Below are 56,530 nucleotides of genomic sequence, written 5' to 3'. Positions count from 1 at the left end.
TTCAAGCGGTTGCGCCGCCATCAATGTTGATCGTGGTACCGGTGATATAACTTGCATCCGGTCCGGCGAGGAATGCGACCGCGCCCGCGATCTCCTCGACCTTGCCGTAGCGGCCGAGCGGGATGGCTTGCAGCACCTGCCCCGCGAACTCGCTGTCGGCGGGGTTCATGTCGGTGTCGATCGGTCCCGGCTGCACGGTGTTGACCAGGATGCTGCGCGGAGCGAGATCCTTCGCCCAGCCCCGCGCCAGCGCCGCGACCGCCGCCTTGGTAGCACTGTAAACCGTGGTCGCGGGGAAGGCCATTTCGCCCGAGATGCTGCCGATCAGGATGATCCGGCCGCCATCGCTGAGATGCGGCAGCGCGGCGCGCGTGCCGACATGCAAACCCTTCACATTGACGTCGAACTGGCGATCATAGGTCTCGTCGGTATCGTCGGTAACGATGGAAAATTCGGCCACGCCGGCATTGTGGACGAGGATGTCGATCCCGCCAAGGGCAGCGGCGGCCTCCTCGACGCCCGTGCGCTGCGATACTGGATCGGCGGCATTGGCCTGGAAGGCGAACGCCGTGCCGCCGACGCTTTCGATCTGCGCTACGGTGGCGTCTGCAGCGGCCTTGTTGCCGGCATAGGTGATCGCGACACTCGCGCCATCCGCTGCCAGTCGCTTGGCGATCGCCGCACCGATGCCGCGCGATCCGCCCGTGACTAGCGCCTTCTTGCCCTGAAGTGACATGTGCTTTCTCCAAAAGTGTCGCCGGCGATTGCGATGTCGTGCGCTACCGGCAGGCAGGAAGATGGCGTGCCGTTCCAACGGTTCAATATTCCCGAACTATTAAATTCGCGGCGGTGCTCTATATCTTCTGCATGCCCCGCTTCACCCACCCCCGGCTGGAGGACGTTCCGCTCGATCTGGCGCTGCACGCGCTGGCAGATACCAATCGGCTTGGCATGGTGGCACGGCTTGCGGAGACCGAACGGCTGAGCTGCACGGACGCCGCGCCATGCGAGACGATCCCCAAAAGCACGCTGTCGAACCACCTCAAATTGCTGCGCGCCGCGGGACTGATCGAGACGACGCAGGCTGGGCGCGAGATGATCAACACGCTGCGGCGCGACGACTTCGATAAGCGCTTTCCCGGCCTGCTCGACGCGGTCCTCGCCAACCGGCCCGCCTAATTGTCGCCAAACGCGTCAAGCTCGGTTGGCGCGGCGGATCAGCTCTTGAACGAAGCGGTCGCGGGTGGTGGAGTAGTATCTCTATCCCAGGGTTGGCTCCGGCCGGCGCTGGACAGCGGCGAACTGGAAGCGGTGCTGCGTGACTAAGCGGTTTATTCGCTGACATGGATGGGCGGCAGGTTTCGGGCAGCGAAAAGGGACGTGCGAACCGCCGGGACTGGATCCCCACCGCCGCATTGAGACTTGCTCTGGTCTGCCGGCAGTCAGGCTGTAGCGATCTCACTTCCGGCAGCAGGCGTACGCTGTAAAAGTTTCCACTTCGGCCGGACGAAGTGACACGTGTATTCGTTGGGTCTCCGTTCAAGGTAATCCTGATGTTCCGGCTCGGCCTCCCAGAAATCGCCTGCCGGGGATAGCTCGGTGACGACCTTGCCCGGCCAGAGCCCCGACGCTGGCCGGCGGCATTTTTTCTGCCGTGGTGTGCGACCGCGAATTTGAGAGCAGCTGGACGATCGACACCGCCGATGGGCAACACGCAATTGCAGTCAATCCAGTGCTCCGCTTGTTCTCGCTGGTGATGATCCGGGATGCGGCGCGTCATGGTACCGGCGTGGCGCGCTTACCCCCTGTCTCTGGTCAGCCGGGACATCACACGAGGGCGGCTGATCGTGTGGGGCGATGTCCAGAGCTCACGCATCGCGCTATGGGCGCTTTACCCCTCGCGTCGCTTGCTGAACGCCAGGGTGTCGGCATTCTTGGAGTTCCTGCGGCAATCCTTTCCGAACGGGACGGCCGAGGAACTTGCAGCCTATCTGGATGATCGGTGCTGACCTCCAGCAGCTAGCCGGTCACGACGGGTCACCTAATCGAATGACGGCTTTCGGGCGGCGCCTGCCTGGCGACGAATGGCAGGATGTGGATCGGACCAGCCAAATGCCGCCTGAAAGCGAGCACGGTAATCCATGATAGTCGTGCGACTTATTCGCTCCCGTTCGTTGGGCGGGTAAGGAGTAACATGCCGATGACCCGTCGCATTCTTATCACCGGCGCGAGCGTCGCCGGCAACACCGCTGCCTGGTGGCTGGAGCGCGCTGGCTTCGGCGTCACTGTGTTCGAGGGCACGCCCGGGTTGCGCACTGGCGGCCAAAACATCGACGTGCGCGGTGTCGGCTGCGAGGTGTTGCGCCACATGGCGCTGGAGCAGGCGGCTTTGGACCTTAGTATGGGCGAAGAGGGCACTGCCTGGGTAAATAAGAACGGCAAGATCACGGCGGAGTTTCTAACCAACGATACGGTTGCCGACGGTCCTACCGCGGAGGTGGAGATCCTGCGTGGCGATCTCGACCGGCTGCTCTACGAACCGGCACGCGAGGGCGCGCCCTACCGGTTCCGGCCGCACCTGCAGCGATGGCTGGCCCGGCGTGAGGCGCGGGCATGAGGCCGCGTCCAGATCCGGTCGCGTCCGGTCAGGAAAGCGTGTGGCGCTATCCCCGACCCGCCATCGCCGAGCCCAGCGATCGGCACATCCGCATCGAACATCACGGCGTCCTCGTCGCGGACACCCATGCAGCCGTCCGGACGCGGGAAACCAGCCATCCGCCTACCTGGTATCTGCCGCCGGTCGATCTGACGCTCGGCCTCCTGCGACGGTCGGAGCGACAATCGTTCTGCGAGTGGAAGGGCCATGCGGTCTACTGGCACCTGATGATCGGCGGCGAGCTCTTGCGCGACGTGGCGTGGAGCTATCCCGATCCGACGCCGGGCTTCGCCGTGATGCGCGACCATGTCGCCTTCTACGCCGGTCCGCTCGATCACTGCACGGTGGGCGGCGAACAGGTCCGTCCCCAGCCGGGCGGCTTCTACGGCGGGTGGATCACGTCCGACCTCGCCGGGCCGTTCAAGGGCGCGCCGGGCAGCATGGGATGGTGACGCCCCCTCTGCCCCCCGGCCTTCACGACTGGTGGGAGGCACCGCGCGTGCGGGCGTTGAACGAGCGCGTAGGGAAGCCTGACGGCCGCTACGTTCTCTGCTGGCTCCAGCAGGCGCTGCGCGCGCGCGATAATCCCGTGATCGATGCGAGCATCCGTCTCGGTAACGCACTTGGGCTCCCGGTGCTGGTCTATCATGGCGTACGCGAGGATTATCCTTACGCCTCCGACCGGCTGCATCGCTTCATCCTGGGAGCCAGCCGCGATTTGGGGACCGAGTGCCGCGACCGCGGCCTCGCCTGCGTTCAGCACATCGACAGGGCCGGCCACCGGGAAAAAGGCCTCGTCCATCGCCTCGGGGCCGAGGCGGCGGCGATCGTGCTGGAGGATCAGCCGACCTTCGTCGCGCGCTGGCAGGCCGGGCGGGTCGCAATCCGCACCGCCGTGCCCGTCTACGCGGTCGATGCCGCCTGCCTGGTGCCACCGGCGGTGCTGGGTGACGGCATCGGCGGCCGGTCGGCCTTTCTGCGCCGCCACGAGCCCGAGCGTGACGGCTGGATGGAAACGCAAGACGTGGCGCCGCAGCTGCCGGTCTATAAGGGACCGGTGCCGTTCGTCCCGGATGCTTTGGACGCATGCGATCTCGACGGCCTGGTCGCCGGGCTCGCGATCGATCACACGCTGCCGGTCAGCGCCATGCATCCGGCCGGGCGGGGTGCGGCGGCCGACCGGCTGCGTCGCCTGACAACTCAGGTGCTACCCGGCTACGCCTCGACCCGCAACGACGCCACCCGGCCCGACGGCGCGAGCGGGCTGTCGCCCTATCTGCACTTTGGCGTGCTCGGTCCTAGAGAGGTGATGGCCGCCGTCGCTGCCGCTGACGCAGGCAGCCAACACAAGCGCAAATTTGCCGATGAGCTGCTCGGCTGGCGCGAATGGTTCCACTTCCAGGCGCGGGCGCTCGCCGCACCGGAACGCTACGATCGCATACCAGCATGGGCGTTGCAGACGCTCTCAGCTCATGCCGGAGATCCAAGGCCCGAGCTGGAGACGCTGGAGGCGCTGCTTCATGGCGAGACGCGCGACGAAACTTGGAACGCCTGCCAGAGGCAGTTTCTGGCCGACGGGTGGATGCACAACAACTTGCGGATGTACTGGGGCAAGCGCCTCCTGGCGATGACGCCCAGTCCCGAGGCGGCATGGGCGACCGCCTGCTATCTCAACGATCGACTGAGCCTCGATGGTCGCGATCCGTCGACGTACGGCAATATCGCCGCCATGTTCGCCAGCTCCCCATCAGACCGCGAGCGGCCGATCTACGGCCGCGTCGCGACCCGCGGCGACGGTTCTACCCGCCGCAGGGCGGGCGGCGATGCATGGCTATCGGCCGCCGCGTCAAGGCCTGTCCCGCAGGTATCGACTCCCGTGGAGGTGCCCGTCGATCCGTATCTCACCGGCGAGCCGACGATCTAAAGCATAGTGGAATCGGTCTTTAGGGCGTGCGATTTTGCTTTAAGGTCGCTGCGGCGACAGGTTCTCACGCATGTCGGAGGGCCTGTGGCCGACCACCTGACGGGCAGCACGTTCAGTTCGGTTGGTTACCCTCTTCACGCTGCTTGGCGGCGCGCTCCGTCAGCGTTTTCAACGTCTCGTCGAAGCGGCCATCGCGTTCGGCCTGACGCAGGAACTGGACCTCGTCGACAAGGATTTCGGCTGGCGTAGGTTGCTGGGCGAATTGCATGGCGACAGCATCGGCGAACGCGTCGAGCGGCATGTAGCCTGGTCGGTTCGCCTGGCCTGGCGTGAGGTCGGTCTGCACGCCCGGCGGGGCCAGCTCGATCACCTCGATCTTGCCCGCCAACTGGGTCCGGAGCGAGACTGAGTAGGAGTGGATAGCTGCCTTGGTCGCCGAGTAGGTCGGCGCCGCCACCAGCGGCACATATGCAAGGCCCGAGGTGACCGTGACGATCGCGGCATCGGGTTGACCCATAAGATGGTCGATCAGCGCGTTCGTCAGCCGGATCGTGCCGAGTATGTTGATCGCCAGCGTCGCTTCGGCGTCGGCCAGGTCGCGCCGACCCGTCAGATCCTCAAACTTCATGATGCCGGCATTGTTGAACAGCACGTTCAGCGCCGGAAAGTCGGCAACGACCTGCTTGGCGAAATCGTCGACTTGCGCAGCGTCTTCGACATCCAGCGTTATTGTATGGATGCGATCACGCCCATCTGCCGCCCGCTGAAGCGCCTCTTGGCGTCGCCCGGCGATTATGACCGTGTCACCGCGATCATGGAAGCGGTGCGCCAGCGCTTCGCCAATACCGCTTCCTCCACCCGTCATCAGGATTGTGTTGCCGCTAATCTTCATGGTTGGTCGCTCCGCATCGGGGAAAGGTCGTCGGCTCAGAATGATCGCCGCACCGGATCGTTCATTGATGCCTGAGCCGGCGCGTCGACATACCTGAACGAGCGACCGAGTTCGGTAGAGCCTCAACCTGTCCTGAATGACTGCAACTGGGCGAAAGCGGAAGCGATACCCACCAATCGCCCGTGACAGCATAATGGACGGGTGTCCGAAGATGGTGAGCGCACAAATTGGTTTGGCAGTCGGCTTCCGGGTTCGAACGGCTATGGCCTGCCGAATACCGCTATCATCGATGCCTGCCGTCGATCTATGCGCCAATGAGGTCGGTGGATGCCGTAAATGTGCAAGAATATCCCGGAATGCTATCGACGGCCGGCCGGGTACGTCGTGCTGAATGGCCGCTCGAAGCGCAAGCGAGACAGCAATCGCTATGCCGGCACTATGAAGAAATCTAAAATCAATCTCGAGATGCTACGTCGCGCGCGATAGCTGAACTGCCACAACAAGGATTGTGGCATGCCTGCTCCACATCGTCAGCAACCCGTCGATCTTGGTCTCCGTGCTGTCGGCGCACTTCTCTGTTGCATCGCCTACGTTGCGATCGCGCATCTCACAGCCATGCACATCCGGCCTCGATCGGCAGGAGCGCTCGCCTACGGCCTGGCCACGGCCGGCTTTTTGGGTGCGAGTGCGGGCAGCGCCATGACCGTTCTCGGTCGTCATCTCTTCGATGCAATCGAGGTGAGCCAGCGGTGGCAGCACCGGCCTCAAGCCATAACGCAATCGTATCTTCAACCGGAGTTTGCAACTGCGATGGACAGGTCGGATGTCGAGATGCTGGTCGTCGGTATGGATGCCGACGGCGACTGGACGGTGCGAGGCGGCGATAGGCGGCTGGTCGGACGTTTTCCCACAAGACAAGCGGCCCAGCATTACGCGCGCGACCAGCGGCGGCAGCGTCAGGCCATTTCAATCGCGTCGTCATCGGGCCATCCTCGCCGGCTTGAGAGGCGTCTCAGACTGCCAAGCGTGCAGCGGTCCAACAGATATGCCGGCAATGCGTGACATGGGCCACCGCCTCTGCGGTCTCGCCACGTTCTTGTTGGGGTGTCTCGGATTGCTGCTCGTCATCCACGGTAGGGCGCTGTTCAGGCGTAGAGATCGGTCAGCGGGTTTAGCAGGATGCGCGCCATATCCCAGCTTCCGCTCGAGACTGATAGCGCCGATCACACCAGCCGGGCGCGCCTACGATACGCGATATGGTGCCTTGGTGATGAAGACGCGGTACGCGGCGGCTTCAGGGCAGGCATCGGCCGGCCGGCACGCCAGCGAAGGGACGGGTTGCCCGCGACATCAAAGCGCTGTCACCATCCGGCCGCGGCGTTAAACGACATCAATGCCTGTCATTGCTGCCTATCTATACCGGCATGGCCGCCGGGTACGCGAGATTGCCATCGACGAGCGCGTGGACTGCCCAATCGATCGGTCTGAGTTCGTCTGGATCGGGCTGACCGATCCGTGCGCGCAGGAGGTGGATCAGCTTCGGCAGCTCTACGGTCTCCATCCTCTTGCGGTGGAGGATTCGCTGAAGGACGGGCAGCTGCCCAAGGTCGACGTCTACGGCGACCAGCTCTTCGCCATCGGCCGCACGGCCTATCTCGACGGCGGACATATCGTCTATGGCCAGACCGCCGTCTTTTTGGGGCATAGCCACATCATCACCGTGCGGCAGGGCTCGGTCCGCTCGCACAAGCCGCTGCGAGCGCATCTCGAAGCATCGCCCGATCTGCTCGGCCAGGGCTGCGACTACGTTCTGCACGCGATCCTCGATTTCATCGTCGACGGCTATCTGCCGTTGGTGACGGCGCTCGAAGACGAGGTCGCCGCGATGGAGCAGCGGATGCTCGACACGTTCCTCGACCGCGCCGAGATCGCGCGCATTTTCGCGCTGCGGCGCGAGCTGATGCGCTTCGACCGTATCCTGGTGCCGATGGAGGAGGTCGCCCGCAAGCTCGCCAAGAACGACCTGCCGTGCATCGATGGGGAAGCGCGCCATTATTTCCGCGATGTGCTCGACCATGTCCGCCGGGTCGAAGCGATGGCCAGCGGCTTGCGCGAAGTCCTGACGTCGGTGTTCGAGTTCAGCAACCTGATCGAGCAACAGCGCACCGGCACGATTACACGCCAGCTCGCCGCCTGGGCGGCAATCCTCGCGGTGCCGACCGCCATCGCCGGCATCTATGGCATGAACTTCGAGCATATGCCTGAACTGCATAGTCCCTACGGTTATCCGGTGACGTTGGGCGTCATCCTGACCGTCTGCGTGTCGCTATACTGGCAATTCAGGAAGGCACGCTGGCTCTAGCCGACGGCTGGAATGCGACGAACCGTTTGCAATGCTATGCGCGCGCTATGCCGTCTCCGCAAATCGACCTCGAATGGCTATGCGCGGCTGCGTAGCTATGCCGGGCGGGCGCAGGACGCCCGATCATAGAGGCAATCGAGGCGACATGTCGTCTGAACCCATTGCGGAGCCCGACGAACGCGGGCTCGTCATCTACGTCGGTCAAGATGTGGCGGGTCACTGGCTGGTGCAGGACAATTGCAGGAAGCTGGAGGGCCGTTTCGTCTCCCGGAGTGCGGCGCTGAGTTTCGCACATGCCGAACGCGACATCTATCATGCACGCCTTGAGCTGAGCGCGCTGCCCATGGTGCCGCTCATCCCCTTCGGTCCCGTCGCAGCCGAAGGGCATATGCCCCTTCGCGCCGCCTGACAGGATCCGAACATGACACCCGAGATGACGGTCGGCACGATGCCGACGTGTATCCGCGCGTATCGTCGCGCCTCCCAGGCACCCGGCTGCCGAACCGCTCGCGCCGACCGACGTTGGCCGCAGATCGCTGCAGCCCTCGGAGAACTGCGGGAGCGCGGTCGCCATGCGGTGCGTATCTTCGATGCCCAGTGCGCCTGCGGTACGCTTCTTATCGTGGCGGCGCGGCACGCTCACGCCATGGGCTTCACGGGCATCGAGGCACGCGGGATCGACCACTCGCCGGCGCGCATCGGGCGGGCGCGGGTGGCGGCCAACCGTCTGTGTGATCCGGCGATAGGCTTTCGCTTCGAGGTCGCCGATACGGTGGAGGCGCTCGCCGAAGAGGCCGACTTCCCGGCGGATATCGTTTTATGGCACGACCAATCATCAGGCGGTTTGCAAGCGGGCATCCGCGAGGCGGTGGCTGCTGCAGGCGACCTCATCATCGGTGATCCGGCGCCTGGTACGTTCGTGAAGGCGGCGGCATGACTCGTCGCGACCTGCAATGGAAGGCGGTTGGCTTCGTCCTGACGACAGGCTCCTGTGCGATGTCGCTCGCGCTCGACGGTTCGCCGCTCATGATTGGCTTCTTCTTCCTGGCCTTCGTCGGCATGCCGCTGATGATCCACGGCAAGCGGGTGGGCCAGGCACTCCGTGCCGAGCGACGTGGGCATTATCACACCGCCGACGTGCTGCACGCCGCCCGACTTCGCCGACGCCTCAAGCGTGACGGCGATTCCGACTTATGATCCTCGCGGAGCAGATCGCCGTCGTTGCGCAGGAAATCAGCATCGTCCGCCGGATACAGTTCGAGCTTCAACCGCCCTCTGGCGCAATGAAGGCCCTCGACCCGGACCGTGACGAACGGCCCCGCGCCGGCGACGCAACGGCCATCGCCCGGCAGCGCTGCCGAGGCAGGTTGAACCGCGCAACCCGTGCCGATGAGCGCCGCAAGACGACAGAGCGTGATCGCGAGCCGGGCCGGTCGGGCGGGATAGCCGGCAAGCATGCTCATAGCTGGTGCACCATGCGAAGCCCGGCGCGGGGCCGCCACGCGCTGTCCTCGTCGCGTGCCGCCCCGAGGCCGAACTGCAGTTGAATCCGCCGGCTCAGGCCCTGTTGCAGCTGCGGCATCACCAGCGTCGAACGCGCGCGGCCGATCCTCAGGTTGACCTCGACCCCCGCGGTACTCGCGGCGGCGATATCGTAGAAACTGGTATGGTTGATCAGCAACGCGCGGGTCTCGGCGCCTGCCGCGCCGACATCGCCGATGCCGACCATCGTAAGCGTGCTGGTCCTGCGTCCGAACCGATTGCCGACCACGTACAGCACCGAACTCTGGAAGCGACGATGCTCGCGGTTCCACAGGCCGAGATATTGGACGCCGTGGATGCCGCGGCCCCGATTGAACTGGCCGAACGTCCCTTGCAGGCCGAGCTTATAGTCGGTGACGTGGCGATCCTCGAACGGCAGCTCGAGCTCGATCGCCATATTATCGGTAAAGGCATATTCGATTTCGGGCGCCCATTCGACCGTCCGATGCGGACCGGACAGGCTGCGCTGCGCCAAGGCGTTGACCTCCAGTTCGCCGCGCCGGGCGCCGAGCGGGCGAACGAGGTCGAAGACCATCGGCTCGGCGATCACCGGCGCGTCCTGTGCTTCGGCATCGGCGGGGAAAGCCGCGAGCAGCAGGAGACCGAACCACAGCCGGGTCATCGCGTCGCCCCGCGCGCAAGCAATTCGGTAAAGGCGTCCCATACCATGGCGGAGGCGCGATCCCAGCTATAGCCGGCGCTTGCCTCGCGCGCCCGCCGGCCGATCGCTCGGCGCCGCTCGGGAAACATGACGAGACGGGCGAGCGCTTCGGTCGCGGCATCGAGATCGCCCGCCGGATAAAGGAGACCGCCGCCGTGATCGAGCAAGGCCGCGGCGCTCGGCGCATCGACGCTGACGGTCGGTAGGCCGCTCGCCATGGCTTCCAGCGTGACGTTGCCGAACGCCTCGGTGACGCTTGGATTGAAGAAAATATCGGCGCTGGCGACAGCGCGGCCGAGCGCGGCGCCGTCAAGATGGCCGGTCAGTCGCGCGGCCGGCAGCCGCTGCCGCAGCCATTCGCGCTCCGGTCCATCGCCGATGACGAGCGGTTTGACCGCGACGCCGGCACCGGCCAGCCGGTCGATGACCTCGACATAGTCCGCCAGCCCCTTTTCCCGGACGAGGCGGCCGAAGAACAGGACGGCACAGTCGTCGCCGGTGATATCGTTGACGCGCCGCCACGATAGGTCACGGCGGGCGGGATCGAATTGATGACGGTCGACGCCGCGGCTCCACAGTCGCGCCACCTCGCCGAGACCTTCGGCGGCGAATTCGTCAAGGATCGGGTAGGTCGGCACAAGAATGCAATCGCACTTGCGATAGAAGCGCCGGAGATGGCGTTCGATCGCCGGACGGACGAGGCCTGCACCATAAAATCGGGCGTAGGTTTCGAACCGGGTGTGCAGGCTGGCGACGAGTGGCACGTGCAGTGCGCGCGCGAGGCGCTGCGCGGCGAGCCCTGTCCAGTCGGGCGCCGAAACGTGGATCAGGTCCGGTTTGAAGCTGTGGATGTCGCTTCGCAGCCGGGAGGACAGGCCAAGGCCGAGGCGATAGTCGCCGCGTCCGGGAAGACGGATCGATGGCACGGAGACCAGTGTGCCGCTAGGCGCGAAGGCGGGATCGGGGGCGGTGGGTGAATAGACGCGAACGTGTGCGCCTCGCTGTTCAAGGTCTTCGACAAGCCGGTTGAGCGCGCGATTGGCGCCGTCGCGGACATAATTGTAATTGCCCGAGAACAGCGCGATGCGGATGGCGGGCCGGGTCTGCGCGCCGGGCATCGGATCAAGCGGAATCGGACGCGCGCGGGTGGCGGCGATCGCCATTGTCGAAAACTCCATCTCGAGAGCGAGGGATCGGCCGTCGCCGCAGCGATGGCGGCGCGGGTGCTGGAGATCGGCTAAATCCGCTGGATTACGTGAACCTTACGTCGCGCCGGCGAAGACAGGGCGGGGCAACTGGGCTAGCCGGAGCAACGATGCGCTTGTTGATCATCGAAGACAGTGCCGATCTGGTGCGGATGCTGCGCCGCGTGTTCGAGGGCGCGGGGCTCGCACTCGATCATGCCGGCACCGCGGAGGACGGCCTGCTGATGCTCGATGTCGGTCATTATGCCGCGGTCATCCTCGACATCGGCCTGCCCGATCGCGACGGGCGCGAGGTGGCGCGGGCGATGCGGATGCGCGACGATCCGACCCCGGTCCTCCTGCTGACCGCGCACGGCAGCGTCGCCGATCGCGTGTCCGGCTTCAATGCCGGTGGCGACGACTATCTCGTCAAGCCGTTCGCGCCGGAGGAACTGGTCGCACGCGTCCAGGCGCTGCTGCGGCGGAGCGGGATGGTCGCGCATCGCGAGATCGTCTGCGGCAATATCGTTTTCGACCCGGCATCACGCGACGTCCGCATCGCCGGCGTCGTGACGGTGCTGTCGGCGCGCGAGCTCAGCGTGCTGGAAGCGCTCATTCACCGGCACGACCGCGTCGTCGCCAAGAGCCAGCTCGAAGCGCAATTGTTCGGCATGGGCGACGAACTCGGCTCGAACGCGCTCGAAGTGTATGTCCACCGCCTGCGCCGCCGGTTGGCCGAGGCGGCGGCGAGCGCGCAGATCGTCACGGTCCGCGGAGTTGGCTATATGCTGGTCGCATCGGCGTGAGGATCGTCGACCCCCGCTCGCTGCTGTCGCGCATCCTGTTGTGGCACGGGGTGGCGGTGATCGTCACCGCGCTCGCCGTATCGCTCGGCGTCTACCTGTTTCTCGAAGCCACCGCGGACCATCTCGAACGGCAGACCTTAAGCTCGCAGGCGATGGCGGTGCAGCGCGCGCTCGTTATCGACGGCACCGGCAGGCCGGGCATCGCGATACCGCGCGATGCGGTCGCGCCCGGCACGGCGGCGGGGATGAGCTATGTCGTGGTCGATCGTAGCGGCCGCGCGCTGCTGGCCTCGTCCCCCGCGCCGCCGATCATGTTCCGCCACATACCGCGCAAGGCGGAGGCCGCCTATTTCTCCCGACGCTCGCGTCACAGCGTCTATTCGGGGTTGAGCGTACCGGTCGTCGTGAGGGGGCGGTCGATGTGGCTGGTAGCGACGCAAAATCTCGACCATCCCGCCAATATCGTCGATGATATCGTGCGACAGTTCCTGTTCTATGGCGTGCTGATCGTGCTGCCGCTGTTGCTGATCCTGCTCGCAATCGACGCGCTGATCGTGCGGCAGGCACTGCGCCCGGTACGCCGCGCCTCGGCACTGGTTCGCACCATCGCGCCGACGCGGCTCGACGTGCGGCTGACCGATCCGCGCCTCCCGCTCGAGGTCCGCCCGCTCGCCGAGGCGGTCAACGTTGCGCTCGACCGTCTGACCGACAGCCTGCGGATGCAGCGCGATTTCACCGCCGACGCGGCGCATGAGCTGCGCACGCCGATCACCGTCGCGCGCGTCCGCGCCGGTGAAATCGCCGATGCGGCGCTGCGCGATGCATTGATCGGCGATCTCGACTCGCTGACACGGACCGTCGGCTATCTACTCGATATCGCCGAGATGGAATCGTTCGATACACTGCCGCTGGAAAGGGTGGACCTGTCGCAACTCGCACGGGAGAGCATCGCCGGAATTGCACCTTTGGTCTTTCGCGGCGGCAAGTCGATCGCGTTGCACGATGCCGACGAGCCGGTCGTCATCCTCGCGCAGCCGCAATTCATCGCCCGCGCCCTGGGGGCGCTGCTCGAAAATGCGGTCAAGCATACGCCTGCGGGCACGCGGATCGATGTCCGCCTCGGTCCCACCAGCCTCTCCGTCACCGACGACGGTCCCGGTATTCCGCAGGCCGAACAGGATGAAGTCTTTCGGCGATTTTGGCGACGTGATCGCACCTCGGCGGTGGGCGCCGGACTTGGATTGGCGATCGTGCAGCGCGTCGCGGAAATCCACGGCGGCAGGGTCGTTCTGGACTCGCAGCCAGGGCAGACACGATTCACGATCCAATTCAAGAAACAGGCGTGATATGTGCGCCCAGGCCGCTTCGCGACAGTGCGACAATGCTCACGAAAGGCGCGACACCATCAGCCGCAACGACGCCGCATCACTCCCAGCAACCTGCAACAGATACCGTCCTGGTTGCAGATCGAAGTCGACCATCTTGCGAACTGTCGAGCAGGCAGGACCATGGCCATGGGCAACCGATGTGGCCGGCGTGGTCCCGCGCAGAACGTCGATCCAGGCAGCGGCCCCGAGGGCTATGCGGTAGCGACCGGCGGTCGGCACCACGAACGCAAAGATCCCGCCGTTACTAGTCGAGCCACCGGGCTTCCCCGGACGAATGGCAAAAGTAATTTTCGACATCGGCAGCAGCGTCGCGGTTATACCAGTGCCGAGCGTCAGCGCCGGTGCTGCCTCGCCACGTGCGGCCGCTTTTGCTGGCTGCGCTTGCGCCCATCCTCCCATACCTGCCGGCAACGCTGTGGGACCCCCGGTACAGGGTGTGGTCTGCATCGGCATGGCCATCGACTGTGGTGTGGCGAGCAGGAGGGCGAGAGCGAGCGGCATGGCGTCTTCTCCGTTGGGCGATGGCGATGCATACGAGCGAGCTTAGTATCTGACCAGATACGGTCTCTTCGTTCGCAAGGTTCGTCAAGCACGCTTGACGTAAAGCATGCTTGCCATGTAAAGCGTCCTTCACAGCGATTCGAAGGAGCTTCGTAATGCCTGAGGTCAGTCGGCAGAGCGACAACGCAATCGAGACCGGGCGCTACGACCCCTCGCTCCCGCCCGCCTTCCGCATCGCCGAACTCTTCGCGCTTCCCATCGAAACCATCTTCATCAGCCCGTCGAAGGAGTAGATCCATGAACCGCATATTCGGCCTTCGCCTTGCCGCCGTCGCCTTCACGCTCGGCGTCGTCCTCCAGCCATCGCCAAGCCATGCCTCGCCCGCTGCACCCGCTCGATCGTCCGAGGTCCGGATGGACCACATCTCCATCGTCGCGACCGGCAGGGGCAGCCCGGTGATCCTGATCCCGGGCCTGTCCTCCCCACGCGCCGTCTGGGACGGCGTCGTGCCGGGGCTCGCGAAGAGCCACCGCGTCTTCGTCGTCCAAGTCAACGGCTTCGGTGGCGACGCGCCGGGCGCGAACCTGACACCGGGGGTGCTCGACGGAATCGTCGCCGACCTCCACGCCTTCATCGCCAAAGAGAAGATCGCCGGCGCCGCAGTGGTCGGGCATTCGATGGGCGGGCTCGCCGCAATGATGCTGGCCAAAGCGCATCCGACCGACGCGGGTAAGCTGATGATCGTCGATTCGCTGCCGTTCATCGGCACGCTCTACTCCCCCGCCGCGACCACCACGCTGATCGAGCCGCAGGCGCGCGCCATGCGCGAAGCGCAGGTCGCGAGCTACGGCAAGCCTGTGAACGAGGCGGCGGCGGCCGCGATCGCCGACCGGCTCGCCGCCAAGCCGGAATCGCGCGCCAAGATTGCCGCCTGGGCCAAGGCCGCCGACCCACGTGTGTCTGGACAGGCGATGTACGAGGATCTGACCACCGACCTTCGTCCCGTCATGAAGGACATTACGGCGCCGATCACGATGGTCTATCCATGGGGCGCCGGCGGGCAGACCAAGCCTTTGGCCGAAGCAATGTACAAGGGCGCTTACGCCGATGCGCCACAGGTGACCTTCATCGACATTGGCGACGCTGCGCACTTCGTGATGCTCGACCAGCCCGCCGCGTTTCAGGCGGCGGTGACGGCGTTCGCGAACGCCAGATAGGCTGCCGACGTATACGGATCGATCATGGACGTCGATGAAATACCCTACGGCGATCGACAGGGCGGGGTTCGCCACCCCGCGGGCAACATCTGGAGGGTGTCGCAGTGGAAGACCGCTGACCCGTATTTCTGACTACCGCCCCCGCTTCTGGCGCGTTCGATCGATATTCCACGGTATTGCTCTCATCGCAGGTGCTACGCCGGCGGTGATGGGCATCTCGTCAGCTTATATATTGCTCCTTGAGCGAACAAGCGAGGTCGAGGCCCATTTATGAGACGCGACCTCGCCCCGGATGCGTGAGCGGTCAGATCTATGAGAGCTGCCGCTGCGTAGTTTCGTAGGCTTAAGGAAGAGGTGTGCCAGGTGGAGCGATAAATCCTCCGGCCATACGGCCATTCGCGTCGAGAACCGCGGACATCAACACGCCACCATTGGCAAATACAAGATCGTAAACGTCATCCCCCATCTTGCCCTTGCCCCGATAGGTAATCGACTTGAGCTCCCCCATGGATTTGAACATGGGGTGTGACATCGGCATATCTCGGCGCACCAGATCACCGAATTTGGGGGCAAGCCTGTCGTAGTCCGGCGAGCCGCTTGCCAAGCCGGCGACCAGGCGTCTTAGCGCAGCCTCGGTGCCCGGTGATGGCGTCGTCGAAGAAGGAATGCGGTTGCCCGGTTGCAATATGCCGCCGGCCATTCTGCCCTCCGCATCGAGTGCGGCCGACATCAAGACCTCGCCATTGTTGAAAACGAGATTGTAGACGTCATCGTTCTTCATGCCGCGCGAGCGAAACGTTACAGATTTCAGCTCGCCGAGAGCCTGGAACATGGGGCGTGTCATGGGAAGATCTCGGCGAACAACCGCGGCGAACTCGGGCGACAGTTTCTCGTAATTGGGTGAGCCACTCGCGAGACCGGCGACAAGCTGCCGGAGCGCATCTTCAGTGCCTGGTAGTGGCGTTGCGGTTGTTGATACTGCAGACGGCGCATCGCCGGCACCGGGCTGAAGTGCCTGTTGGCCGGCATGGCCAGATGCTTGAAGCCAGACGAGAAGGGCGGCTGCCGCGACTAGGATCATAAGGATCGCTCCCGGAGTGATGTAGATGGAGTGGCGCCGCTCCCCCCGCGTGCTCGACGGGGGAGAGAAGGCGGCGGGAACCTCCTCCACGATCGCAGTGGCTCGGGACAGGCCAGACGTTTCGGGTACCAAGCGGTTGGACGCGTCGTCCGCGGCCACCAGCCTGGCCGCCTCGAGCGAGGACGACAGGCCCAGCTTGGCACGCGCCATCTTCAGGCGCTTTTCGACAGCGTGAGGAGAGACACCCAGATCGATCGCCATTTCCTTAGCTGTCTGATGGGCCAGACAACGCCTCAAACACTCCCGCTCGCCGTCCGTCAGGCGCCGGATCGCAGCCCGCATGTTGTCGTCTATCTCGTCTGTCTTCATGCAGCTTATGGTAGCGCCTATGGGCGAAGTACCAACTCTGGCATTCTGGTACCGCTCTAGTACTCTGACAGGGTACCAGTCTGTTCCGGCGGCATGCGGAGATCGCCGAAGAGGCCATGGTCGGGCTCGCCTGCGGGCGCTGACGAATTTCGGGGATCGGTGGGCCATGAACCACCGGTGAGCGACCAAACACAGGTCACGGTGGCATAGGGGGCGATAGACGATCGCCGACTCGCCAGCTGCGTCGTGTCGTGATCGAGAGAGCCAATAGTAATTTCGGCCGAATTCCGGACCGTAATGGCAGTTTGTCCGTTCAGCGCTCCTCATCCGCTACCGCTTGCTGGACATCACCGACCATGCCTGACCATTCCGCATCGCCCATATTGCAGCCCGTCGAGATCGGCGACTTGTCGCTGCGCAACCGCATCGTCATGGCGCCGTTGACGCGCAGCCGTTCCGACGACGACGGGATCCCGCCCGCATTCGCCGCCGACTATTACGCGCAGCGTGCTGACGCCGGGATCATCATAAGCGAGGCGACCAACGTCTCGCCGCAGGCGGTCGGCTATGCGCTGACACCGGGGATCTGGAACGACGAGCAAATCGAGGCATGGCGCCCGATCGTGCAGGCTGTCCATGATCGCGGTGGCGTGATCTTCCTTCAGCTGTGGCACACCGGGCGCATCTCCCATCCGGACTTGCAGGGTGGGGAACTGCCGGTTGCGCCGTCGGCGATCAAGCCGGTCGGCCAGGCGTTCACCAAGGACGGGATGAAGGACCACGTCACGCCACGCGCGCTCGAGACCGACGAGATCCCAGGCATCGTCGAGGACTACCGCCGCGCCGCCAGCAACGCCAAGGCGGCTGGCTTCGACGGGGTCGAGGTCCATTCGGCGAACAACTATCTGCTTGAACAGTTCGTCCGCGACAGCACCAACCAGCGCACCGACCGCTATGGCGGATCGATCGAGAACCGTCTGCGCTTCCCGCTTGAAGTCGTTGACGCGGTGGTCGGCGTGTGGGGCGCGGGGCGTGTCGGCATCCGGCTGTCGCCGGCGACGACGATGCCTGGCGAGACGCCGCTCGACAGCACCGTAATGGAAACCTTCGGCACCTATGTCGATGCGCTGTCGCAGCGCGGGCTGCTCTATGTCCACGACATTGAGGGCGTAACGCAGCAGACGCGTGACGCGGACGGCGTCGATTTCGCCGCGCTGCGCAAGCGCTTCGACGGGACGTACATCGCGAACAACCAGTACACGCTGGCGCTGGCCGAGGAGGTTCTGGCGCGGGGCGATGCCGACCTGTTCAGCATGGGGCGACCGTTCATTGCCAATCCCGACCTCGTTGATCGCCTGCGCACCGGCGCGCCGCTCGCGGAGGCGCCGAAGGACTATTGGTATGGCGGCGGCTCGGTCGGCTATTCCGACTGGCCGACGATGCGCGGCGAACGGGATCGCGGCTGAACCGATCCCACTTCTGAAGCCGCTGTAGGATCGAGCCCATTCGAAGGCTCGATCGTCGGCGGGGATTTTGGAGGTTGAAGTGCGAAATCGTGGCTGCGGCGGCAGTTTACGCTTGATTGGTCGCGAAAACGGCGTTCGCGCCGACCCGGCAGACGCTGACGCTGGCTTCTCGAAACCACCCTCGGCGTGAACCGGCCCATGCCGAGGACCTGCCGGTCGGCGTATCCCCGATACCCCGCAAGGCGGCGCCGGCAAGTCCCGCACCGCGGCCGACGGCCATGGTCGTCGGGGCGATCCCGAAGGTAGCGACACAGCTTTCGATCCGCTGCCCGGAGAAGGGGCTACCACCTTGAAGGTCGAAGACCGTATCGGCGACGGCCTTCGCCTCGCAACTGTTCCAGCCGTTGTCGATCAGGTGCTCGTGATCATCGAGGGACCATTTCGCATCGACGCCACGCTTCGACAGAAAGGTCCACGCCTCGGCATAGCGAGAGTTGAGGCTGGCATGATCGATGGCGGGGCTACTGCTGGCGACCTGATCATCAAGAATACGCTGCAACTGCCAGCGCAGCGCGTCGCTGAACACCTTCTTAAGCTGATCGGGGTTCACCCCCGACGACAACTGACCGTAACCCATGCGCAATGCTTCCGCCGCAGAACCGAGACGCAAGGCAATGACCCGCGCGTCTGCGAAGCTCATTGCGCCCAACGGTAACGCCAGCGTTAACCGCACGCCCGCGACCGTCATTTTCCTCCGCCACCAATAGCGACTGCCGCGCAGCGCCACGCTCGAAAAGCCCATTCCGCCACCTCAAGGGGTACAGTCGGGGGTACAACCGTCCCTAATCGCCGTCGTTAAGACGCGAAACCTAAGGCTTGTAAGCGGATGTTCGGCGAGACGGGATTCCTGACCTGCTTTTGCCACGCGCTAACCAATTGATTCTACGTCGTCACACAACCCGTCTGTCAGCGAGTTCCACAGTGACTGGTACAATAGGGGGACAGGTAGACAAGCGCTCGAACGCCACGCATCAGGTCCTCAACGGTTGCCCGCTTGCGCCACTTTGCAACCGTCCTATGAGATGAGCCCCCAGCTCCCGGCTCGGCGTCGCGAGCAAAGCTTGTAATCGCTGTGTTGCTGCTCGGACGGCGTGCGTGGTCGTGACGCACCCATGACGTACTTGTCTCATATGGTTTCCTTTCATTCGGGCGAATGATCGCACCGTCAAAACGTGGGATCAAACACTTAGCTTTAGAAAGGGTCGCGGCTAACCCTGTTTCCGATGCAACGCTCGAACGATGTTAGCTCAATCTTAACTAAGCCTATCACAAGCCTTTCTGGACCAGATTTATGGTGCTTGGTCCTGATCACACACTGATGCGGCTGACGTTCTTTTGTGGATTGCAAAAGCTGACACGATGATCAAAGCTCGCAAAAATCCGGGGAGACCTACGGCATGGGGCGAAACTTGCTGATCGGCGACACGATCGTAAAGTCCGGCGTGAACATGGATGCCGAGGCTTCGAGAAGCGCCACGGTGATTGGAGAGAGCCTTCGACGCTCTCGGTCGAGCCGCTACCTCGACGCCTTGAGGCAGCTAGACAGCGGGGGCGCCGTCGTCGACGCAGCGCGCATGGCGGCGATCCAGGACGCGATTAAGGCCGAGTTCCCAGACGGGCCCGCAAGCTGGCCGCTCGGTTGGGTTGCAAAATGCTACCTCGGTGTACCGTATGAGGTGCACATTCTAGATCTCTCGGGCCAGATCGTGCGCCACTTCAAGCAGGGCGAAGCCTTGCCCGGCGGCTTGGAGCGCGCACGAGGGCTCGCGGCTTCCGGACGTTACGCGACGATCGAGGTCTATTCGGACCGCATCGTGGCCATCGCAATGGACGGCACCATTTCGATTTCGAACACCTAAGGGGGGGCAGATGTCAGATCGGATCATCCAGGCAGCAGATCTCACCCGGATCGCGAGCGCGCTCGGCAGTCTCGGCGAAGGCGTGGACCGAGTGAGCGCCCAGGTGGTTGCCGTCGATACGGCGGTTACGGTGACGCGGGGACAGCTGGCCGACCTCCAGCAGCAGTTCCACGCCTTCGAGCTGCGCTACGAGCGAGCCACCGAGGTCGGGCTTGCAGAGACGCGACTCGTCAAAATTCGTCAGGAGCTAGAGCGTGACTTCGGTCACCATGGCGACGTGAGGCGCACCGCCACTGGACTTCTGCAGGCAAGCGACATCGGCATCGTCCGGCAGGACACGATTAACGGAGTTACCGAGGAGCTGATGCTTCTCGCGCCAGGCTACTGGCTGGCTCCGGCGCTGGTCGCTCTGTCCGCGTGGATCCAGGATCGACAAGACCTGGCTCAGCGCGCGCTCGCAGAGGCACTTCGCCGCGACGACGAAAAGACGAGCTTGTTCTTCGCCCTGGTCTGCCGTCGCGCAGGGCGAAACGCGGCGTGTGGGACATGGCTGGACCGTTATCTTGGGCAGCAGAACCCTTTCGAGCTCAAGCGTCAGACGATCGTGCTCATCGATGCGACCGCCGGCGGGGTGTTCGCGTCCGACGTGCAGATGCGGTGCCGCCAACGTTTCAACGGCTGGATCGAGGAACTGGCGTCGCGCGCTGGCTTCGTGGAGACACAGCGTCAGCAGTGGCGCGACGCTCTCGAGTTCAGGATCGGGTCGTCGAGCCACGCTATAAGCTATCCGCAGCTGTCTCAGCACAGTTCAACATGGCCAGCCCTCGACGAGTCACTGAACAGGTCGCTTCTGAACGCCGACGTTCTCGCGTACCTCAAGGGTATCTACGAGGCTCCGCTGCCTTCCGCCACCCGACTGATCGACGCGGTCGACGCTCAACTGGAGCGGCTGGTTTCCGACCACGATGAGCCGGAACTGCCTTTGAGGCGCGAGGAGGCGCTCCTGCAGCTGATCATTCAGGAGGGCGGCAGTCGTACGGACGCGCAGAAGAAGTTCGCGCTGGAGCAGGGCGCGCTGGAGGAGGAGGTCAGCTTTACGCAGCTTCTAACCAACGCCGCCATGCACGCCGAGAAGTCGGGCGCGACGCTCGCATCGCAGCGCTTGGCTCTCGCCCTGTCACGGGACTGGCTGCGAGATGCATATTCGGACGTCACGCTCGCCACGCGTCAGGCAGTGCCAGGGATCGTTGACCTGGCGATCGACGGCTGGAGCGGCACCACGGCCGATGGGCATGACGAGGACACTCTGGTCGACGATCTCGAGCGCCACCTATCAGTTCTGAAGGAGGAGGCCGTGGCGCAGGTCAAGATGCAACCCAAGCATTGGATCGTAGGCGCCATCGGCGCGCTGATGGTCTACGCCGGTCTGAGCGGAGGCTGGCTCTTGGCTGGCATCGGCCTGCTTATGATCGGTTGGGTGTTCCTCGAGTATCGCGGTCTCGACAAGCGGCGGGCGTCCATACGCGATGCGTTCGAACAGCGGCGTATCGCCCAGACGGCGATCCTGCGCGGCTGCATAGCCGAGCTCGTGGAATGGCGACGTGACTTCGCGTCGAAGGATGGAGGCTTCGACGAGACGGCCGCCTACATCGGCGCGATATCGTCCGACTCGCACTTGGCCGCGCCGCAGGACGGCGTCCGGCGCATTCTCGACGTGGCCTGATTGGAGAGACGACCGATGGACAGCAGCAACGGATCGACGGCCGGACGTCGCCCTTCTCTGGCAGGGGCAACGTCCTTGAAAGGCGCGGAGGGCGACGTCAGACCCGTCGATCCCCTAGCCCGCGCCATGCCCGAATGGGACCTCGTTCCCGCGACACAATTCCTACGCCGCCGATGAAATTGTTCCGTCGCAGGTCCGCGGATGAAGAAGGCGAGCGCAAAAGCGCACGTTTAGTCACATATGCCGACTGGAGCCTCTGGTTCGAGGCGTTCGCCAGGGGCGGAGACGACGATGGCCTGCTTATGCAAGCGGCGATATCCGACCTGAACGTGTCGAGTGCCACCATCGACAACATCGGTCGTCGCGCGACGGAGACGCTAGCCCAGCGATTGGCCGGCGTCGGCGCGATGCTCCAGACGGGGCTGCGTCGTATCGTCTCCGAACAGGATGCCGTCCGCGCCATCCTAAATGCCAGGGGCGCCTTCGTGCTGCTGCGGCGATATGCGGAGTTGCCATGCTGGCCGGCAACCATGCGGGAAGCGCTGTCGGGATTGATAGACCAGCATGTGGCGGAACGGCAGAAGAACCTTCTTCGCAACGCCGCCGAGGACAGGACGGGGCGGCTGGCGACCGCCATCCGCAACAACCCGCTCGACAGGGTTGGTCTTGTTCCGCCGAGAACAGTCACGGGGACCGGTTCCGATCCAGCCGAGGCGCGGGCGATCGTCGGAGCGCCTGACGGCGCCTCGCAGCGCAGACGCATACTGATTTGAAGGAACGAGCAGCTTTATGAACACCGCCGACTTTGTCGACGCCTTCACCCGCGTGTTCAAGGCACGCGTTCCCTTCGTGCTAGTGCAGACGACGGAACGCAAACGCGCGCTTGAGCTGATCCGCGACATCTGTCGACGGCAGAGCACCGAGGCGTTCGTGCACACGCTGTCGAAAGGCACATATGACATCGCCACGGAGCGCGTCGTCAACGAGGATCGCTCGGTGGTCGGGGCGGTCGACCACGCTTCGCAGCAAATGATGCAGCGGCAGAACCTGACCTTTGTGCTTACCGAACTCGACGAGGTGGAGACCGACTCTCAATTCGCTAGACAGCTGCTCGACACGGTCATCCTAGCCACCGAGAAGAGCGGTGCCATAGTGGCGATCGCTACCAAACCAATCTGGAGCCAGCTTCAGAGGCAAGGCATGGCGCTCAGGCTGTCTCCGCCCGATCAGGACGAGATGCTTGCAAGCATACGTGCGCAGATCGCAGACTATCGGGGCATGATGCCCATCGACTGGGACGAACAGGACGAGGTGCGGGCGGCGACGACGCTCGCGGGTGTGACCCAGATCGAAGCGGAGAACATCATCGCCATGGTCGCCGCCAAGGGGGCTATCAAGAAGGCGGACTTTGCCGAGCTTAATCGCGCGAAGGACAACATCTTCTCTGACGTGAGCGGCATCGAACGGGTCGAGGTCCGACCGGACGTTCTCCAGGTCGGCGGTCTGTCGGGGCTGCAGGCCTGGTTGGAGCGCAAGCGGCCGCTCCTCACCGCCGATCTCCGCGAGCGCAACATCAGGCCACCCCGCGGCGTGCTGCTGGTCGGCGTCCCTGGTTGCGGCAAATCGCTGTCCGCCAAGGCGATCGCTGCCAGGTTCGAAGTGCCACTCTACCGCTTGGATCTGGCGAACCTGATGGGCATGTATGTCGGACAGAGCGAGGGCCGCCTGCGCGAGGCCTTGGCGGCCGCCGACCGTGTCGCCCCGTGCGTCCTCTGGATCGACGAGATCGAGAAGGGGCTCGGTGCATCGTCGAGCGACAGCAGCGGGGTCACGACGCGGCTGATTGGCCAATTCCTGTTTTGGTTACAGGAGTCGTCTGCGCGGGTGTTCGTGGTCGCCACTGCGAACGACGTCAGCAAGCTGCCCCCAGAGTTGCTGCGAAGGGGGCGGTTTGATGAGTTGTTCTTCGTTGATCTACCCACGCCGGATGAACGGCGCGACATAATCGGGCTGTATGTCCGCAATGGCAGGCTGGGCGCGTTATCGGACGAGGTACTGGATGAACTTGTTCGTCTGTCGGACGGGTTCGCCGGCGCAGACATCGAAGCGGCCGTCAAGGACGTCGTGGAGGAGGCGTTCCTACACGGTGACGCAGCCATTGGAGATGATCTCTTCCGTAGCAGCTTTCGCAACGTCGTGCCTCTGTCCAAGACCAGCCCGGAGCGGATCGAGGCAATACGCGCGTGGGGTCGCGAACGTGCGGTGCCTGCGTCCGGATCGCCGATCGGCACGCCGTCGGACAGGGCGCCCGTCAGGCGGGCAGTGCTGTTGGGTTGAGACTTTGGGTGGAAACCGGCCTGTCCGCTTTCGGACGGCGGCGGCGCTAAGCGGCCGTTTGTCCAGAGGCGAGTCGTCGGCAGCTATGCGCCCAAAAGTTGCCGTTCGATGAGCTGATCTCTGATCCCAAAAGCTGCAGCCGATATAATCTGAGATTAGGTCTAATCTCGCGGTGTAGCAAACGCTGCTACCATTTCTCTAGCTGCGGTGGATCCAGCGTCCGCCAGAACGGCGAGGACCGCGCGCTCGCTAGCTCGTATATCATTACTCGAGTCGGAAAGAGGCTTGAGCAAGACCGCCGCCTTGTTCCCCAACCCGTTGTAGGACCAAAAGCTTTCATCAGGCCCGTGGACCTGGATCCAATGTGCTAGCCACGGCAGAAACCAGCGCGAGCGCTGATCGGGGCTCATGCGTTCGACAATCTGGATCACCGAATAGGCGCCCGCCGGCAGATGCGCGGTCGCGCGCACCCAGCGATCGACCGCGCCGAGCACATCCTCTAGATGGGACCAGTGCGGGCTACGTCCTCGATCGGTACGGCCGGATCGACACGGTGCTGATAGAAAAGGTCGATGCGATCGGTGCGCAGCCGGGACAGCGCCTCGTCAGCGACCTGACGAATCCGATCGGGACGGCTGTTCAGGCCATCGCTTGGCTTGCCGTTCTCGAAGCCGAATTTGGTGGCGATCACCACCTGATCTCGAACCGGCGCCAGTGCTTCGCCAACGACCTCTTCATTGTCTCCCGGCCCATAGGCCTCGGCGGTGTCGAAGAAGGTGACGCCGCGATCATACGCAGCGCGGATCAGCGAAATCGCCTCGGCGCGATCCGTGGCAGGGCCATAGCCATAGCTCAGTCCCATGCATCCAAGGCCAAGTGCTGACACTTCCAGTCCGTCGTGGCCCAGTGTGCGCTTCTGCATCATCAATTCTGCCTCATTCCGTGGGGTCCGACCGGCTGAGCCCCGTGGATGAGATGTAATCTGAAGGGCTTATAAGGATTAGACAGGGCAAATCGCTTGGGCCTATGACAAAATGTCATGAAACTTATCGTGGAAAGCCTGACATGAAACGCGAGGAGCTGGGCAATCTGACCATGTTTCTGGCCGTGGCGGAGGAGCGCAGCTTCACCAAAGCTGCGGCCAAACTCGGCATCTCGCAATCCGCGCTTAGCCATTCGATGCGGCGGCTGGAAGCAAAGCTGGGTTTGCGGCTGCTGACACGAACGACGCGGAGTGTCGCTCCCACCGAGGCGGGCGAGCGTCTGATCGAAACACTGCGGCCGGCTTTTGACGAGATCGACGACAAGCTCGCATCACTGACTGAATTGCGCGCCCGACCTGCTGGGACCGTACGGATCACGTCCAGCGCTCACGCCGCGCGGGCGGTGCTCTGGCCCGTGATAAACCAGCTTACGGCCGACAATCCCGACATCAACGTCGAAGTGAATATCGAAAATGGTCTCGTCGACATTGTTAGCGGCAAATACGATGCCGGCGTTCGACTGGGCGAGCGCCTCGATCAAGACATGATCGCGGTGTCCATCAGTCCGAAACCACGCATGGCCGCGTTCGCTGCGCCAGCCTATCTGGAACGGCACGGAACGCCACAGACCCCTTACGATCTTGCCGGGCAGAATTGCATCAGCTTGCGCATGGCAACATCGGGCGGATTATATGCTTGGGAGTTCGAGCGCGATGGCAAGGAGCTGAGGGTCAAGACAGAAGGCCAGCTCGTATTCAATGATCCCGACCTGATCGTCGCGGCGGCACTGGCTGGACGCGGTATAGCGTTCACGGTCGATGGCCACGTCGCCCGCCATTTCTCGGATGGCTCGCTCATAAAAATATTGGACGATTGGTGCGAGCCGTTCGACGGTTATTACCTCTACTATCCCTGCCGCCAACAGCCTTCACCGGCCTTCAGCCTGGTGCTGGAAGCGCTGCGGTATCGGAGCTGACGCCGTAAAGATTTCGAACGCGTCAAATGCGGTTCGCTCTCAAATCCATCCAGGTGCAATCGTCAGATCCGTCTATCTGTGCAAAAGCTGTTTGCAGCGGCGCCTTGCTGGGCAAAGTGATCGCAACCTGACGTTACCTTGCCAAGAAGAAACAGTCTCGGAGACCGGCTTTGACTTTTCCTCGACGTAGCCTGTTGAAGGCAGCGCTAGCTGGTCCGCTGGTGCCTGCTATGTCTGCGATCCCCCGTGATCCTGCATCCGCGGCAGCAGCCAAGAGCGGCAAGCGCTGGGGCGTCGGGGCTGACGGACAACGCAAGGCCGACCTCGGCAATGGCATGTTCCGCAATCCGATCGTGGCAGGCGACCATCCCGATCCCACCATCCTGAAGGATGGCGATGATTACTACATGACGTTTTCGTCTTTCTATTCCTATCCTGCCTTGGTCATCTGGCACTCGACCGACCTGGTGAATTGGGCGCCGATCGGCCCGGCGTTGCACGACAATCTCGGCGTGATCTGGGCGGTGGATCTGGTGAAACACGATGGCCGCTACTTCATCTACATTCCCGCCGATCCCATGGGGAAGGGCTGGTCGATCTTCGTGATTTGGGCCGACGACATCCGCGGGCCGTGGAGCAAGCCCATTGACCTTGGCATAATGGGGCAGATCGATCCGGGGCACATTGTCGGCGAAGACGGCCGGCGCTACCTTTTTACCAATGGCGTGAAGCGGATCAGGCTGCGCGCCGATGGCCTGGCGACGGATGGCGTCCTCGAACCCGCTTATGCGCCATGGCACTATCCAGATGACTGGGTGACGGAAAACTTCGCACCCGAAGGGCCCAAGCTGCTGCGACGGAATGGCTGGTTCTATCTCGTTACCGCTGTTGGTGGCACCGCCGGTCCGGCGACGGGGCATATGGTCATCGCGGCCCGATCCCGCTCCGTGAACGGACCGTGGAAACACTGCCCCCATAACCCTCTGGTGCGTACCATCTCGACGGACGAACCATGGTGGTCGCGCGGCCACGCCACGCTGGTAGAAGGGCCGGGTGGTGACTGGTGGATGGTCTATCACGGTTACGAGAACGGGTTCAGGACGCTGGGTCGTCAGACCTTGCTCGCGCCGATCGAATGGACCGCAGACGGCTGGTTCAGGGCAAAAGGCGGCGACTTGTCGCAACCCATGCCCAAGCCGTTGAAGGGGCAGGGTGGCCCTTCCACGCCGGCACTGACCGACGATTTTTCGCGTGATCGCATGGGCGTACAATGGAGCTTCCACGAGCCGGCCGCAGGCGAGGCTGGGCGCGCCCGATACGAGCCCGACGGTCTCCTCATCCGCGCGACGGGGGCGTCGCCTGGCGATTCATCGCCGCTGACCTGCATCGTGGGCGATCGTTCCTATGAAGCGGAGGTTTCCCTCGATCTCATCGGAGACGCGGAAGCGGGGCTATTGTTGTTCTACAACCACAAAGCATACGTCGGGATGGGGTTTACTGCCGACACGCTCAAGCTATTCGAATATTCGGATGAGCTTCGCTGGGCACGCAAACCGCATAAGACGCGGACCCTGCGCCTTCGTCTACGCAATGACGAGCATGTCGTCACGCAGTCCTACTCTACCGATGAAGGGCGGAACTGGACGCGGCACGACACGCGAATGGAGGTCTCGGGGTTCCACCATAATGTGTTCGGCAGCTTCCTTAGTCTGCGGCTCGGTATATATGCGGCCGGTAAAGGTGAGGTACGCCTTCGCGACTTCCGCTATTCGGCTGCGCTGGCGTAAGGATCGACTTTCGTCCCTGATACTCCGGTACCCGACGGGCGATGTCGGACCCTGCCATCTTTTCCAACGCCCGGCGGGTGTTGCTGCGGTGACGGCCTGAAGCAGCGCACGGAAGTGCGGTTCGCCGCTCGACCCCTCCAGTCTGCAATTCGACCCTTTCGCATTCGATTGCAGAGAAATTTTTGACGTCTATGGGTGAGGCTCGATGGGCATCGGAATGCGCACGAGGGGATACCGAAGGGGTAAGCGGCGTGGATGATACGAATGCTGCAATTCGTTCCGTTCTGATCGTTGGGGGTGGTACGGCCGGATGGATGACCGCCGCGGCATTGTCGCATGCCCTTGGCGAGCGGTGCCAAATCACTCTTGTCGAGTCCGATGAGATCGGGACCGTCGGCGTAGGTGAGGCGACGATCCCGCCGATCAGGCTGTTCAATGACACGCTTGGCATCGCGGAGGCGGACTTCCTTCGCGAGACCAAAGGTAGTTTCAAGCTCGGCATCGAGTTCGTTGATTGGGCCAAGCTGGGGCATCGTTATTTCCACCCCTTTGGTACGTTCGGCAAACCGTTCGATCTGGTCGCGGTGCATCAGCACTGGCTGGCGGCACGCGCGGCGGGATCCACGATCCCGCTCGATGATCTGTCGATGGCTTGGGCCGCCGCCAGCCGGGGGCGGTTCGCCGCGCCGATGACGGACCCGCGCAGCGTCGCCTCGACGTTCGATTACGCTTATCATTTCGATGCCGGCCTCTACGCCGCTTTCCTGCGCCGCTATGCCGAAGCACGTGGCGTCAGTCGCGTGGAGGGCCGGGTCGGCGACGTCGCGCTGCACGGGGAAACCGGCCATGTCGCGCACGTCGGTTTACGGGACGGGCGGCGGATCGATGCGGATTTCTTCGTCGATTGCTCGGGCTTTCGAGGCCTGCTGATCGAAGGGGCGCTGGCCACAGGTTACGAGGACTGGACACATTGGCTGCCGTGCGACCGTGCGGTGGCCGTGCCTTGCGCCACAGGGGGAGACGGTATGACGCCCTATACACGATCCACCGCACGCGCGGCCGGATGGCAATGGCGTATCCCGCTCCAACATCGAACCGGCAATGGCTATGTCTATTGCAGTCGCCATATCTCCGACGACGAAGCCACGGCGACGCTCATGGCGAACCTCGACGGAGAGGCGCTGTCCGAGCCCCGCCTGCTGCGTTTCACCACCGGCCGCCGTCGCACGTTCTGGAGCAGGAACGTGATAGCGATCGGACTGGCAAGCGGCTTCATGGAGCCGCTTGAGTCTACGAGCATACACCTCATTCAAACCGGTATCGCCAAACTGCTCGCCTATTTTCCAACACGAGATTTCAGTCCGCTACTGATCGACGAGTACAATCGCGTGGCTATCACCGAATATGAGCGGATCCGTGATTTCCTGATCCTGCATTACAAGCTGACGTCGCGTGACGATGCGCCGCTGTGGAGGGACTGCGCGGCGATGACGATACCCGATACGCTGGCACTGAAGATTGCTCATTTCCGGCAGGGCGGCCGTCTCATCGCCCGAGATATGGATCTATTCGGCCCCGCGAGTTGGCTGGCCGTCCACATCGGCCAATTGAACCATCCCCTTGGTTCCGACCCTCTGCTGGACAGTTCCAAAGCCGCGGCGGCAAGCACCACGTTTATCGGTCGCCTGTCGGAAGCAATGGCGACGATGGCACGGTCGATGCCGACCCATGAGAGCTACCTCCAACGTCTTACGCGGTCGATGGCATAAAATGTGAGGCAAGCATGCTGCAATCCTTTGCACAATGTGTTGCAAACGATTGTGAAGCTGGTATGTGCGATTCCATAGCCCCCGGAGCGGGGCGTTCGAGGAGGGATTGCCATGAAGATGAAGGTTCTGCTGGCCTGCACGTCGCCGATCGCGATGCTGGCGGCGTCTCCTGCTTTTGCAGGGCAGACCGCCGATCCTCAGGCGACCAACTCCACCGCCAATCCCGTCGCCACCGGTGCGGACACCGTGACCCAGGCGGGCGATATCCCTGACGCGGGCCTGCAGAGCGACGACATCGTCGTCACCGCGACCAGCGGCGAACGCTCGCGGTTTCGCAGCTCGATCTCGGTATCGCAGATCAGCCAGGAAGCGATCCAGAACTTTACGCCGCGTTCCGAAGCCGAAGTGCTCCGCAACATCCCGGGCTTGCAACCTTCGGATACCGCCGGTCCGGGCGGCAATGCCAATATCGGCGTACGCGGCATCCCGGTGTCGACCGGTGGTTCCGAATATGTCGCCTTGCAGGAGGACGGCCTGCCCGTCGTGCTGTTCGGTGACATGAACTTCGGTAACAACGATTACTGGCTGCGCTTCGACCAGAACGTCCAGCGCGTCGAGGCCGTCCGTGGCGGTTCCGCCTCGACCTTCTCTAGTCAGGCACCGGGCGCCGTCGTCAACTATCTCAGCAAGACCGGCGACAAGGCCGGCGGCCAGGTCGCGTACAGCAACGGCCTCGGTTATCGCGAACATCGCGTCGACTTCGATTACGGCGCTCCCATCGACGACACGACGCGCTTCCATATCGGTGGCTATGCCCGCAACGGCGGCGGGCTGACCAACGAGAATTTCAACATTCTTCGGGGTTACCAGATCAAGGCGAACCTCACCAAGGACTTTGCCGACAATCGCGGCTTCATCCGGCTGAACTTCAAGCGGCTCGACGAACAGGCACCGACCAACACCACGACGCCGTCGCTCGCAACCTATAGCGGCACGAAGATCACCGGGTTTTCACCGCTGCCGACCTTCGACGGTCGCGATGGTTCGTCCTATTCCATCTACAACCGCAGCTTCCAGTATCTCGATTACGATGGCGGCGGCGTCAAGAATGCCGAGGTGCAGGGCATCCACCCGCGCGTCACCGGCATCGGCGCGCAAATCCACTACGACCTGACCGACAATATCACGATCGACGACAGCATCCGCTATCAGTGGATCAACGGCAATTTCACCACCCAGTTCATCAACGTCGCGACCCGAACAGGCGCGGGCGGCGTGATCGGTTCGACCGTGAACGGCAGCACGGTGGGCTCGCTCCGCTATGCCGCGGGTCCGAACGTCGGACAGGTCTATACCGGCACCTACGTCAACACCAATCCGAACATCAACACGTTGATGAAGAACATGAACAACTTCGTCAACAACCTGACGTTGAACGGGAAGTTCGATGTTGGGCCGGGCAAGGCGACGGTGACGACCGGCGTGTTCCTGATGAAGCAAAACATCGTGCAGGACTGGCACGTCAATCGCCAGTACAGCGAGTTGAACGGCGAGAACGCCGCGCCGCTCGACCTGTTCTCAACCACCGGTACACAGCTGACCGCCGCGGGCCAGGCAGGGTTCAACGACAATTGGGGCAGCTGCTGCGCGCGGCGCGTCGACCTGACCTATACCGACACCGCGCCGTTCCTGCAGGTCGGTTACGAGCTTGGCGGACTGAACCTCGATGCCAGCATCCGCTATGACAGTGTACATGGCGAGGGCACCGCGCAGGGTGGCGTCGCCGGGCCGACGACGCGTGTCGCCGATGCGCTGGGATCGGCGCTGATCCCGTCGCTGGTGCTGAGCAACACGGTCGAGAACATCGACTACACGGACCATTATGTCAGCTGGTCGCTGGGCGCGCTCTACGCCTTCGATACCAGCACCAGCGTGTTCGCGCGCGCCAGCCGCGGCGGCCGCTTCAACGCCGATCGCCGGGTACTGTCCGGCAATTTCAACGCCGACGGATCACTGAACGCGCAAGGCCAATCGACGTCCGTCAATTTCCTCAATCAGCAGGAAATCGGGCTGAAGCAGCGTGGCGGAGTGTTCGGTGGATCCTATTCGGTTGAGATCACCGGCTTCCACTCCACGCTGACCGAAAACAATTACGACTTCACCCGCATCAGCCTGCCGGCCCCGAACAACGATCCGAACATCTCGAACGGCTATCGGTCTTACGGTATCGAATTTACCAGCCGGGTCACCGCGGGCAACTTCCACCTTGCCGCGGATGCGACCTATTCGAATTCCAAGATCACCAGCAGCGGCACGGCCGCGCTGGTCGGCAATCGTCCGGGCGGGCTTCCCGAATTCCTCTTCGTCGTTTCGCCATCGTACGACGCCGGGATCGTGGCCTTCGGCGTCAGCGTGAATGGTCAGACCAGCACCAAGTCGGACGATTTCAACCTCTACACGATCAAGGGGTCGACCTTCGTCAACGGCTTCGTGACGGTACGCCCGGTCGAGCGCGTCGAGCTGGGCCTCAACGTCAACAACCTGTTCGACAAGCTCGGCTTCCGTGGTGGCGGCAGCCTCAGCCCGATCCTGTCCTCCTCCAGCGCCGTATTCAGCAATACCGCTCTTTATGGCCGTACGGTCACGGGCTCGGTCCGTTACCGCTTCTGATCCTCCCCGACGGACGGAGTGCGGCAACGCCGTGCTCCGTCCTTTTGTTTGGATTGTCGCCGGGTTAGTGCTGGCCACATGACGAAAGCAAAGCCCGGCGTCACCATTCGAACCCTTGCGGATCTCGCGCGTCTCGCCGGTGTCCACGCGGGTACGGTATCGCGCGCGCTCGCCGGCAGCACGGTGGTGAACGACGAAACGCGATTGCGGATCGAGGCGCTCGCGGCGCAGCACAACTTCCAACCCAATCAGATGGCTCGCCGGCTGCGAACGCAACGTACGGGTGTGATCGGCATCGCCGTGCCGCTCGGTCACGAACGCCGTCAGCATGTCTCCGACCCGTTTTTCCTGACGCTGTTCGGGCATCTTGCCGATGCGCTGACCGAGCGCGGCTATGACATCATGCTGTCGCGCATCATCCCCGATGCCGAAGACTGGCTAAGCCGAGTGGTCCGATCCGGGATGGTCGATGGCGTCCTGCTCATCGGGCAATCCGACCAGTTCGACGTCATCGAAGCCGTCGCACAGGATTACCAGCCGTTGGTCGTATGGGGCAGTCATGTGCCGGGCCAGCGGCACTGCGCGATCGGCGTCGACAACTTCGGTGGCGGCCGATTGGTCGGCGAGCATCTGGTCGCCCGGGGCTCGACCCGCATCGCCTTCATGGGCGAAATCCGCACACTCGAGATTACCGAACGCCACCGCGGTTTATGTGCCGCGGCCCAAGCGGCGGGCATTGCGCTACCGATCCAGCTGGACACGCACATGGCATCCGACGTGATGGGCGAAGAGATCGCCGCGAACCTCGACCGGGTTTCGGGAAAGATCGACGCGATCGCCTGTGCCTCCGATGTCATAGCGCGTCAGACGATCCGCACGTTGACCGAACGCGGCCTTTCCGTACCGGGCGACATCAGGGTCACCGGCTTCGACGATCTGCCCTTTACCGAACAGATGATCCCGTCGATCACGACGGTCCGCCAGGATCTCGCGATCGGCAGCACCGCCATGATCGACGCGCTTTTCGCGCGGATGAAGGGTGAAGACACACCGTCTCTGGAAATGACGCCTCGCCTGATCGTTCGCGACAGTGCCTAGGGTGCCGCCTCGAAAACGAAGGCCGCTCCCACGAAATCACCCTTGAGCGGCGCACGAATGCCCTGCGTCATCCAATAGCGCCCGCTAGCGATCATGGGTATGCCTGCCGGCAGTGCACCGCCACCAAGCATCCGCACCCTGTAGCGCCGTTCAGGCGCCAGCCCCAACGGCAGGATCGCACCCGGGTTGTCGCGCCACATCGATGAATGCAGCATCTGGAACAGCACCGCCTGTCGCTGATCCCGGCCCACGTACATCGTCGCGGACGTCGAGACCGACGCATCGGGGCTTACCAGGCGATAGAGTTTTCCGCGCTGCACGGTCGGGCGAATGGTCTTGTAGGCAGCGATCCATTTCGTCGCGGTCGCGAAGTCCTCCGCCTGCCATTTGATCAGGTTCGCGCCGATCCCAAGCCCGCCCTGCATCGCGGACAGGAACCGATAGTCGAGCGAGGTGACACGCGTGTTCGCCCAATTGGGGCTATCGGTCACCCACGCCATCATCGTTGCGGGCGCATAGGCGCGGGTGAAGCCGTCCTGGATTGCGAGCCGGTCCGATGGATCGGTATTGTCCGATGGCCAAACCTCGTCGACCCGCGCCATCATCCCCAGATCGACGCGGCCGCCACCCCCCGCGCACCCCTCGATTTCCAGGCCCGGATGGCGCTGCCGCAGCGTATCGAGGATCGCGTACAGGTTGCGGACATAGTCCACGTAAAGCCTTTGCTGATCCTCCGGTGCCTGCCCGGGCCAGCCCGGTTCGGTCCAGCGGCGGTTGACGTCCCATTTGAGAAAGGCGATGTCGTTCTCGCTCACCAGCCGGTCGAGCCAGCCGAGGACATGCGCGCGGACATCGGCACGCGCGAGGTTCAGGACGAGCTGGTTGCGCGCTTCGGTGCGGGGACGCCCGGGGAAGGCGATCACCCAATCTGGATGCCTGCGATACAGGTCACTGTCGGGATTGACCGATTCCGGTTCGACCCACAGGCCGAAATCCATACCGAGCGACTTCACCTTATCGATCAGCGGCTTCAGCCCATTGGGGAATTTGCGCGGGTTGACGGTCCAGTCGCCCAGTCCGGCGCGGTCGCTGTCACGTGCGCCGAACCAGCCATCGTCCACCACAAACCGCTCGGCGCCGATCGCCGCCGCCTTCTCCGCCAGCGCCATCTGGCCTGATTCCGTTACGTCGAACGCGGTTGCTTCCCAGCTGTTGTACAGCACCGGGCGCAGCTTCGCGCGGGCATGGTCCGGCAAAATGTGTGCGAGTTGAAAATCGTGGAAGGTACGCGATGCGCCGCCCATGCCATGATCCGAATATCCGGCATAGAAGACCGGCGTCTCCAGCGTTTCGCCTGGCTTCAATCGCCACGCGAAATCGTAAGGATTGTACCCCGCCGCAATCCTCACCCGACCAAGCACGTCCTGGGCGACGCTGATCCGGAACGAGCCTGACCAGGCGAGGGCGCCGAACCACACGGGGCCGCTTTCCTCGGCGGTCTTGCCCTCTTTGCCGATCGCGAACCATGGGTTGTTGCCATGGCCGGTCAGGCCGCGCCGGCTTTCGATCGCCGTCAGGGCCGGCGTGACCGGCACCGTCTTCAACGTCCATTCCGCGGCATGCCGCCCGGTCAGATAGTCCAAACGATAATCGTCGCCGCTCGGCAGCGTGAACACTGCCGCGGCGAGCTGATCGACCCGCACCGGACGACGGCTGCCGTTGTGGATGGTCGCCGAGCGCGCGAGGATGCCCGTGTCGGGATCGATCGTGTAGCGCAGGGTCGCCGTGAAGGGCTGGGCGATATCGGCCAGTTCGACCGTCAGCGTTTCGCCATCGACGCGGTGGCTGCGGTATTTGAGGACGAGGTCGCGATGGCCGTCCGCAAACGCAACTTTGACGCCCGGTTCGGTGACCAGCCCTTCGCCTTGTCCCGGAAACTCCTGCGCCGTCACGGTGGGTGTCGGATCGAAGCTCGACGGTTCGGTGACGATCGGCACGACGATGGGATCGCTCTCGGCTACGGCACCGCCCCAGTGGATCGATCGCAGATAGCCCTTGTCGTCTATACCGAGTGCATAGGTCACGCCGTTGCCATCGAGCCGGAACACCCGCGCGCCCGGCGCTGCCGTAACCCGCGCCTGCGCCGGTATCGCCAGAACCACGAACGGCAGGCCGAGCCACAGGCGTCGCATCACCGCGGCACCACGACGGTCGCCGTATCGCCCTGCAACGCCAGCCGGAACCAGGGCGCCGCCGTTCCGCCGAAATGCGCGCGGCGGACCGTCGCGTCATCCAGCGGCTTGCAGGCCAATCCCCAGAAATCGACGAAGCTGATGACGTCGCCTTCGCCCGTCACCCACCAGCAATAGCCCTGATACGGCTCCGCCGGCGGATTCGCGGCGACGAGGCCCGAAGCGTTGAGCGGACGCCAGGGGCCCGACATGTCGGATGCGACCATGCCGTACAATCCGGTCGGCGCGCCGAGGCCATCGGCGAAGCGCTTCGCCTGGGTCGACCAGAACAGATAATACAGGCCGTCGCGGTACACGATGTGCGGGCGTTCCAGCTCGCTATTGACGCCGATCGCTTCGACCAGCGGCGGTGCCAGCGTCCACGCATCGTCGCGGCTCGCCCGGCGCGCGACACCGACAACGCCATCATGCACGTCGTCGACCCGGCCCGCCGATCCGCTGAACAGCAGATATTCGGCGTTATCCGCAGGGTCGCGGAAATATCCGGGATCGCGGAAGCCCTTGATGCGGCCGTCCACTGCGTCCACCTGGTCGGCGCGGAGGTACAATCCGCCATCCGCCGCGATGGACTCGACCGGCATGCTCCAGTCGCCAACCCGCCCGTCGGCGAAGCGCCCGCGCGTCTCGAACAGCCGCTGTTCGAAGGTGCGCGGTCCGCCTTTGCGCCCCGATGCGGTGAAATACATCGTCAGCGTGACGCCATCGTCGTCCAGCACTGCCGACCCCGACCATTCGCGGCTGCCCGGTGTGAACCCGTCCGGAAAGGCATTTCCATGATCGCGCCAGCCGTCCGCGCCATGGCTGGTCAGCCGGATGCGCGCCGCGTCGTGCCGGTCGTCGGGATCGGCGAACCGCGGCGTCGCGAGGAAGAACCACCAGCTGCAGCCCTCGACGATCACCGTCCGGCCGTCGGCATCGGCGATCTGCCACATATCCCACAGGTCGTGACCGGCGATGATCGGAACGACATCGGCCGCCGTGATGACCGGAAGCGCCGCGGCGGGCTGGTCCGCCGCCCTTCGTGCCTGCGCCGCGGTCCAGGGCGTCGGGATTTCAGGATCATCGCGAAAAGCCGGGGAGGGAGCGGTCGGGATCATGGTGTCTCCAGTGCGAACAGCGCGACGCTCTCCGCCTTCATCATCGGGATCGGGAGACCGGCCTGTGCCAGCCAGTCGCCGTCGAACAGCACGCCCTCCGCCCGCATCCGGGCGAACAGCGGGGCATCGGGCGGCGGGTGTCCGTCTTCGCTCGCAAGGTCGATCAGGCGGACACGCACCGGCCCGGCACCGGCCAGCGGCGGCAGCGTCGCCGCGGGCGGACGGCGGACGATCGTGGGATCGATCCGCGTCACGCTCAGCAATAGGTCGCCGATGTCACCATGCATCTGCCAGACCAGCCCGTCCGGCCCGTCGCCCAGCCAGACGCGGCCCGTATGAAGCCGATCCCGTAGCGTCTTGTACCGCGCGATCGCCTCGCCGAGCACCGCCGCATCCCGATCGGTCAGCGTCGCGGGATCCAGCTCGACCCCGAAATGCCCGGGAAGCGCGACCGCAGCGCGGAACGCCATGCCCTGTCGCCGCCCGGTGGAATGTGCCGGGCTGGCGCCGACATGGCTGCCCATCATCTCCGGCGGCATGAAGTGCAGATACCCCCGCTGCATCCGCACCCTGCTGACCGCGTCGATACAATCGCTGGTCCAGAACCGGTGTGTCCGCGCCGCGATACCGGCGTCGATGCGCCCGCCACCGCCTGCACAGGCCTCGATCTCCACCGCCGGATGCGCCTCCCGCAGGCGGTCGAGCAGGGCGTAGGCGCCGACGACCTGTGCATGATAGCCGGGCCGTCCGTCCGCGCCCCCCGCGGGTGCCAGGTCGCGGTTGTGATCCCATTTCAGATAGGCGATCGGCAGGTCCCGCAGCAGGGCATCGATCGCCTCGAACAGATAGTTTCGCACCTCCGCCCGACCGAGATCCAGCACCAGCTGATGCCGCGACGTCAGCAACGGAACGCCATCCGCCTGCAATGCCCAATCGGGATGTGCCCGCGCCAGATCGCTGTCCGGGTTGACCATCTCCGGCTCGATCCACAGCCCGAACGTCATGCCGAGGGCCACGACATGATTCGCCAGCGGTGCCAGTCCGTTCGGATATTTGGTGCGATCCGTCACCCAGTCGCCCAACGCCGCGGTGTCGTCGTCGCGCCCCTTGAACCAGCCGTCGTCGAGCACGAACCGCTCGACGCCCAAGGCGGCGGAGCGATCCGCGAGCGCCATCAGCGCCGCCTCGTCATGGTCGAAGTAGAACCCTTCCCAGCTGTTCACATGCACGGCGCGTGGCGGCATACCCGTTGCCGGCCAGGGCGCACGGCCACGGATCGCCGTGTGAAAGCCCTGCATCGCTCCGTTCAGCCCGGCGACCGAACAGATCGCCAGCATGTCCGGCGTGTCGTAGCGCTCGCCCGGTGCGAGCCGGCATTCCCCCGGTGCCGGCGCCTCGCCCATCTGGAGCAGCCATACGCCATCGTCGTCGCGCTCGATCGACAGCCGGTGGTTGCCCGACCAGGCCAGTTGGGCCGCATGCACGCGGCCGCCGTGCCATCCCGCATCCGGTCCCATGACGAACAGGCCCGGTGGCCCGGCGTGCCCGGTCAGCCCGCGCCGGTTCTCGCGCAACCAGCCGTGCGACGGCATCGGTTCGACCTGCGGGACGAACTCGGCGTTGTGACGGCCCTGGAAGCTGCGGATGCCGGTGCAGTCGGCCGGCAGCGGCAGGGTTCCCGCGGCGAGCCATTCGACGTCGAGCACACCGTCGCCATCGTTGATCACGCTCGCCGAAAGCGTGATGCCGTCACCGCGGACGGAAATCCGCTGAACCACGGTGACACGCGCGGTCTCATCGACGAGCGTGACGACGATCCCGTCGTCGGTCGCCACGATCGACCGGGTCTCGAACCAGTGCGCGAAGGCCCGTCCCGCCCGATGCGCGCGCAGCGCCGGCGATCCGAACCAGCCGGAGCCGAACGCCGGCGTCACGGTCAGCGGCTGATCCACGTCGAGCGAGAAGGACGTCGGCGGACGGATGTCGGCAAGCGGCGGCAAGGCCGCGGCATCGACCTTTGGTCCCCACCACCGCCATACCGGCGGCCGATCGCCACGTGCTTCCAGCACCAGACTGGTGGTTGGTCCGTTGTGTACGATCATCGGGCGCTGGCTCCGACGGGGAGTCCCTGAGCATTGCGCTCGCGCACGCTCCAGACCGCTGCGGCTGCCGCGAACATGAGCACACCGCACAATGTCAGGACGTTCCGCGGGTCACTGCCGAGCAATCGGTCGTAGAACAGCCACATCGTACCCGAGAAGACCAGCATCGGGATTACGATCATCATGTTGAAGATGCCCATATAGACGCCGGTTCGTTCCGCCGGGATCGCCCCGGCCAGAATGACGTACGGATTGCCCATGATGCTGGCCCAGCCGATGCCGATGCCGATCGCGGGCAGAAACAGCATGGCTTTGTCCGTGACATGCGGCAGCCACAGCATGCCGGCGCCCGCCAGGATCAGGCAGGCGGCATGCAGGCTCGCCGCGCCCATTCGCTTCGCCAGCGGCACCATGGCGAATGCCGCGACGAAGGCGACGCCGTTATACCACGCCGCCATCTCGCCGTTGGTCAGCACCGCGGAATGGAAGCCGGAGGATGTCGGTACGTCGGTGCGGTACACCGATCGCCCGACCGAATAGATGACATAGGCCCAGTATGCGGCCATCGCATACCATTGGAACAAGCTCATCAGCGCCAGCTTGCGCATGGCAACGGGCATGTCGTGGATCGCAGATGCGATCTCTCCCAGCATAGCGCCGAACCCCTTGGGCTCGGCGGCGATCCGAAGCTTCTCCTCCGCCGACAACGGCAGTTCGGGAACCCGGCGGATCGACCAAAGGATCGTCGTGAAGCTCAACGCCGCGCCGACCATGAAGGCGATCCGCGCCGTATAGGGGATGTTGTGCGCATCGACCCAGTCCTGGTTCATCCCCGCCCAGACCAGCAGCGACGGGGTAAGGAACGCCAGCATCTGCGCGAGGCCGGTGAAGGCGCTCTGCGTCAGGAACCCGATCTGGTGCTGGTCCCCGTTCAGCCGGTCGGAAACATAGGCACGATACGGTTCCATCGTGATGTTGTTGCCGGCATCGAGGATCCACAGCATCGACACCGCCATCAGCAGCGACGAACTCAGCGGCATGAAGAACAATCCTGCCGCGCAGAGCAGCGCTCCCATCAGGAAATACGGCGTTCGTCGCCCCCAGCGGCTGTCGGTCCGGTCGCTCATCGCACCGATCATGGGCTGGACAAGCAGACCGGTCATCGGTCCCGCCAATTGCAGGAGCGGCAGCGATGCCTCCGAAGCTCCTAGATAGCTGTAGATCGGCGCCATATTCCCCTGCTGCAGCCCGAACGAGAACTGGAGACCGAGGAAGCCGAGGTTCATCTCGAGGATTCGCGGTAGCGATAGGTGTGGCTTCGAACCGGGCAGGGGCATCGACATCCTCAATGGCTGATGCCCATCTTCGCAGGCGTCAGCGGGGCATATCAGCAATAAGCCAAGGTGCACAACAATCGATTGCGAAAAGTTTTAGCCGGCATGCCCGGATCGTTTGGCGCACATGAAAAGAGGGTCTGGCGGGACTGCCAAGGCAGGATCGGTCGTCCCGATGCCGCCGGGGTCGGCCGTTTTCCGTAACCTGTTCCCAACTTTGTCTTCCTGATGCGCGTGTCGGAGAATGATCGGGAGGCAATGTGCAGGCAAGGTCCGCCTACGTCAGCAATCCTCACGAAGACGCGCGATAGCTGCCTGATTACACTGCCCCCAAACCAAGCCGTTCCGCGTGGCCAATTGCGCTCGCCGGGGGGGCTCCGCTCGCATAAATGGGCGGCAGGACTCGAGCAGCGAAAAATGTGCTCGAATGGCCGGGATTGGGTGATGTTGACCGTAGACTGCGACGTACCTCATCAGTCGCGGCAGAGGCGCATCCAGGTTATCCCAGCGGTAGCGGCGCACACCGATGCGAAGATCCAGCGAGCATGCCATCGCCTTTCTCCGTCCGTGGCTCGTCAGGTGTCTGATCGACGGCGCTACTAACGCTGCATCCGTGTCGATGGTACTCTCGGCTATGACCTTCTTCGAGAGCCTGCTGGCACTGTTATTGGTTGCCATCATCCTGCTGCAAATTGCTCGCCGCATCGGGCTACCGTACCCGGCGATGCTGGCCATTGCGGGCATGGCAGTGGCGTTTGTACCAGGGGTCGCGGCGATCCGACTGGATCCGGGCACCGCGCTGGCACTGTTTATCGCTCCGGTGCTGCTTGACGCGGCGTTCGACTTCCCGCTCGTGACGGCCGGGCGGCTGTGGCGCCCGCTGGTGATCCTGATCGTCGGCGCGGTACTCGCGACGACCGCGATAGTCGCATGGATCGGATGGGCGGTGGCCGGGCTGCCCATCGCAGCGGCTATCGTGCTCGGTGCGATCGTGGCGCCGCCCGATGCCGCGGCCGCGACCGCGGTGATCGGCGCGTTGGCGCTGCCGCGAACGACGGTGTCCGTCCTGAAAGGCGAAAGCCTGCTCAACGACGCCACCGCACTATTATTGTTCTCGGGCGCGCTCGCGTTTCAAATGGCGGAGGGATCGCCGGGGGCAATCGGACTGCACGTGGCGATTGCGGTACCCGGTGGGATCTTGCTCGGCGTGGTGCTCTCGTGGCCGGTACGGTGGATCCAGCGCTTCGCGGGCAAGACGCTCGGCGCCAACCTCCTCCAGTTCGTCACCGCCTGGGTGATCTGGCTGATCGCGGACCATCTCGATCTGTCGGCTGTGCTGGCAGTCGTCGCGTTCGCAGTGACGGCGGCCCATTCGCCAAACGCCGGCTCGTCGCCGCGGATGCGCGTTCACTCCTTCGCGGTCTGGGCAGCAGTGGTCTTCCTGCTCAACGTCACCGCATTCCTGGTGATGGGGATGCAGGCGCGCTCGATCCTGGAGCGGCTGCCGGGCGACGGGATCTGGCCTGCACTACGGTTCGCAGGACTGGTCGTGCTGGCGGTGATCGCGACGCGCTTCGTCGTGGTGATGGCGTGGGGGCAGGTCGCTCGTCGATCGCGAAGCGCACGCGGCACGCTGCCGCCCCCGACGATCGGGCAAAGCGTCCTTGTCGGCTGGTGCGGGATGCGCGGGCTTGTCACGCTGGCGACGGCCTTCGCCCTTCCCGCGACGTTTCCGCAGCGCGACCTCGTGGTGCTGACGGCGTTCTCGGTCGTGCTGGCGACCTTGGTAGGGCAGGGGCTGACGCTCGCACCGCTGATCCGCTGGCTGGGCTTGGACCGGATGGAGAATCCCGCGGACGAGATGTGGGCCGCCCGTACCCGGCTGGTCAATGTCGCGCTCGACGAGTTGCGGAGCCATCCCCAGGCGGAAGATCTCGCTCGGTTGTTCGAAGCCAAGCGAGATAAGCACGACCGTCCAGAGTTGCTGGACTGGATCAAGGGGCAGCACAGCGCCGGGCTTGCCGTGGTGTCGGCACAACGGGCCGAGCTGGCCCGGCTACTGAATGGCGAAGAAGTCGGGATAGACAGTTTCTACGTTCTGCAAGAGGAACTCGACTGGAGGGAGCTAACCTTATTGCCCGAGGAGGAGCGGCGGATCGCCGAGACATGAACGTCTCCGGTCATCGGGATGTATTGGATGCGGCCCACACGGGTCCACGCTTGAACGAATGGCCAGTTTCAAGGCTCATTGCGACGTCGTGAATGTCGTTTCTTGGGTCGACAGCGTCGAGCTGCTGAATGCGCCTACCGTATGGCAGCCAAGACGTCGTCGAGTTGCTCGATTTGTGGAAAGTGTCCGGCCGCTGCGATGGACTGCATCCGCGCGTGCGGGATCAAAGTTGCAAACTGCTGTCCATAAGCCGGGGTCACGATCCGGTCACTTTCCCCCCAGAGCACCAGTGTCGGAATGTTGACGCTGGAAAGGCGGCCTCGCAGCGATGGATCGTGCATGAACGGCTCGCCGGCATAGACGCGCAACGCACGTTGATTGTTCGCCATGGTCGTTGCCGCCGCGGCATCCCTCGGCACCAATGCACGTGATGGGTCATGGAATGAGTGTGCAAGCAGCAAGGCGGGCGGCAGTGTGGCGGGATCGACGATTCCACCGCCTTCGGGCGTCGGGTCGAGCCCCACAGCATCGATGATGACCTGCTCGGCGATGCGCGGACTGCGGCGAAGCCCTGTCTCGATCGCCAGCCATCCGCCAACCGAGTTACCGATCAAGCTGACATCGCCGATCTCGAGCCACTCGATCAGCGCGAGTGCCATGATCGCCAGATCGTCAATGCGGTGAAACCAACTAGGCCGAGGTTCACCGTCGAAACCTGGATAGACCGGGATGATAGCGCGCCTGCCCCGTGCGGCCAGGCCCGTGGCAAGGCCCATCATCGATCCTGGGCCGGCACCACCATGCAGGAGCAGCGTAGGACGCCCGCTTCCCATCTCGTACCAGGCGATCGGGAGCGCATCTGCAAACAGCGTAGTACGGGAGATCTCAATCATCGTTCGTCACCCTCGCACTTTGACGTGATAGCTGTCGCGCGACACTGCTCTTGGCCAAAGCCGGCTGGGCAGGGGCAGCTTGGATGCCGGCGTCGTACACTGCTCATCCGCAATTGTTCGTTGCGCAGCCATCAATCAATTTTGCCGCTCACAATTCTCCTACCCTATTGGCGACCACCGTAACGTCGCAGCAGGAGTTCAGCGCTTCGCACTTTCGCCGCTGCGCTCAATCGATCCGTCAGCGGTAACGCGACAACCAGGTTATGCGCCGCCTGGTTTGCGTGGCCAGGCACCCGGGATGGTTCAACCTCTCGATCGTGCCCGCTCCGGGGGAGTTGTCGAGCGGGCAGGCCCGATCACGCTGTGCGATCCACGCGCGCTGCGACGCGCGCAATGCCGCCCGACGGGATGCGGGTAGTCGTTTCATGGTCTTCGCATAGGTAACGTTGAGCGTCGCATCGGCACGCTCGAAATCCGCGACGAAGCATGCCGCCATGTCCGTCGTCACGCCGCGTGCCGCTTCGCCGGTGTTGAGGCAACGGTCGAGTTCACCGGATGCGACAAGCGCGAAGGCGAGTAAGAGCATCGCAAATTCCTTCTATTGGTTGGCGGCGCCGAACATCGTGCGCCACTGCGGAACATACTGGCGGAGCTGCACGGTCGAGACGTGATAAGGATTGCCGTCATCCGGTGACTTGCCGGGTGGAAGTCCACCGTCGAACAGCAGGATGTGGTCTCTTGGTATACGCAGAGCGTCATAGGCGTTCGCGATCAGTCGCGTCGTATTCTCGCGAATGTGTCGCTCTGCCCACCAGCGTGCGGGCGGCGTTGCCGAGGCAGCGAAGAGCCACGGCGCGGGACGCTGATCCGGTCCGGTGACGTCCCAGGGACTCGAGAACAGCACGACCCGGCTGACGGGATATCGCTGCGCCATGAAGGCGGCCATGCCGGCGCCCTGCGACAGCCCTGACAGGATAATCCGCGGCCAGGCCGGACGGCCCTCCGCGTCTAAATATTCGCTCCATCCCGCGTCGGGGTGGGTCCTTTGCAAATAGCGGAGCAGATCGCCCAGACGATTCGCGATGGCCTCCGGTGCGGGTGTCGCGACCGGCGGTCCGTCGCCCCCGAACGCACGACTTTCCCGGAAACGGGTCGAGCAGGCCGGGGGTCGTGAAGGGCACACCTGGGCAACGGCGGGCATGTCGTTGTAGGTCAGGAACACGACGCGATACCCTTGGCTCGCGATCGTATCGAGGAGCAGGCGCGGCGCTGTTTCCGAACGGCCGCTGGTGCCGGGCATGAACACGACGAGCGGCGCGTTGCGCGATGGCGCGCCCGCGTAGACGAGGTTGGGATCGTCATATTGTCGCACCTGCGGGTTGGCCGCCGACGGACGGACCAGTTCCTGCGCCGAGACGCCGGAAAGTGATAAGGCGGCGGCAGCCAACGCCGCGCCGAACTGCGTACAAGCCGTCTTCAGCATTCGCATCTACTCCATCATCCACGGCTCGACCGGTCGATCACAGCGCGATCTCGTTCGCCGCGATCTTGCGGTCCCGCTCGGCAAGTTCGTGCGCACTGGCGGGAAAGATGACTGCCATGCCCTCGGTCGCTGCCCGGGTTTGGACCTCTTCAACGAACGGACGCAGTCCGTCTTCGTACGCACGGAAGGCTGCGGCATGGTCGTCTGCGTGTTGCGCCAGCGCATCTGCGAGCCTGGCGGCACCGATGATCGCCATTGATCCGCCCATGCCCGCTATAGGGGACACGCAATAGCCCGCGTCGCCGACTAGCGCGGCGCGACCCTTCGACCAGTTCGGCATCCTGATCTGCGTCGCGCGGTCGAAATAGAAGTCTTCCTCGTCATCGACATGCGAGAGCATCTGCGGCACCTTCCATCCGAGCCCGTCGAAATGCTCGTGCACCAGACGTCGCAGCCGTGCCCGGTCGCGATAGTCGTACGCGATCTCGCTGTCGGCTCGGAACGCCAAGCAGATGTCGGTCCGATCGTCGTAGCCGTTCAGCATGGCAGTGCGCCCAGGCACACTGAACACCTCCGACGTGTCGGGGGGTAGCAGCCCGGTTTCCCGCACCACCTTGAGGTAGAAATAGCCGCCCATGAAGTAGGATGCGGCATCACAGTCACCGAATACCAGATTCCGGGTGTTCGAGCGGTTGCCATCGCAACCGAAGACCAGCGTTGCATCGTGCCGACTACCGTCGTTCAGGGTCGCGGACATGTGATCTGCATGTTCCTGCAGTCGAAGGATCGAACGATCGTAGATTATGTCGACGGAACCATCCACCGCGTCCAGCAATAGATCGAGGAGGTCGTCGCGATGGATCTCGAAGTCGTGCGGCCTGTCTGTCGGCGCCGTGTGATCGATGGCACCCAGCGTCTCGTTATCGGCGCCCCGGAAGGTGAAGGCGCGGGGCGGCAGCCTCTTGGCCCAAGCCCGATCAAGCAGGCCCATCCGCTCAAGGATTCCGACCGTTTCGCCTTTTATGTCGACCGGAGTGCCGCCGCGACGAACTCCTGCCGCCGTCTCAACGATCGTAACGCGATAGCCCAGTCTCTTCAGCCAGAATGCGGTGGCAAGACCGGCAAAGCTAGCGCCGCTGACAATCGCTGTCCGAAGTTCCGTCTGCGTCATCGTAGTTGACTGAACGTCCATTGGTCCCTCTACCATCACCAACTATCCAATCGATATGCAGTCCATTTGTATACCGAGTATAGAATGCTGGATTGAGACGATCGTTCCAATGGTGGACAGACGGACACGCAAGCGACTGGCAACACGGCGGGCAATCTCCGACGCCGCGACGCGATTGATATTCGACAAGGGCTTCGACAACGTCACGATCGACGAGATCGCCCATGCCGCCGACGTGGGTCGCATGACGGTGTTCAACCACTTTTCGCGCAAGGAGGACCTGTTCCTCGATCGCGAGCAGGAAATCCACGACCTCGCCTTCGATGCTGTACGCACCCGGAGCGGCGGCACGTCTCCGATCGAGGCGCTGCGGCTCCTGGCGCATCGTCTTATCGAACAGCCGGACCCGCCGTTTCCGTTATTCGATGGGACCGAGCGATTTGTCGAAACGGTGCTTGAAAGCGAGGCTTTGAAGGCACGAGCCCGGCAGATGCGCGATGATTTCGTCCGTGCCTTGGCGGTGATCCTGGCGGAAGTCGCTGGCCGCCCCGAGCAGGATGCCGATGCGGCGTTCGCCGCGGCGCTTCTGGCAGCTGCCTGGGCCAGCGCATTCCTCCAAGCGCATGCGCTGCTGCTCAGGAGCCACGACGTCGCGGCCGCCAAGCGCCTGTTCCTCGATCTTGTCGATCGCGGTACGATCGGAACGAAGGCAGCGCTCTCCGGCACGGTCTATTGCTGAAGATAGCCAGCTACGATGGAAAACAGGGGGCGAGCGTCAAGCCGGTGCCGCTCCTTCCTGACTTGGGCAGCGTCGGGTCGGACGAAGTGCTGGTCGCCGGTCCGCGATCGGTGGAGTGCCGAACATCTCCTTATACTCCCGGCTGAACTGGGAACTGCTCGCGTAGCCTGAGGCGAAAGCCGTGCCGGTCACATCGGCCTCTCCGGAGACGATCATGCGTCTGGCCTCGAGCAGGCGGATGTAGCGTTGGTAGGCGAGCGGACTGCTCCCGGTCGCCGCCTTGAAGTGACGGTGGAACGAGGTGCCGCTCATTCCGGCCGCGTCCGCGAGATCGGCGACCCGCATCGGCTCGCGGGCATTCTGTCGGATCCAGGCGATCGCTTGTCTGATCCGGGCTGCACGAGTGCCCTTCTGGACGGTCTGACGAAGCGTGTCGCCCATCGGCCCCTGAAGCAGACGATAGCAGAGCTCGCGTTCGGCTTGGCCAGCCAGCGTCGGGATGTCATCGGGACGTTGTAGCAGGCGGACGAGGCGATCGACGGCGTCCATCACATCTTCGTTCAGCGGCGCGGTCACGAACGTCGGCGCGGTGGGCGTCTCTTCGACCGATGCATCGCCCATCAGCGTGGCGACCACATCCGCATCGAGGCTGAGCTCCAGCCCTATGTACGGCGCCTCGTGCGTCGCCTCGATCACCTGGGTCGAGAAAGGCAGTCCGACCGCGGATATCGCGCAATCGCCGGCTCCGAACTCGAGATCCCTGCCACCGATCAGCAGCCGTTTTCGGCCTTGTAGAAGCAGGTAGAACTTCGGTTCGAACAGCGCCAGTCTCGCGTCCGTCGGCATCCGGCTCGACCAGATCATCACGTGCGGGATCGCCGTTCTGATCGGCACGCCTGGCGGCGATCGATCCGCAAGGCGCATCAGCGCGGCCACGGTCTCCTGGCGTATCATGGCCTGCCGGTCGGCGGCGGAGCGGACGTGAAGCTGGCAGGATCGGGCACGTCATTGGCAGGATTGCACATGGCTCGGCTCCGGTTTTGACTATCTTTCTCGCGTGTAATTGGGAGAATGTCGATGCCGAACTCAGACCGCCTGATCGCCCGCCTCGTGGACGAGGCCGCCATCCGCGACGCTACTGCCCGCTTTGCGGATGCTGGAACGTTTGGCGACTATGATGCCTTTCGCGACCTGTGGGCAGAGGGTGGGGTCTGGACCATCGGCAAGCCCTTCGAGGCACGCGCCGAAGGACCGGACGACATCGTCGCGATGTTCAAGAAGCTGAAGGAGCCGAAAGAGTTCTTCGTCCAGTTCGCGTTCCAGGGACCGATCGTGATCGACGGTGACACGGCACGGGCTCGAACCCTGGTCCACGAGGAAGGACGAGGCCCCGGAGACACCGGCTTCCGCTGTCACAGCGTAACGAACGATCTGCTGCGCCGGACGGGCGATCGTTGGCTGTTCGTGCGCCGTGACTTCCAATATATCTGGCTCGACACCGCGAATTTCGCCGGCGACGTCTTCAAGGTCTCGCCAGCAGTATAGATGTGAGCGAACACGCGCTTCGAAGGAGCTTTCGGCGTGAGGGAAGATGATCCGGTCTGGCTCGATCGACGTCTGTTTCCCTATGACAGTCGTTTCGTCGACGTTGGCGGCCATCGTCTTCACTACATTGACGAAGGGTCGGGCCCGGTGTTGCTGTTCCTGCACGGCAATCCGACTTGGTCGTTCCTATACCGGCACATCGTTCGGCGACTGTCGCCGCATTTTCGGTGTATCGCGGTCGATTATCCCGGCTTCGGCCTCAGTGTCGCAAGGCGTGGCTACGGCTTCACGCCTCGCGAACATTCGATGGCGATCGAGGGGTTCGTCGACGCGCTCGATCTTTCCCTGATGTCGATCATGGTTCAGGACTGGGGCGGCCCGATCGGATTGGGTTTTGCGGCGCGCCAGCCCGACCGCGTGCAATCGCTGATCATCGGCAATTCGTTCGCCTGGCCCGCGACGCCGGGGATGAAGGGGTTCTCCTACATCTTCGGCAACCCGTTCGCGCGTTACCTGATCCGGCGGACCAACGTCCTCGCACGCTGGCTGATTCCCGCAGGGATCAGCAGGACGTTGTCGGCGGCGGAACTCGCGGCGTATCTCGGACCTTTCCCCACCCCTGCGTCGCGCCTGCCGACATGGATCTTCGCCCGCCACATTCGGGCGAGCGCGCCCTATCTGGCCGAGGTCGAAAGGGGCCTGACTAGGCTAAGCGACAAACCGGCGCTGATCCTTTGGGGCAGCGCTGACGGCGCGTTCCAGGCGGCGGATCGCGATCGCTTCGCGAGCCTGTTTGCCGACCATCGCATCGTCGATCTCTTCGACGCCAAGCACTTCATCCAGGAGGACGCCGCGCCGGAAATCGCCGCGGCGATCCTCGATTGGCGTTCGCGCCTCATCGTGTCCGAGGAGGCGGTCCGGTAAACATTCCGCTCACCCTGGCGCTTCACCTCGGCATCGTGCTCATCGGCGTGATCGTCCTGCGGCTCGCGGGGGTACGGACGCGCCGCGAGCCGTTGCTCGCCGGGTTCGGCGTCGTTATCCTGTACTGGATCGTTTCTCCCCTCGGGCTCCGGCTTCAGGAGGCCGTCCCGATCTCCGCCGGGTTGCACTGGAACTGGCTCGGCAAGGTCTTTGCTCTGGCTGTCGCCCTATTCGTCTGGCGGCGATCGGGGCTGTCACGCGACGACATCGGGCTGACGATGCGGCAGCAGGCGGGATCGTTGCTGCCGGCAGGTCTCGTCGTCGTGCTGATCTGCGCCTTCGCGTGGAGCTACGAGGCAATCAGGTCCGACGGGAGCAGTCTTTCGCCGGAACGACTGCTGTTCCAAGCCATCATGCCGGGGCTCGACGAGGAATTGGTCTTTCGCGCCCTGCTGTTCGCGTTCTTGATTCGCGCGTTCGGAAACGGCGGAGAGATGACACGGGCGTCGCTCTGGTGGGCAGGAACGGCGGTCACCTTCCTCTTCGCAGCCGGGCACGGACTGTTCGCTGTGGAAGGGGCGATCCAGGTGGACTGGCACGCACTCGTCGAAAGCGGCACGATCGGCGCGGGGCTGCTGTGGCTGCGTGGGAGGACCGGCTCACTGGTGATGCCGGTCCTCGCCCACAACCTCTCCAATTTCGGAGACTCGTTTTTCTAGCGGCTGTCTGCTGGACACGCGATCTGTCCGCGTGTCGGTCCAATGCCGGTTAGGCGACGCAAATGCCGGGCACTTCTATCTTGCGGAACAGGTGCGGGCTGACCGCGGCTTCGTCCGGGTAATCTGCCAGGCGCGCCTGAAATGCGGGACTGGCGAACGCCGCGCGAAAGTGGCCGACCGACTGCCAGACGGCGTAGTTCAGGAATACGCCGCTTCCAGCAATGCCGCGGTGAAGCTGGGTCGAGATGAAACCCGGCTGCGCCTTCATGTGTCCGGCATCGCTCGACCACGCCGCCAGTAAAGCGTCGGCAAGACTCGGCGGAACCACGAAGGTGTTGATGAGGACCACGGCCTCGTCCTCGGACTTCAGTTGATCGGCCAGCGTGACGGCCTGATCCATCTCTACTAGTTTGGGCATTAGTTTACTCCACGAGGGTATTGCACGGTGGTTTCAGGGACCGATAGCGGTCCAGGACATTGAGAATGCTGCGCCACATCATGTCGCCCTGCTCCCAAGGCGTGGCATGTGAGCCGGAACACCGCCCGCCTTCAACAACATTGAGCACAGTCGCATCGATGATATGACGCGCGAGCTTCTCACGTTGGTTCATCGGCACCAGCTGATCGTCCGGACTCTGCTCGAGCAGGATTGTGGCAAGGCCGCCTAAACGACGCAGGCGGCTAGCTTTCGTACCCAACTCGAACCGAGCGGGACTGCCGGCCGCCCACACTTGTTCATCGGCCCCGAACGCGATGGTCAACAGGTCTCGGTACTCGGCCTCGAGATGCGCATGCGACGGGTCGAGGTGATGCACCAGACCGGGCAGGTAGTATAGGCCGTTGACGCCGACCACGGCGGCCGGCGTCGGCGGTGCACATACGTCCAACAGCCCGAACTCGGCAGGGTCCGTCAGCACCGCTTGGAAAGCCAGGCAGGCGCCGCAACTATGGCCCGACAGGACGTATGATCCGTCGGACAGACCGAGAGATCGCAGCATCTCGAAGGCGCGAAGCACGTCGTCGAGATGCTGGGGGTGGACCGCTTCGCGGGCTGGATCCGAGTGACCGTCCACGCGCGGATCGTAGGAATCGCTCGGCGCGCTCGGGAACGGAGAAATGGTATAGTTGATCGAGGCGATCATCTTGAGCGGTGTATCGTCAGGCGTGGCGAACGCGCAGGCAACCGTCGGTTCTATTGACGCGGCCGTCACGTCGGGACTGCGCCAGGCGCCGCCGTGGATGTGCACGAGAGCGACCGGACAGCCCGGGTTCGTACCGAGGCAAGGTAGTTCACACACCGGCATACTAACCAGCGCCTCGGTTTCGTCCGTCTGGGGCAGGTATAGGCTGAGTGTCTGCAGTCGATTGCCATCGGCCCGGTAGGAAAGGCCGGTGGCGCAAATGACCGGGACGGGGTCGGGAAGCGCGGGGCTGATGACAGCTTTGCGTCGCCACTTCCCCGGCTGCTGATGACCATGATCCATGATATGCAGTTGGTTATCGCTGGCATTGATCACATCCATGATCCTGCCAATGACTTGCCTGATCCTGCCGTTGATGCCGCGATCGCTACGCTCGTTCGCCAGTGCTTCGACAACGGATCACCGCCTTGCTGGTGACGCCGGCAAGGTCGCGCGTCCGCGGGTGCAGCGTTACCGTTAGTCGCCACGGTCCGGCCCCCACCGTCCGCCGTCATGCCCGCAGGTCGAGGAAGCTCACGCTTGTTCTCCGGTTGCAGGAATGACGCGAACTGTCGAAATCGTACCGCCATCGACGGCGACGATCTCGACGGCGAAGTTGTCGAAGGCGACGTGGTCTCCTGCCCGGGGCAGTCGCCGCGTCCGTTCGATGACCAGCCCCGCGATCGTCTTGAATCCGCGATCGGGCGCGATGGCGAGGCCGAACTCCTCGATGAGGTCGTCGACCGGCTGGGCGCCGGGCATGACGATGCTGCCGTCGGATTCGTGACGGAAGCCCTGGATCTCGCAGTCGGCGGCTGCGGGATCAGCCGACGGGATGTCCCCGGCGATCGCTTCCAGCACGTCGGCGAAGGTGACGATCCCCAGCATCGAGCCGAACTCGTCGGCGACCACCGCAACGCCGGCAGCATCCGCCTTCAGCGACGCGAGGGCGCCGAGGACGCTGGCGCGTTCGGCGACATAGTGGACCGGGGAGGCGAGCGCGAGCAGGTCGGCCGGGCTGGTCCCGTCCAGTGCAAGCAGGTCGGCCCGTGCAACGACCCCGACCGGTTCGTCTCGGGTCGCCGCCAGCACCAGCAATCGTGACGCGCTCGCAGCCAGCGCCGTCTGCCGGATCGTCTCGGCCGAGGCATCCTCGCGGATCGACTGCACGGCACGACGCCCGGTCATCACCGTGCGTACCGAGCGCTGCTCCAAATCGAGCACGCGCTCCATCATCGTGCGCTCGGTCCCGAGCAGCGCACCGGTGCTGAGTCCTTCGGCGAGCGTCCGACGGATTTCCGCCTGACTGACCCCCGCCTCGTGACCCGGCGTGATCCCGAACAGGCGTAGGACGACCGCATTCGACCATTCGAGCGCAACGAAGAACGGCCGCGCCACGACGATGAACAGCCGCAACGGCGTCGCCACCGCCATCGCGCTGCGTTCGGGAGCGGCGAGCGCGATGCTCTTGGGGGCAAGATCGCCGAACACCAGCACCAGAAACGAGATCAGGGCGAAGGCGGCGACGGTCGCGACGGCGTGCGCCGCTCCGGTCGCCACGGGGAGCTGCTCGGTCATGCGACCCAGCACCTGCTCCAGCGCCGTCACCACGAAGGCGCCGGTCAGCAGGTCGGTCAGCAGGTCGCCGGCGCGGATCGCGGCGAGGAACAGGCCGGGGCGCTGCTTCAGGCGCAGCGCCCGCTCGGCGCGCGGATCGGCGGCGCCGGCCAGCGAAGACCCGCGCACCGCGACGAGGGCCATTTCGGCAAGGTTGAAAAACGCCGTCACCGCCAGCAGCAGCACGAACAGCCAGATCATCGGCATCGCCGTGGCTCCCGGTCAGCCGGCATAGTAGCCGCGGTCGGCAAGGTCGGTCAGCAGGTCAGGACCTGTGGGGTTCCAGCCCGTCAACGCCCGCGTCCGCTCGCTCGACGCAGCCGCGTCGCCGCCCGCCATGCGAGCGAACCAGCCGAAATGGTCGGCCTCGCGGCTCTCCGCCGGAAGGCCGAGTTGCCGTCCGATCGCTTCGGCGATGCGACGGAAGGCAACGCCATCTTCCGCGATCGCATGGTACACCGGCGCCTCGATGCCGCGCTCCAGCACGGTCAGGAACAACCGGGCGGCGTCCCGGCGGTGGACGGCGCTCCAGCGGTTATCGCCGTCCCCGATATAGGCCGACACACCCGTCTCGCGGGCGCGTTTGATGAGGATGGGCACGAAGCCATGCGTCTCGCCGACACCATGGACGGTGGGCGGCAGCCGCACCGTCGCCACGTTCACGCCGCGCCCCGCCAGCGTTTGCGCTGCCGCTTCGGAGCGGCGAACCGAAGCTGGGTCCGCGAGATCCTCCTCCGTCGCTGGCCGCCCTTTAGCCAAGCCGCTGGCGCCTGCGGTAACGAGCAGGGGTTTGCGGGTCCCTCCAAGACCCGCGCCTAGCGCCATGATCGCGCGTTCATCCTGGCCTGCGCTCTCGGCGAAGTGCGCCCAGTCGTGGTTGAAGGCGGTGTGCGCAACTGCGTCGGCGTCGGCTGCCGCGGTGCGCAGCAGGTCATGATCGTCGATCGATCCAGCGATGATCCGCGCACCCTTGTCGGCGAGCGCGCGTGCCTTGTCGGGCGTTCTCGCCAGGCCGGTGACCTGATGCCCAGCGCTTAGCAGATCCTCGACGAGCGCACTGCCCACCCAGCCGGTGGCGCCGGTGACGAATACGTGCATGGCCGTTCTCCTTGGAAAAGATGCTTCAGAGCCGGATCGACAGTTCGACGTCGTCGGCGAACGGCACGGACAGGTAGCCGCCTCCCGGCCGCCGAACGCGGTCCAGATAGGCAGGGCAAAAGTCGGCGTTATCGGCAACGATCAGCGCGCCAGCGCGGAGGCACGGCTCGACCAGGTCGAGGATGTCCGGGTAGAGCGCCTTCGCACCGTCGAGGAGCAGCAGATCGACCGTCTCCGGCAGATCGCGGGCGAGCGTCTCCAGCGCGTCACCTTCGCGGAACTCGACCAGATCTTCGAGGCCACCGGCCTCGAGGTTCGCCTTTGCGCGTGCCACCTTCGACGGCTCGAACTCGCTCGTGACGAGCCGGCCGCCGCCGTTGTCGCGCAAGGCGGAGGCGAGGCACAGCGTCGAGAGGCCGAACGACGTACCGAACTCGACGATCGAGCGGGCGTTCGTGCTGTACGCCAGCATGTAGAGCAGGGACCCCGTGTCGCGCGAGACGGCGAGCGGCACGTCCTTCATACGGCCGTAGAAGTCGGCATAGTCGGTGCGGCTGCGCACGATGCTCGCCTTGTCCGCGCTGGTCAGCCCATTCCAATAGGCGGAAACCGAGGGCGTCGTCGCCGGATCGATCGCGTCGGCTTCGGTGAAGAGGCGATCGAGTAGCGGCGCGACAGGTGTGGCGGTGAGCGTGGTCATGATGTCCTTTTCCGTGATCGTTGCGACGGAAGGAAAAATACGACTACGTCGTCAGCTTCGCTAATCGCATTGCTTGGAGACGAGCATGAGCAAGCCGTCAAACCCTTCTGTTTCCACAATAAAGATGCCCAAACAGGCGAGATCGACGGCGCTGGTCGAGGCCGTCTTGGAAGCCGCTGTTCAGGTTTTGCGCGCCGAAGGAGCCGCACGTTTCACCACCGCGCGGGTGGCCGAACGCGCCGGCGTCAGCGTCGGATCGATTTACCAATATTTTCCCAACAAGGCCTCGATCCTGTTCCGCCTGCAGAGCGACGAGTGGCGAACGACGTCGGAGTTGCTGCGCGGCATCCTTGAAGACTCAACGTTGGCCGTGCCCGAGCGGCTGCGCGCGTTGGTCCACGCTTTCATCCGTTCGGAATGTGACGAGGCGCAGGTCCGCCTGGCGCTAAGCGATGCCGCGCCTCTCTACCGTGACGCACCCGAGGCTGAAGTCGCGCGAGCTGACGGATCTGTTCCGTTTCATCAATTCATCCGTAGCGCGCTTCCCGATGCTGACGAGGCGACTTGCGAACTGACAGCCGACCTGATCGAGACAACGCTCACCGAGGTCGGCAGCAGTTTCTCGGAGGTTACGCGCAGCGAGGCAGAAATCGTCGCATATAGCGATGCGATGGCCAATATGTTCTGCGCGTATCTTGGAACACTTGAAGGGCGTGTTTCAGCATAGAGATATCGGATCGATAGCGAGCTGAGTATCATCTTCCTGCCGCGCCTTAATTCGTTACTCGGCCGCCATGAACAAGTGTCCGCTCTAAGGGAGCCGACCGCCGCGATCCTCGTCCGATGCATTGCCTTTTCCCAGAGCCACGATGCTTTTTGGAAAAGCTTGCGGGGTAGCGGGCAGGGCCAAGGCTAATCACCTCCTACGTGGTCACCATGAATGAATAGCATGAGGTGGGCAGCCGAAAGGAGGCCGCGAAATGACCGGACGTGGATCTCGTAGCTCGCCGCCGCTTCGCCGGCCTCCATATCTGGCTCGATGTAGGTACGGAGGGTCGAGGTGCCGCAGCAAGGACCGACACCATCCTGTCCCTTCTAGCTGCCAGTGATGGAACGGCTGACGCGTCCCTCGGCGTCATCCCAAGCGCGTTGACCCTCGTGAACCGCAATGCGGTTCTCGGCCGCATCGAGGAGGCGTTGCTTCGCCCTGACCGGCACGGGCTGGGCTGCCAGCTCTGGTTTCGTGGCCGGTAGCGTTTCGGACGGTTCAGGTGGTGTGATGGCCGCGTTTTCCCATGCGAACAGCGTATCGTCCGCGAGCGCTCCATCGACCCATTCGGCGGGACATCCTCGCCAGCGACAGGTCCGCCGTCGCCTTGCGGCACGCCGCCGCCTTTGCGGCGCACACCGTACGGCGAACCTTTTCGAGGTTCGTGGTCGTCGGGGTGATCCCAAAGGTAGCGACATAGCTCTCGATCTGCTGTCTGGCGACGATGCTACCACCTTGAAGGTCGAAGACCGTATCGACGACGGCCTTCGCCTCGCGGCTGTTCCAGCCTTTGTCGATCAGGCGCTCATGATCATCGAGCGACCATTTCGCATCGACGCCCCGCTTCGACAGGTCCACGCCTCGGCATAGCGATAGTCGAGGCTGGCATGATCGATGGCGGGGCTGCTGCTGGCGACCTGATCATCAATAATACGCTGCAACTGCCAGCGCAGCGCGTCGCTGAACACATTCTTGAGCTGATCGGGGTTCACCCCCCCCCGACGACGACTGACCGTAACCCATGCGCAAAGCTTCCGCCGCAGAACCGAGTTAGGCAATAACCTGCGCGTCTGCGAAGCTCATTGCGCCCAACGGTAACGCCAGCGTTAACCGCACGCCCGCGACCGTCATTTTCCTCCGCCACCAATAGCGACTGCCGCGCAGCGCCACGTTTGAAAAGCCCATTCCGCCACCCCAAGGGGTACAGCCGGGGTACAGTCGTCCCTGATCGCCGTCGTTAAGACGCGAAATCAAAGGCTTGTAGGTGGATGGTCGGGGAGACAGGATTCCTGACCTACTTTTGCCGCGCGCTGAGCAATTGATTCTACGTCGTCACACAACCCGTCTGTCAGCGCGTTGCACAGTTAGGGGTACAATAGGGGGGTACAGGTAGACAAGCGCTTGAACGCCACGCATTGGGTATG

The 56,530-nt window shown here is 64.0% G+C and carries 52 protein-coding genes and 2 pseudogenes; 29 read left to right on the top strand and 25 right to left on the bottom strand.

The window, feature by feature from the left end:
* Position 1: 1 nt before the first annotated feature.
* On the bottom strand, positions 2-736 hold the full coding sequence (locus FFS23_RS10285) for a 3-oxoacyl-ACP reductase family protein (RefSeq protein WP_137898548.1): 735 nt from the start codon (positions 734-736) through the stop codon (positions 2-4).
* 131 nt (positions 737-867) lie between these two features.
* On the opposite strand from FFS23_RS10285, the gene FFS23_RS10280 reads away from it, so the two are divergent.
* Positions 868-1,179: an ArsR/SmtB family transcription factor gene (locus FFS23_RS10280; protein WP_137898547.1), complete on the top strand. Its 312-nt coding sequence runs from the start codon at positions 868-870 to the stop codon at positions 1,177-1,179.
* A 263-nt stretch (positions 1,180-1,442) separates the two neighbouring features.
* On the opposite strand, the gene FFS23_RS10275 is transcribed toward FFS23_RS10280, so the two are convergent.
* A complete protein-coding gene (locus FFS23_RS10275; RefSeq protein ID WP_502702122.1) occupies positions 1,443-1,718 on the bottom strand; it encodes a peptide-methionine (S)-S-oxide reductase in 276 nt (91 codons plus the stop codon).
* A gap of 476 nt (positions 1,719-2,194) precedes the next feature.
* Here FFS23_RS10275 and FFS23_RS10265 point away from each other — a divergent pair, with 476 nt between their 5' ends.
* From FFS23_RS10265 to FFS23_RS10255, 3 genes are read left to right on the top strand one after another with little or no spacing between them, the layout of a single operon-like run.
* Complete coding sequence (locus FFS23_RS10265; RefSeq protein ID WP_137898546.1) at positions 2,195-2,617, top strand: Rossmann-fold NAD(P)-binding domain-containing protein; 423 nt, start codon at positions 2,195-2,197, stop codon at positions 2,615-2,617.
* Positions 2,614-3,108: a DUF427 domain-containing protein gene (locus tag FFS23_RS10260; RefSeq protein WP_137898545.1), complete on the top strand. Its 495-nt coding sequence runs from the start codon at positions 2,614-2,616 to the stop codon at positions 3,106-3,108. Before FFS23_RS10265 ends, FFS23_RS10260 begins: the two co-directional genes overlap by 4 nt.
* 47 nt (positions 3,109-3,155) lie before the next feature.
* On the top strand, positions 3,156-4,580 hold the full coding sequence (locus tag FFS23_RS10255; RefSeq protein WP_249340623.1) for a deoxyribodipyrimidine photo-lyase: 1,425 nt from the start codon (positions 3,156-3,158) through the stop codon (positions 4,578-4,580).
* A 112-nt stretch (positions 4,581-4,692) separates the two neighbouring features.
* On the opposite strand, the gene FFS23_RS10250 is transcribed toward FFS23_RS10255, so the two are convergent.
* Positions 4,693-5,472 carry an SDR family oxidoreductase gene (locus tag FFS23_RS10250; protein WP_137898543.1) on the bottom strand — a complete coding sequence of 260 codons (780 nt, stop codon included), beginning with the start codon at positions 5,470-5,472 and terminating at the stop codon, positions 4,693-4,695.
* Positions 5,473-5,985: 513 nt separating this feature from the next.
* Here FFS23_RS10250 and FFS23_RS10245 point away from each other — a divergent pair.
* The 5 genes from FFS23_RS10245 (at position 5,986) to FFS23_RS10225 (ending at position 9,031) form a co-directional block, all read left to right on the top strand.
* Positions 5,986-6,534 carry a DUF2188 domain-containing protein gene (locus FFS23_RS10245; RefSeq protein ID WP_137898542.1) on the top strand — a complete coding sequence of 183 codons (549 nt, stop codon included), beginning with the start codon at positions 5,986-5,988 and terminating at the stop codon, positions 6,532-6,534.
* 331 nt (positions 6,535-6,865) lie between these two features.
* Positions 6,866-7,834, top strand: a complete 969-nt coding sequence (locus FFS23_RS10240; RefSeq protein ID WP_137898541.1) for a magnesium and cobalt transport protein CorA — start codon at positions 6,866-6,868, stop codon at positions 7,832-7,834.
* A gap of 145 nt (positions 7,835-7,979) precedes the next feature.
* Entirely contained in the window at positions 7,980-8,243 is a 264-nt protein-coding gene (locus FFS23_RS10235) for a hypothetical protein (protein WP_137898540.1), read from the top strand.
* A gap of 12 nt (positions 8,244-8,255) precedes the next feature.
* Positions 8,256-8,771, top strand: a complete 516-nt coding sequence (locus FFS23_RS10230; protein ID WP_249340622.1) for a class I SAM-dependent methyltransferase — start codon at positions 8,256-8,258, stop codon at positions 8,769-8,771.
* Positions 8,768-9,031: a hypothetical protein gene (locus FFS23_RS10225; RefSeq protein WP_137898539.1), complete on the top strand. Its 264-nt coding sequence runs from the start codon at positions 8,768-8,770 to the stop codon at positions 9,029-9,031. The genes FFS23_RS10230 and FFS23_RS10225 overlap by 4 nt, the downstream gene beginning before the upstream one ends.
* 262 nt (positions 9,032-9,293) lie before the next feature.
* On the opposite strand, the gene FFS23_RS10220 is transcribed toward FFS23_RS10225, so the two are convergent.
* Entirely contained in the window at positions 9,294-9,998 is a 705-nt protein-coding gene (locus FFS23_RS10220; protein WP_137898538.1) for a hypothetical protein, read from the bottom strand.
* The gene (locus FFS23_RS10215; protein ID WP_249340621.1) at positions 9,995-11,200 is read right to left on the bottom strand and encodes a glycosyltransferase family 4 protein; all 1,206 of its coding nucleotides are present in this window, start codon (positions 11,198-11,200) and stop codon (positions 9,995-9,997) included. Before FFS23_RS10215 ends, FFS23_RS10220 begins: the two co-directional genes overlap by 4 nt.
* 152 nt (positions 11,201-11,352) lie before the next feature.
* Between FFS23_RS10215 and FFS23_RS10210 the strand changes: the two genes are divergently transcribed.
* The gene (locus tag FFS23_RS10210) at positions 11,353-12,027 is read left to right on the top strand and encodes a response regulator transcription factor (protein ID WP_137898537.1); all 675 of its coding nucleotides are present in this window, start codon (positions 11,353-11,355) and stop codon (positions 12,025-12,027) included.
* Positions 12,024-13,373, top strand: a complete 1,350-nt coding sequence (locus FFS23_RS10205; RefSeq protein ID WP_137898536.1) for a sensor histidine kinase — start codon at positions 12,024-12,026, stop codon at positions 13,371-13,373. Before FFS23_RS10210 ends, FFS23_RS10205 begins: the two co-directional genes overlap by 4 nt.
* A gap of 39 nt (positions 13,374-13,412) precedes the next feature.
* Here FFS23_RS10205 and FFS23_RS10200 read toward each other — a convergent pair whose 3' ends face one another.
* Complete coding sequence (locus FFS23_RS10200; protein ID WP_137898535.1) at positions 13,413-13,916, bottom strand: homogentisate 1,2-dioxygenase; 504 nt, start codon at positions 13,914-13,916, stop codon at positions 13,413-13,415.
* A 161-nt stretch (positions 13,917-14,077) separates the two neighbouring features.
* Between FFS23_RS10200 and FFS23_RS10195 the strand changes: the two are divergent.
* Positions 14,078-14,209, top strand: a pseudogene (locus tag FFS23_RS10195) (helix-turn-helix transcriptional regulator); the annotation flags it as partial.
* Positions 14,210-14,213: 4 nt separating this feature from the next.
* Entirely contained in the window at positions 14,214-15,134 is a 921-nt protein-coding gene (locus tag FFS23_RS10190) for an alpha/beta fold hydrolase (RefSeq protein ID WP_137898534.1), read from the top strand.
* Positions 15,135-15,477: 343 nt separating this feature from the next.
* On the opposite strand, the gene FFS23_RS10185 is transcribed toward FFS23_RS10190, so the two are convergent.
* A complete protein-coding gene (locus FFS23_RS10185) occupies positions 15,478-16,584 on the bottom strand; it encodes a helix-turn-helix transcriptional regulator (protein ID WP_249340620.1) in 1,107 nt (368 codons plus the stop codon).
* Between the two features lie 356 nt (positions 16,585-16,940).
* On the opposite strand from FFS23_RS10185, the gene FFS23_RS10180 reads away from it, so the two are divergent.
* Positions 16,941-18,050: an alkene reductase gene (locus tag FFS23_RS10180; protein ID WP_137898533.1), complete on the top strand. Its 1,110-nt coding sequence runs from the start codon at positions 16,941-16,943 to the stop codon at positions 18,048-18,050.
* A 106-nt stretch (positions 18,051-18,156) separates the two neighbouring features.
* On the opposite strand, the gene FFS23_RS10175 is transcribed toward FFS23_RS10180, so the two are convergent.
* Entirely contained in the window at positions 18,157-18,852 is a 696-nt protein-coding gene (locus FFS23_RS10175) for a hypothetical protein (RefSeq protein WP_137898532.1), read from the bottom strand.
* A 667-nt stretch (positions 18,853-19,519) separates the two neighbouring features.
* Here FFS23_RS10175 and FFS23_RS10165 point away from each other — a divergent pair.
* The 4 genes from FFS23_RS10165 (at position 19,520) to FFS23_RS10150 (ending at position 24,029) form a co-directional block, all read left to right on the top strand.
* Positions 19,520-19,969 (top strand): hypothetical protein, encoded by a 450-nt coding sequence (locus FFS23_RS10165; RefSeq protein ID WP_212742941.1) that lies wholly within the window; start codon positions 19,520-19,522, stop codon positions 19,967-19,969.
* 10 nt (positions 19,970-19,979) lie between these two features.
* Positions 19,980-21,692: a hypothetical protein gene (locus FFS23_RS10160; RefSeq protein ID WP_137898531.1), complete on the top strand. Its 1,713-nt coding sequence runs from the start codon at positions 19,980-19,982 to the stop codon at positions 21,690-21,692.
* Between the two features lie 173 nt (positions 21,693-21,865).
* Positions 21,866-22,465, top strand: coding sequence for a hypothetical protein (locus FFS23_RS10155; RefSeq protein ID WP_137898530.1), 600 nt, complete (start codon positions 21,866-21,868; stop codon positions 22,463-22,465).
* 16 nt (positions 22,466-22,481) lie between these two features.
* The gene (locus tag FFS23_RS10150) at positions 22,482-24,029 is read left to right on the top strand and encodes an AAA family ATPase (protein ID WP_137898529.1); all 1,548 of its coding nucleotides are present in this window, start codon (positions 22,482-22,484) and stop codon (positions 24,027-24,029) included.
* Positions 24,030-24,540: 511 nt separating this feature from the next.
* On the opposite strand, the pseudogene FFS23_RS10145 reads toward FFS23_RS10150, so the two are convergent.
* Positions 24,541-24,951, bottom strand: a pseudogene (locus FFS23_RS10145) (aldo/keto reductase); the annotation flags it as partial.
* Positions 24,952-25,094: 143 nt separating this feature from the next.
* On the opposite strand from FFS23_RS10145, the gene FFS23_RS10140 reads away from it, so the two are divergent.
* From FFS23_RS10140 to FFS23_RS10120, 5 genes are all read left to right on the top strand, one after another.
* Complete coding sequence (locus tag FFS23_RS10140; RefSeq protein WP_137898528.1) at positions 25,095-25,988, top strand: LysR family transcriptional regulator; 894 nt, start codon at positions 25,095-25,097, stop codon at positions 25,986-25,988.
* A 230-nt stretch (positions 25,989-26,218) separates the two neighbouring features.
* The gene (locus FFS23_RS10135; protein WP_137898527.1) at positions 26,219-27,775 is read left to right on the top strand and encodes a family 43 glycosylhydrolase; all 1,557 of its coding nucleotides are present in this window, start codon (positions 26,219-26,221) and stop codon (positions 27,773-27,775) included.
* Positions 27,776-27,966: 191 nt separating this feature from the next.
* Positions 27,967-29,544 carry a tryptophan halogenase family protein gene (locus FFS23_RS10130; RefSeq protein ID WP_137898526.1) on the top strand — a complete coding sequence of 526 codons (1,578 nt, stop codon included), beginning with the start codon at positions 27,967-27,969 and terminating at the stop codon, positions 29,542-29,544.
* Positions 29,545-29,655: 111 nt separating this feature from the next.
* A complete protein-coding gene (locus FFS23_RS10125; RefSeq protein WP_137898525.1) occupies positions 29,656-32,214 on the top strand; it encodes a TonB-dependent receptor domain-containing protein in 2,559 nt (852 codons plus the stop codon).
* Between the two features lie 78 nt (positions 32,215-32,292).
* Positions 32,293-33,312, top strand: coding sequence for a LacI family DNA-binding transcriptional regulator (locus FFS23_RS10120; protein WP_137898524.1), 1,020 nt, complete (start codon positions 32,293-32,295; stop codon positions 33,310-33,312).
* On the opposite strand, the gene FFS23_RS10115 is transcribed toward FFS23_RS10120, so the two are convergent.
* From FFS23_RS10115 to FFS23_RS10100, 4 genes are all read right to left on the bottom strand, one after another.
* Positions 33,309-35,420, bottom strand: a complete 2,112-nt coding sequence (locus FFS23_RS10115) for an alpha-galactosidase (protein ID WP_249340618.1) — start codon at positions 35,418-35,420, stop codon at positions 33,309-33,311. The genes FFS23_RS10120 and FFS23_RS10115 overlap by 4 nt on opposite strands.
* A gap of 83 nt (positions 35,421-35,503) precedes the next feature.
* On the bottom strand, positions 35,504-36,661 hold the full coding sequence (locus tag FFS23_RS10110) for a glycoside hydrolase family 68 protein (protein ID WP_137898522.1): 1,158 nt from the start codon (positions 36,659-36,661) through the stop codon (positions 35,504-35,506).
* The gene (locus FFS23_RS10105; RefSeq protein WP_137898521.1) at positions 36,658-38,763 is read right to left on the bottom strand and encodes an alpha-galactosidase; all 2,106 of its coding nucleotides are present in this window, start codon (positions 38,761-38,763) and stop codon (positions 36,658-36,660) included. The genes FFS23_RS10110 and FFS23_RS10105 overlap by 4 nt, the downstream gene beginning before the upstream one ends.
* Positions 38,760-40,049 (bottom strand): MFS transporter, encoded by a 1,290-nt coding sequence (locus FFS23_RS10100; RefSeq protein ID WP_212742939.1) that lies wholly within the window; start codon positions 40,047-40,049, stop codon positions 38,760-38,762. Before FFS23_RS10100 ends, FFS23_RS10105 begins: the two co-directional genes overlap by 4 nt.
* A 682-nt stretch (positions 40,050-40,731) precedes the next feature.
* Between FFS23_RS10100 and FFS23_RS10095 the strand changes: the two genes are divergently transcribed.
* On the top strand, positions 40,732-42,267 hold the full coding sequence (locus tag FFS23_RS10095) for a cation:proton antiporter (protein WP_137898520.1): 1,536 nt from the start codon (positions 40,732-40,734) through the stop codon (positions 42,265-42,267).
* A gap of 134 nt (positions 42,268-42,401) precedes the next feature.
* Here the strand turns inward: FFS23_RS10095 and FFS23_RS10090 are convergent, their stop codons facing one another.
* The 4 genes from FFS23_RS10090 to FFS23_RS10075 all read right to left on the bottom strand — a co-directional run bounded on the left by FFS23_RS10090 (position 42,402) and on the right by FFS23_RS10075 (position 45,814).
* Entirely contained in the window at positions 42,402-43,160 is a 759-nt protein-coding gene (locus FFS23_RS10090; RefSeq protein ID WP_038658573.1) for an alpha/beta fold hydrolase, read from the bottom strand.
* A 238-nt stretch (positions 43,161-43,398) separates the two neighbouring features.
* Positions 43,399-43,746, bottom strand: a complete 348-nt coding sequence (locus FFS23_RS10085) for a lysozyme inhibitor LprI family protein (protein ID WP_137898519.1) — start codon at positions 43,744-43,746, stop codon at positions 43,399-43,401.
* A 12-nt stretch (positions 43,747-43,758) separates the two neighbouring features.
* Positions 43,759-44,643 (bottom strand): BPSS1187 family protein, encoded by an 885-nt coding sequence (locus FFS23_RS10080; RefSeq protein WP_137898518.1) that lies wholly within the window; start codon positions 44,641-44,643, stop codon positions 43,759-43,761.
* Between the two features lie 37 nt (positions 44,644-44,680).
* The gene (locus FFS23_RS10075; protein ID WP_171009446.1) at positions 44,681-45,814 is read right to left on the bottom strand and encodes an FAD-dependent monooxygenase; all 1,134 of its coding nucleotides are present in this window, start codon (positions 45,812-45,814) and stop codon (positions 44,681-44,683) included.
* 55 nt (positions 45,815-45,869) lie between these two features.
* Between FFS23_RS10075 and FFS23_RS10070 the strand changes: the two genes are divergently transcribed.
* Positions 45,870-46,553, top strand: coding sequence for a TetR/AcrR family transcriptional regulator (locus FFS23_RS10070; protein ID WP_349303956.1), 684 nt, complete (start codon positions 45,870-45,872; stop codon positions 46,551-46,553).
* A 36-nt stretch (positions 46,554-46,589) separates the two neighbouring features.
* Here FFS23_RS10070 and FFS23_RS10065 read toward each other — a convergent pair whose 3' ends face one another.
* Positions 46,590-47,489 (bottom strand): AraC family transcriptional regulator, encoded by a 900-nt coding sequence (locus FFS23_RS10065; protein ID WP_171009445.1) that lies wholly within the window; start codon positions 47,487-47,489, stop codon positions 46,590-46,592.
* A gap of 135 nt (positions 47,490-47,624) precedes the next feature.
* Here FFS23_RS10065 and FFS23_RS10060 point away from each other — a divergent pair, with 135 nt between their 5' ends.
* Genes FFS23_RS10060 through FFS23_RS10050 form a run of 3 tightly spaced genes read left to right on the top strand, consistent with a single transcriptional unit; the run spans position 47,625 to position 49,741 of the window.
* Positions 47,625-48,098 carry a nuclear transport factor 2 family protein gene (locus FFS23_RS10060; protein ID WP_137898514.1) on the top strand — a complete coding sequence of 158 codons (474 nt, stop codon included), beginning with the start codon at positions 47,625-47,627 and terminating at the stop codon, positions 48,096-48,098.
* A 36-nt stretch (positions 48,099-48,134) separates the two neighbouring features.
* Entirely contained in the window at positions 48,135-49,022 is an 888-nt protein-coding gene (locus FFS23_RS10055) for an alpha/beta fold hydrolase (RefSeq protein WP_137898513.1), read from the top strand.
* 35 nt (positions 49,023-49,057) lie between these two features.
* Entirely contained in the window at positions 49,058-49,741 is a 684-nt protein-coding gene (locus FFS23_RS10050) for a CPBP family intramembrane glutamic endopeptidase (protein WP_137898512.1), read from the top strand.
* A 49-nt stretch (positions 49,742-49,790) separates the two neighbouring features.
* Here FFS23_RS10050 and FFS23_RS10045 read toward each other — a convergent pair whose 3' ends face one another.
* The 5 genes from FFS23_RS10045 to FFS23_RS10025 form a co-directional block, all read right to left on the bottom strand.
* The gene (locus tag FFS23_RS10045; protein WP_212742937.1) at positions 49,791-50,141 is read right to left on the bottom strand and encodes an antibiotic biosynthesis monooxygenase family protein; all 351 of its coding nucleotides are present in this window, start codon (positions 50,139-50,141) and stop codon (positions 49,791-49,793) included.
* Between the two features lie 22 nt (positions 50,142-50,163).
* The gene (locus tag FFS23_RS10040; RefSeq protein ID WP_137898510.1) at positions 50,164-51,264 is read right to left on the bottom strand and encodes an alpha/beta hydrolase family protein; all 1,101 of its coding nucleotides are present in this window, start codon (positions 51,262-51,264) and stop codon (positions 50,164-50,166) included.
* A gap of 192 nt (positions 51,265-51,456) precedes the next feature.
* Positions 51,457-52,746, bottom strand: a complete 1,290-nt coding sequence (locus FFS23_RS10035) for a hemolysin family protein (protein ID WP_137898509.1) — start codon at positions 52,744-52,746, stop codon at positions 51,457-51,459.
* 15 nt (positions 52,747-52,761) lie between these two features.
* A complete protein-coding gene (locus tag FFS23_RS10030) occupies positions 52,762-53,637 on the bottom strand; it encodes an SDR family oxidoreductase (RefSeq protein ID WP_137898508.1) in 876 nt (291 codons plus the stop codon).
* A gap of 25 nt (positions 53,638-53,662) precedes the next feature.
* Complete coding sequence (locus tag FFS23_RS10025) at positions 53,663-54,337, bottom strand: O-methyltransferase (protein WP_137898507.1); 675 nt, start codon at positions 54,335-54,337, stop codon at positions 53,663-53,665.
* Between the two features lie 85 nt (positions 54,338-54,422).
* On the opposite strand from FFS23_RS10025, the gene FFS23_RS10020 reads away from it, so the two are divergent.
* Positions 54,423-55,064: a TetR/AcrR family transcriptional regulator gene (locus tag FFS23_RS10020; RefSeq protein WP_137898506.1), complete on the top strand. Its 642-nt coding sequence runs from the start codon at positions 54,423-54,425 to the stop codon at positions 55,062-55,064.
* Positions 55,065-55,604: 540 nt separating this feature from the next.
* On the opposite strand, the gene FFS23_RS10015 is transcribed toward FFS23_RS10020, so the two are convergent.
* A complete protein-coding gene (locus FFS23_RS10015; protein ID WP_137898505.1) occupies positions 55,605-55,964 on the bottom strand; it encodes a hypothetical protein in 360 nt (119 codons plus the stop codon).
* Positions 55,904-56,098 (bottom strand): hypothetical protein, encoded by a 195-nt coding sequence (locus FFS23_RS10010; RefSeq protein WP_137898504.1) that lies wholly within the window; start codon positions 56,096-56,098, stop codon positions 55,904-55,906. The genes FFS23_RS10015 and FFS23_RS10010 overlap by 61 nt, the downstream gene beginning before the upstream one ends.
* Positions 56,099-56,530: the final 432 nt, after the last annotated feature.

Origin of the sequence: Sphingomonas sp. 2SG (genome assembly GCF_005503285.1) — a bacterium.
GTDB lineage: Bacteria > Pseudomonadota > Alphaproteobacteria > Sphingomonadales > Sphingomonadaceae > Sphingomonas > Sphingomonas taxi.
This window is presented reverse-complemented; position numbering and strand designations above follow the sequence as displayed.

What these genes read in the sequence shown, in the direction of transcription:
- FFS23_RS10285 (WP_137898548.1), bottom strand. Translation starts at nt 736, where the DNA reads ATGTCACTTCAGGGCAAGAAGGCGCTAGTCACGGGCGGATCGCGCGGC.
- FFS23_RS10280 (WP_137898547.1), top strand. Translation starts at nt 868, where the DNA reads ATGCCCCGCTTCACCCACCCCCGGCTGGAGGACGTTCCGCTCGATCTG.
- FFS23_RS10265 (WP_137898546.1), top strand. Translation starts at nt 2,195, where the DNA reads ATGCCGATGACCCGTCGCATTCTTATCACCGGCGCGAGCGTCGCCGGC.
- FFS23_RS10260 (WP_137898545.1), top strand. Translation starts at nt 2,614, where the DNA reads ATGAGGCCGCGTCCAGATCCGGTCGCGTCCGGTCAGGAAAGCGTGTGG.
- FFS23_RS10250 (WP_137898543.1), bottom strand. Translation starts at nt 5,472, where the DNA reads ATGAAGATTAGCGGCAACACAATCCTGATGACGGGTGGAGGAAGCGGT.
- FFS23_RS10245 (WP_137898542.1), top strand. Translation starts at nt 5,986, where the DNA reads ATGCCTGCTCCACATCGTCAGCAACCCGTCGATCTTGGTCTCCGTGCT.
- FFS23_RS10240 (WP_137898541.1), top strand. Translation starts at nt 6,866, where the DNA reads ATGCCTGTCATTGCTGCCTATCTATACCGGCATGGCCGCCGGGTACGC.
- FFS23_RS10235 (WP_137898540.1), top strand. Translation starts at nt 7,980, where the DNA reads ATGTCGTCTGAACCCATTGCGGAGCCCGACGAACGCGGGCTCGTCATC.
- FFS23_RS10230 (WP_249340622.1), top strand. Translation starts at nt 8,256, where the DNA reads ATGACACCCGAGATGACGGTCGGCACGATGCCGACGTGTATCCGCGCG.
- FFS23_RS10225 (WP_137898539.1), top strand. Translation starts at nt 8,768, where the DNA reads ATGACTCGTCGCGACCTGCAATGGAAGGCGGTTGGCTTCGTCCTGACG.
- FFS23_RS10220 (WP_137898538.1), bottom strand. Translation starts at nt 9,998, where the DNA reads ATGACCCGGCTGTGGTTCGGTCTCCTGCTGCTCGCGGCTTTCCCCGCC.
- FFS23_RS10215 (WP_249340621.1), bottom strand. Translation starts at nt 11,200, where the DNA reads ATGGCGATCGCCGCCACCCGCGCGCGTCCGATTCCGCTTGATCCGATG.
- FFS23_RS10210 (WP_137898537.1), top strand. Translation starts at nt 11,353, where the DNA reads ATGCGCTTGTTGATCATCGAAGACAGTGCCGATCTGGTGCGGATGCTG.
- FFS23_RS10200 (WP_137898535.1), bottom strand. Translation starts at nt 13,916, where the DNA reads ATGCCGCTCGCTCTCGCCCTCCTGCTCGCCACACCACAGTCGATGGCC.
- FFS23_RS10190 (WP_137898534.1), top strand. Translation starts at nt 14,214, where the DNA reads ATGAACCGCATATTCGGCCTTCGCCTTGCCGCCGTCGCCTTCACGCTC.
- FFS23_RS10185 (WP_249340620.1), bottom strand. Translation starts at nt 16,584, where the DNA reads ATGAAGACAGACGAGATAGACGACAACATGCGGGCTGCGATCCGGCGC.
- FFS23_RS10180 (WP_137898533.1), top strand. Translation starts at nt 16,941, where the DNA reads ATGCCTGACCATTCCGCATCGCCCATATTGCAGCCCGTCGAGATCGGC.
- FFS23_RS10175 (WP_137898532.1), bottom strand. Translation starts at nt 18,852, where the DNA reads ATGGGCTTTTCGAGCGTGGCGCTGCGCGGCAGTCGCTATTGGTGGCGG.
- FFS23_RS10160 (WP_137898531.1), top strand. Translation starts at nt 19,980, where the DNA reads ATGTCAGATCGGATCATCCAGGCAGCAGATCTCACCCGGATCGCGAGC.
- FFS23_RS10155 (WP_137898530.1), top strand. Translation starts at nt 21,866, where the DNA reads ATGAAATTGTTCCGTCGCAGGTCCGCGGATGAAGAAGGCGAGCGCAAA.
- FFS23_RS10150 (WP_137898529.1), top strand. Translation starts at nt 22,482, where the DNA reads ATGAACACCGCCGACTTTGTCGACGCCTTCACCCGCGTGTTCAAGGCA.
- FFS23_RS10140 (WP_137898528.1), top strand. Translation starts at nt 25,095, where the DNA reads ATGAAACGCGAGGAGCTGGGCAATCTGACCATGTTTCTGGCCGTGGCG.
- FFS23_RS10135 (WP_137898527.1), top strand. Translation starts at nt 26,219, where the DNA reads ATGTCTGCGATCCCCCGTGATCCTGCATCCGCGGCAGCAGCCAAGAGC.
- FFS23_RS10130 (WP_137898526.1), top strand. Translation starts at nt 27,967, where the DNA reads ATGGGTGAGGCTCGATGGGCATCGGAATGCGCACGAGGGGATACCGAA.
- FFS23_RS10125 (WP_137898525.1), top strand. Translation starts at nt 29,656, where the DNA reads ATGAAGATGAAGGTTCTGCTGGCCTGCACGTCGCCGATCGCGATGCTG.
- FFS23_RS10120 (WP_137898524.1), top strand. Translation starts at nt 32,293, where the DNA reads ATGACGAAAGCAAAGCCCGGCGTCACCATTCGAACCCTTGCGGATCTC.
- FFS23_RS10110 (WP_137898522.1), bottom strand. Translation starts at nt 36,661, where the DNA reads ATGATCCCGACCGCTCCCTCCCCGGCTTTTCGCGATGATCCTGAAATC.
- FFS23_RS10105 (WP_137898521.1), bottom strand. Translation starts at nt 38,763, where the DNA reads ATGATCGTACACAACGGACCAACCACCAGTCTGGTGCTGGAAGCACGT.
- FFS23_RS10100 (WP_212742939.1), bottom strand. Translation starts at nt 40,049, where the DNA reads ATGAACCTCGGCTTCCTCGGTCTCCAGTTCTCGTTCGGGCTGCAGCAG.
- FFS23_RS10095 (WP_137898520.1), top strand. Translation starts at nt 40,732, where the DNA reads ATGACCTTCTTCGAGAGCCTGCTGGCACTGTTATTGGTTGCCATCATC.
- FFS23_RS10090 (WP_038658573.1), bottom strand. Translation starts at nt 43,160, where the DNA reads ATGATTGAGATCTCCCGTACTACGCTGTTTGCAGATGCGCTCCCGATC.
- FFS23_RS10085 (WP_137898519.1), bottom strand. Translation starts at nt 43,746, where the DNA reads ATGCTCTTACTCGCCTTCGCGCTTGTCGCATCCGGTGAACTCGACCGT.
- FFS23_RS10080 (WP_137898518.1), bottom strand. Translation starts at nt 44,643, where the DNA reads ATGCTGAAGACGGCTTGTACGCAGTTCGGCGCGGCGTTGGCTGCCGCC.
- FFS23_RS10075 (WP_171009446.1), bottom strand. Translation starts at nt 45,814, where the DNA reads ATGACGCAGACGGAACTTCGGACAGCGATTGTCAGCGGCGCTAGCTTT.
- FFS23_RS10070 (WP_349303956.1), top strand. Translation starts at nt 45,870, where the DNA reads ATGCAGTCCATTTGTATACCGAGTATAGAATGCTGGATTGAGACGATC.
- FFS23_RS10060 (WP_137898514.1), top strand. Translation starts at nt 47,625, where the DNA reads ATGTCGATGCCGAACTCAGACCGCCTGATCGCCCGCCTCGTGGACGAG.
- FFS23_RS10045 (WP_212742937.1), bottom strand. Translation starts at nt 50,141, where the DNA reads ATGGATCAGGCCGTCACGCTGGCCGATCAACTGAAGTCCGAGGACGAG.
- FFS23_RS10040 (WP_137898510.1), bottom strand. Translation starts at nt 51,264, where the DNA reads ATGGATGTGATCAATGCCAGCGATAACCAACTGCATATCATGGATCAT.
- FFS23_RS10035 (WP_137898509.1), bottom strand. Translation starts at nt 52,746, where the DNA reads ATGCCGATGATCTGGCTGTTCGTGCTGCTGCTGGCGGTGACGGCGTTT.
- FFS23_RS10030 (WP_137898508.1), bottom strand. Translation starts at nt 53,637, where the DNA reads ATGCACGTATTCGTCACCGGCGCCACCGGCTGGGTGGGCAGTGCGCTC.
- FFS23_RS10025 (WP_137898507.1), bottom strand. Translation starts at nt 54,337, where the DNA reads ATGACCACGCTCACCGCCACACCTGTCGCGCCGCTACTCGATCGCCTC.
- FFS23_RS10020 (WP_137898506.1), top strand. Translation starts at nt 54,423, where the DNA reads ATGAGCAAGCCGTCAAACCCTTCTGTTTCCACAATAAAGATGCCCAAA.